Origin of the sequence: Aliiroseovarius sp. S1339, from assembly GCF_023195695.1 — a bacterium.
Taxonomy (GTDB): domain Bacteria; phylum Pseudomonadota; class Alphaproteobacteria; order Rhodobacterales; family Rhodobacteraceae; genus Aliiroseovarius.
The window spans coordinates 111,058-167,610 of the sequence record NZ_JALPQG010000003.1; the positions used below are offsets into that span (position 1 = coordinate 111,058).

Genomic DNA, 56,553 nt, shown 5'->3' on the forward strand with positions numbered 1-56,553 from the left:
AAACATCATCTTTCTTTCTTCTTCTTTATTATTTTAAGAAGGGCCGAACCCCGTGGCGTAAAAAGGAGTGCTTAGAATGGGCGAGTTTCTGGCCGATATTTATCCATGGACGAAATCCCTGCACGTTGTGTCGGTCATCGCATGGATGGCTGGCATCTTCTATCTGCCACGCCTGTTTGTCTATCACGTCGAGGTGGTCGGATCAGGTAATGAAACGGATGATCTTTTTCAGACCATGGAACGTCGCCTTCTAAAGGCGATCATGAACCCCGCCATGATCAGCACGTGGCTGTTTGGGTTGTTGCTGGTGATGACACCCGGCATCGTTGATTGGTCGATGGTTTGGCCCTGGACGAAAGCGCTGTCGGTCATTCTTCTGACGTGGTTTCACATGTGGTTGGGCGCGCGGCGAAAGGAATTTGTTGCTGGGTCCAACACCCTGACAGGTCGTCGGTATCGGATCATGAACGAATTTCCGACGATCTTGATGTTGATCATCGTCTTCTCGGTCATCGTAAAATTCTGAGAGCGTTGACTCGAACCGCTATCAGCCGTATGTCACCTGTAACGCGAGCCGTCCGGTTCCGCATGTTTCCCATTTCTACTTTGACCGCATTGCGCCTTTGCATGCCGTCCTAAGGCAATCCCAGAGCATCCCCATGTCCGATAACCGTCTGAACCTCGCCGAACTCAAAGCCAAAAGCCCGAAAGAGCTTGTCGATATGGCGGAAGAGCTTGAAATCGAAAACGCATCGACGATGCGCAAGGGCGAGATGATGTTCTCGATCCTGAAAGAGTTGGCTGATGATGAATGGATCATCGGGGGCGACGGCGTGCTTGAAGTTGTGCAAGACGGCTTTGGTTTCCTGCGCTCGCCAGAAGCCAACTATCTGTCCGGGCCTGATGACATCTACGTCTCGCCCGATATGATTCGCCAATACTCGCTGCGCACCGGTGATACGATTGAAGGCATCATCCAAGCGCCGGGAGAGAACGAAAACTACTTCGCCATCACGTCGGTTGAGAAGATCAATTTTGGCGATCCCGAACTGGCCAAGCATAAAGTGGCGTTTGACAACCTGACACCGCTGTACCCCGACGAACGACTGAAAATGGAGATCGAAGATCCCACTATCAAGGACCGTTCGGCCCGGATCATCGACCTTGTGTCACCGATCGGCAAAGGCCAGCGCGCGCTGATCGTTGCCCCGCCGCGGACCGGTAAAACCGTGCTGCTGCAAAATATTGCTCATTCGATCGCGACCAACCACCCCGAATGCTATCTGATCGTTCTGCTGATCGACGAACGCCCGGAAGAGGTGACGGACATGCAGCGGTCGGTGAAGGGTGAGGTTGTATCGTCGACTTTTGACGAACCCGCGACCCGCCACGTTGCCGTGGCCGAGATGGTTATTGAGAAGGCGAAGCGTCTGGTTGAACACAAGCGTGACGTGGTCATCTTGCTCGACTCGATCACCCGTCTGGGCCGCGCGTTCAACACCACAGTGCCGTCATCCGGTAAGGTTCTGACCGGCGGTGTGGATGCCAACGCGCTGCAACGTCCAAAACGCTTCTTCGGGGCTGCCCGGAACATCGAAGAGGGTGGATCCCTGACCATCATCTCGACCGCGCTGATCGACACCGGGTCGCGGATGGACGAGGTCATCTTTGAAGAATTCAAAGGCACCGGCAACAGCGAGATTGTTCTGGATCGCAAGGTGGCCGACAAACGCGTTTACCCCGCCATCGACATTCTGAAATCCGGCACCCGGAAAGAAGAACTTCTGGTGGATTCGAAGGACTTGCAGAAAAGCTATGTATTGCGCCGGATTCTGAACCCGATGGGCACCACAGATGCCATCGAATTCCTGATCTCGAAGCTGAAACAAACCAAGTCAAACGCCGATTTCTTCGATTCGATGAACACGTAACTTATTGTTATAATACAATGGGTTAAATATGGATACGATCTATTCTCTTGCCAGTGCCCGCGGTAAAGCAGGTGTTGCGGTGGTCCGGATTTCCGGGCCACACGCGTTTTCAGCTGCGCGCTCCATGGCGGGAAGTCTGCCAGCCATCCGCAAGGCCGGGCTGCGCAGTCTGAAGGGCAGCGAAGGGTTTGTTCTGGACGAAGCCTTGGTGCTGTGTTTCGACGAAGGCGCAAGCTTCACAGGCGAACAGGTTGTGGAGTTTCAGCTTCATGGCTCAACCGCCGTGGTCCGAGCCGTGTTGGACGCGCTATCTGGCTACCCTGATCTACGTCTGGCGGAGCCGGGCGAATTCACCCGGCGGGCGTTGGAAAATGAACGACTGGATCTGGCACAGGTTGAAGGTCTGGCTGATCTGCTTGATGCCGAAACCGAGGCGCAGCGGAGACAGGCGTTCACCGTCCTATCCGGTGCACTGGGCGACATCGCCGAAGGCTGGCGGCGTGATCTGATCCGCGCGGCCGCGTTGCTGGAAGCCACTATCGATTTCGCAGACGAAGACGTGCCGGTTGACGTCTCACCGGAAGTTAATGAACTTCTGGATGGTGTTTTGACGACGTTAGCCAAAGAAACCGCTGGCACGCGTATCGCCGAGCGGATTCGCGATGGGTTCGAAGTCGCGATTGTTGGCGCACCCAATGCCGGAAAGTCCACGCTTCTAAACGCGCTCGCGGGGCGTGACGCTGCTATTACGTCCGAGATTGCCGGGACAACCCGCGATGTAATCGAAGTGCAGATGGAGCTTGCTGGATTGCCTGTAACGGTTCTGGACACCGCCGGCCTTCGCGACGCACAGGACGAGGTTGAAGCAATCGGCGTTGAACGCGCATTGTCGCGCGCAAAGGCGGCCGACCTTCGTATTTTTCTAAAGTCAGTGGACGATGAAATTCTGCCCCTTGATCCTCAGTCTGACGATATCGTCGTGCTGGGCAAAGCGGATATACACGGGACCGACGGCTTGGCAGTATCCGGTCTGACCGGGCAGGGGGTGGATAGGCTGGTTGCCCGAATCGGCGAACTGCTTGAAGACCGGGTGAAAGGTGCGGGGATCGCCACGCGCGCGCGGCATCGGATTGCGATGGAGCGGGCGCTTGGCGCTTTGGATGACGCTCGAATCGAGGTACAACACGGACCCGAGCGGGCGGAATTTGCGGCGGAAGAAATCCGAACAGCGATCCGCGCCCTTGATAGTTTGGTTGGCCGTGTCGATGTAGAGCATCTGCTTGATGAGATATTCGCGAGCTTTTGCCTTGGAAAATAGGCGCTCGACAATAGGAATGGAGTGTTTCACGTGAAACATCGTGACTTTGATGTGATCGTCGTTGGCGGAGGCCACGCAGGCGCAGATGCAGCACACGCATCCGCGCGCCTAAACGCACGCACGGCCTTGATAACACTCCGAAAAGAAGATCTGGGTGTCATGTCCTGCAATCCTGCCATAGGTGGACTTGGTAAAGGGCACTTGGTGCGCGAGATCGACGCGCTGGATGGCTTAATGGGCCGGGTTGCCGATCAAGCAGGCATCCAGTTCCGCCTGCTCAACCGCCGCAAAGGCCCCGCTGTGCAGGGCCCGCGCGCGCAGGCCGACCGCAAGCTGTACCGCGCAGCGATGCAGTCCGAGATTTCGAGCGCGCCCAACCTGACCGTTCTGGAAGGCGAGGTGACCGACCTTCTGATGGACGGTGATCGCGTGTCCGGTGTCGTTCTGCAGGACGGCAGTGAGCTTCGATCCGCAGCCGTTATCTTGACCACAGGCACTTTCCTTCGTGGAATCATCCATGTTGGGGACAAGCAAACTTCGGGTGGTCGTATGGGCGATCGACCATCGATCAAACTCGCAGAACGCATTGACAGTTTCGGCCTGCCTTTGGGTCGGCTCAAGACTGGCACGCCACCGCGTCTTGACGGTCGCACAATAAATTGGGACATCCTCGACAGCCAACCGGGCGACGAAGACCCGGTCGTCTTTTCGTTTCTAAATACAAGACCGATTGCGCGGCAAATTTCGTGTGGGATCACCCATACGAACACCCAAACCCATGATATTATTCGGGAAAACTTGGATAAATCCGCGATGTATGGTGGTCGGATCGACGGTGTTGGCCCACGCTATTGCCCGTCAATCGAAGATAAGATCGTGCGGTTTGCCGACAAAGGGTCCCACCAAATTTTCCTCGAGCCAGAAGGGCTGAGCGATCACACGGTTTATCCGAACGGGATTAGCACGTCGCTGCCTGTCGAGGTTCAAGACGCCTATGTCAGGTCAATTGTTGGGCTCGAACGAGCCGAGATTTCGCAACCGGGCTATGCGATTGAATACGATTACGTTGATCCACGCTCGCTGACGGAAACTCTGGAGCTTCGCGATGTGTCCGGTCTTTACCTCGCTGGCCAAATTAACGGCACAACAGGATATGAAGAGGCTGCCGCACAAGGCCTGATCGCTGGCCTGAACGCGGCGCTGGCCGCGCAAAGCCGCGATTCGGTGAATTTTTCGCGGGCAAACTCCTACATGGGCGTAATGGTTGACGACCTGATAACGCGCGGCGTGACAGAACCCTACCGGATGTTTACGTCGCGGGCCGAATATCGGCTGTCTTTGCGGGCCGACAATGCAGATCAGCGACTCACGCCGCTTGGTATTTCACTAGGTTGCGTCGGGGTAAACCGACGAAAAGCCTTTGAAAATAAGGCCGAGGGTCTCGCGCTCGCTAAAGCCGCGCTGACAAAAAGGACATTTACACCGCAGGATCTTGAAAGTCTTGGCATGACCGTTCGCAAGGACGGAACCAAGCGCACGGCTTTTGAATTGCTGGCTTTTCCGAACGTGGATTATTCTATGATTATTGAATTGGATCAGTCCTTTGCGGAAATTCCAGTCGAGGTTCAAACACAGATTTCGCGCGATGCAATGTATGCGCATTATATCGAACGCCAGGCCCGCGATGTTGAGGCGCTGCAGCGGGACGAGGCGCATCGCATTCCCGACGACTTCAACTATGAGGCTTTAGAGGGGCTATCGAATGAGCTGTCCAGCAAGCTGGCGCATGCTCGCCCCAGAACGCTTGCACAAGCCGGTCGCGTTGAGGGGATGACCCCGGCAGCAATGACCTTGATTCTGGCCAAGCTACGCCGCGTGACCCGGAAGCGGTCGGCATGACGGGCAAGGAGCTGCTCGCCGACTACGATGTTTCACGTGAAACAATAGAGAAGTTGGGGGTTTATGCCGCGCTTCTGCAAAAGTGGAACCCGGCCATCAACCTGGTGGCGCCGTCGACACTTGCGACGCTTTGGTCGCGACATTTCTTAGATTCCGCACAGATCATCGATTTGACGCCAGAATCCATGAAAACATGGTGCGATATGGGCACAGGAGGGGGATTCCCGGGCCTAATTGTTGCGATCATGGCCCAAGATCGTGATCCAAAGCGCCAGACAGTCTGTATCGAAAGTGATATTCGGAAGGCCACGTTTCTGCGAACGGTTGTTCGCGAAGCGGATGTTAACGCGACAATCCTATCCGAACGCATCGAGGCGGTGACGCCGCAAAATGCTGACGTCGTTTCAGCCCGTGCGCTGGCACCACTGAAAGACCTGCTAGGCTACGCCGACCGGCATTTGGCACCAGCCGGGATGGGTATTTTTTTAAAGGGTGAAAATTACCGTTCTGAGGTCGAAGAAGCGCTTGAAGTTTGGCGGTTTCAACTGGATACATATCCTAGCAAGACGCACCCGGACGCCGTTGTTTTGAAGATCGGAGATCTAAATCGTGCCTGATATATTCAATGGCCAAGGCCCGAAGATCATTGCGATCACCAATCAAAAAGGCGGCGTCGGCAAGACGACGACTACGATCAACCTGGGTGCTGCACTGGCTGAGGCGGGAAAAAAGGTTCTTCTGATAGATATTGATCCACAAGGTAACGCCTCCACCGGGCTGGGTGTCGAGGTCGTAGATCGCAAGCTTACGACCTACGATCTGTTGCTTGAAGAAGCCCCCTTGACCGAGGTTTTGCAGGAAACCGACGTCGAAAACCTGTGGATCGCACCTGCTACGACGGACCTGTCGTCTGCGGATATCGAATTGGTTTCAAACGAAAAACGCAGCCATCTTCTGCATGATGCCGTGCGCGCTTCCGGGGTGGCTGATTTGAAACTGGATTACGTGCTGATTGATTGTCCGCCGTCGCTGAATCTGCTGACCGTCAACGCTTTGGTGGCGTCTGACAGCGTTTTGATCCCATTACAAAGCGAGTTTTTTGCGTTGGAGGGTCTGTCGCAGCTGATGCTTAGCATTCGTGAAATTCGGGAAACTGCAAACCCCAACCTGCGGATCGAAGGCGTCGTCTTGACGATGTTCGACACCCGCAACAACCTTTCGCGCCAGGTTGAAGCGGACGCGCGCGACAATCTGGGCGATCTGGTGTTTGAAACCATGATCCCGCGTAATGTGCGCGTCAGCGAAGCGCCCTCTTTCGCGCTTCCGGTGTTAATGTATGATCCCACGTCAAAAGGCAGTCGGGCCTATCGCAATCTGGCGACGGAACTGACCAAACGGAATTTGAGAGGCTGATATGAGCAAAAACCAAAAACAACGTGGTTTGGGTCGCGGTCTGTCTGCGTTGATGGCCGATGTTTCGACTGAAGAAGCGACGAATGTACCGGCGCAGCGCCGTCCGGATATGATGGTGCCGGTCGAGAAGGTCACACCCAACCCCGAACAGCCGCGACGTCGGTTTACTGAAGAGCAGCTGGAAGATTTGGCCGCGTCGATCCGCGAAAAGGGTGTGATCCAGCCACTTATCGTGCGCCCCAAAGCTGGCGTGGACGGCGAATATGAAATTGTTGCGGGCGAGCGACGCTGGCGCGCGTCACAGATGGCGCAGCTGCACGAGCTTCCAGTTATCGTGCGGGAGTATAGTGACACCGAAGCCTTGGAAGTCGCGATCATCGAGAACATCCAACGGGCTGATCTGAATGCTATTGAAGAGGCCGCCGGCTATCGCGACCTGATGGACAGATTTGGCCATACGCAAGAAAAAGTCTCGGAAGCGCTGGGGAAAAGCCGCAGCCATATCGCGAACCTTCTGCGCTTGCTGAACCTGCCGGACGAAGTGCAGGGATTTGTACGTGACGGCAAACTAAGCGCCGGTCATGCCCGGACATTGGTGACGGCGGATAACCCTATACAGCTGGCCCGGCAGATCATCGCAAAGGGTCTATCGGTTCGTGCCGCCGAAGCATTGGCGAAGTCACCAAAGACGAAGACCGTAAAGCCTCCTCGCCCAAAGGCCGAGAAAGACGCAGATACGCGCGCGCTTGAAGGTGATCTGGCCGCAGCCTTGGGCATGAAGGTGCAGATTGACCATGCCGCAGATGGCGAATCAGGCACGGTGACGGTGCGCTATGGGTCGCTGGATGATCTGGATACGCTGTGCGGAAAACTGTCGTCTTAATCTGGGACTAGCTCGCGCAGAATACCATTTAGAACCGGGCGCCCCTTATCGGTGGCTTTCAGCATGTGGTCGGCCACTTCAACAAGGTCTATGCTGGATAACTCATTGATTTTATTGAAATTAATGGTTGTGCCGTGCTGCGATTCAAGACGCCGAAGGTCGATGCCTTCGACGGTCCGAAGCCCCATCAGTAGAAGCTCGGTCACTTGTTCGTCGCGTGGCAAGGCGGCCCGTTGGCTTTCACCGCGTCCAGACGCAGCGGCGGGCAGCCAGATCGTTGGGGCAAGGGCGGTTTCCGTGGCATAGCGCCCATCGTTCAATGTCAGACGCCCATGCGCGCCGGGGCCAATGCCCACCCAATCACCGGACCGCCAATAGATCAGGTTGTGTTGGCTTTCCTGACCCGGCTTGGCGTGGTTCGATACCTCGTAGGCGGGCAGGCCGGCGGTTTCACAGGTGGATTGCGTCATGAAATACATATCTGTCGCAAGATCTTCCTCGGGCAGTCCGCGCAGCTTGCCCGCATCGAATCGCGCACCGAAAGCGGTTCCGGGCTCGATGGTAAGTTGATACAGCGACAGGTGGTCGGGGCCATAATCAAGCGCTGTTTCCAATTCGGTCCTCCAAGCATCAAGAGTCTGGTCCTGACGGGCATAGATCAAGTCAAAGCTCACCCGGTCAAAAAGCGCTTTGGCCAAGGATAGGGCACGCTGCGCCTCGTCTACAGAATGAAGCCGCCCCAGTCGCTTTAGGTCCGTATCGTTCAAGGCCTGAATGCCGATTGAGATCCGATTGACGCCCGCCGCTTTGTAGCCCGCGAAGTTCCGCGCCTCGATTGATCCGGGATTGGCCTCTAACGTGATTTCGATATCGTTTGCGAAAGTCCAGTGACGCGCCGCCCGCTTGATGATCGCGCCGACGGTCGCAGGTGCCATCAGGCTTGGTGTCCCGCCGCCAAAATAGATTGAGCTTAAGATGCGATCCGGGGTTTCAGCAGCATAACGGTCAATTTCGGCGACATAGGCGTTTAGCCAAGCGTCATGGTCGATCGACGCGACAACATGGCTGTTGAAATCGCAATAGGGGCATTTGGATTGGCAAAACGGCCAGTGGACATACAGTCCGAACCCGCCGATTTGCCAATTTTCAAGCAAATGCGCCACGCACAAGTTTAGCGAACGCGTCGGCGCGGTGGCTCATCTGATGTTTCTCGGCCGGGTCCATTTCACCAAAGGTGATGTCGTGACCGTTTGGCACGAAAATGGGGTCATATCCGAACCCAAGATCGCCGCGCATGGGCCATGTCAGGTGCCCATCAACGCTGCCTTCGAATACCTCGTCATGCCCATCGGGCCAAGCCAGGCACAGCGTGGCACAAAACTTGGCCAAGCGCGGGTGTGGCGCGTTCTTTTCTTCCAGAAGCGCCCATGTTTTTTCCATCGCCATCGGAAAATCACGACCATTGGGCGTTTCGGCCCAATCTGCGGTGTAAACACCCGGTGCGCCGTCCAGCGCATCGACCATGATGCCGCTGTCGTCGGACAGCGCGGGCAGGCCAGAGGCCTTTGCGGCAAAGTGCGCCTTGATCCGGGCATTGCCGACGAAGGTGTCTTCGGTTTCCTCAGGCTCATCCAAACCAAGAGCCCCCGCCGATGTCACTTTGACGCCAAAAGGCTCTAGCAACGCGGAAATTTCGCGCAGCTTGCCGTCATTATGGGTCGCGATGACAAGCTCCTTGCCCGTGAACTTGCGCATTAGCTCGTTGCCTCTAACTGAGCGGCGACCAGCTCGGACACGCCTTTGTCGGCAAGGTTCATCAGCTCGTTCATTTGGTCGCGGGTGAAGGTCGACCCTTCAGCGGACATTTGCACCTCGATCAGTTTGGGACCGCAAAGGACGAAGTTGCCGTCAACGCCAGCTTCGCTATCCTCGGGATAATCCAGATCAAGCACCGGCTGGCCTGCATAAATGCCGCATGACACAGCAGCCACCGGATCAACCAGCGGGTTGGAGGTGATGTCACCTGCCTTCAGCAGCTTGTTCACGGCCAGACGCAACGCAACCCAGCCGCCGGTGATCGCCGCACAGCGCGTTCCGCCATCGGCCTGAATAACATCGCAATCGACGGTGATTTGCCGCTCGCCAAGACCAACCAGATCAACACCGGCGCGCAGTGAACGACCGATCAGGCGTTGGATTTCGACCGTCCGCCCGCCTTGCTTGCCGGCTGCGGCTTCGCGACGCATCCGCGACCCGGTGGAGCGGGGTAGCATACCGTATTCTGCGGTCACCCAGCCCTTGCCGGAATTGCGCAGAAACGGCGGCACGCGTTCCTCAAGCGAGGCAGTGCACAGCACATGCGTGTCACCCATTTTAATCATGCACGAACCTTCGGCATGCTTTGTGACTCCGGTCTCGATTGAAACCGGGCGCATTTGATCTAGATTCCGACCTGATGGGCGCATGAGCTTCCCCCTTTGTTTCATGTTCAAAGGCGTGATACCCATGGCTCTGGCGAAAAGGCAAGGCGATTGCGCATGGAAGACCGTCCAGATCTGATGAACGATATGAACGCCCGTTCGCGCGAGGTGTTTCGAAGCGTGGTTGAAAGCTACCTGAGCACGGGTGCCCCGGTGGGGTCGCGCACGCTGACCCGCGCCTTGACCGAAAAAGTCAGCGCGGCGACCATTCGCAACGTCATGCAGGACCTCGAGTTTATGGGGCTGTTGGGCAGCCCGCATATCTCAGCCGGCCGCATACCGACCGAGCTTGGATTGCGGATGTTTGTCGACGGGCTTTTGGAAGTGTCCAATCTGGATCAAGGCGATCGTCAGAAAATTGACGCAACGGTTGGTAAGTCTGACAGCAATATCAACACGATGATGGATCGAGTCGGGTCCGCGCTGTCTGGTATTACCGCAGGGGCCAGCCTTGTTCTGACCCCGAAACACGAAGCACCGATCAAACATATCGAGTTTGTGTCGCTTGGCGCTGACCGGGCGTTGGTGGTGTTGGTCTTTGCTGACGGACATGTTGAGAACCGTGTTTTCACGCCGCCGATTGGTCAAACGCCATCGTCAATGCGCGAGGCGGCGAATTTTCTGAACGCTCTGGCCGAGGGGCGCACAATCTCGGAGCTGCAAACCATCGTGACGCACGAGATTAAGACCCGTCGGCAGGAATTGGACGTTCTGGCGCAGGATCTGGTCGAAAGTGGTGCCGCACTTTGGGAGAATGAAGGCCAACCTTACGAGCGTCTGATCGTGCGGGGCCGGTCGAATCTGTTGGCCGAAGATGCGGAAGCGGCTGATCTTGAGAAGATAAAAACGCTGTTTGATGACCTTGAACGCAAGCGTGACATCGCAGAATTCCTTGAACTTGCCGATCAAGGCGAGGGTGTGCGCATTTTTATTGGGTCAGAGAACAAACTTTTCTCACTTTCGGGTAGCTCTTTGGTGGTTTCACCTTATATGAACGCTGATCGAAAGATCATTGGTGCGGTAGGGGTCATCGGACCCACGCGATTGAACTATGGACGGATCGTGCCCATCGTGGATTACACCGCGCAATTGATCGGCAAGATGATCTCGGATCGAAGGTAAAGGCGAAGAGATGGCTGACGCAAAGAACGATGCAGTAGAGAACTTGGACACAACGCTTGAAGAGCTGATGACCGAGGAAGTGAATATTGACCTGACTGAGGTTGAGACGGTCGACGAGCTGGACGCATTGCGTGCAGAGCGTGACGAATTCAAAGACCGCTTCATGCGCGCTTTGGCCGATGCTGAAAACACACGCAAGCGCGGTGATCGGGATCGTCGCGAGGCCGAGCAGTATGGCGGATCAAAACTGGCGCGTGATATGCTGCCGGTTTACGACAACATGAAACGTGCGCTGGAAGCCGCGGGCGACGCTGGTGATGGCGCAAAAGCGCTGGTCGAAGGCGTCGAGCTGACCATGCGGTCGCTTCTGAACATTTTCGAAAAGCACGGCATCCGCTTGCTGTCGCCAGAAGTTGGCGAAAAGTTTGACCCCGAAGTGCACGAAGCGATGTTTGAGGCCCCGCTGCCCGGCACCAAGGCGGGTGACATCATTCAGGTGATGGCCGAAGGGTTCATGCTGCATGACCGGCTGCTTCGCCCGGCGCAGGTTGGTGTGTCTTCAACACCGAAGTAAACCGATGATAGTAACGACAACGCCTCCGGTTCTCGGGGGCGTTTTTCGTTAGTGTTCCAGCTTCTCTTTCAACTGATACAGCAGGTTTAGTGCCTCAATCGGGCGCAAGCTGTCGGGCTGAATATCCGCAAGCGTTTTCTCAACCTCCGACGGCCCGGCGGGCGGCGCTTGGACGGGCGCGGGCATTGCGGCAAACAGCGGCAGGTCGTCAATCACCGCCTTCTGGCCGGTGCCTTCGCGTTCACCTTTCTCAAGCGCTTCGAGCACAACATTCGCCCGCGCAATGACGCTGTCGGGTAAGCCTGCAAGTTTCGCGACCTGCACCCCGTAAGACCGGTCAGCCGCGCCTTTGCGCACCTCGTGCAGGAAGACGACTTCGCCTTCCCATTCTTTCACGGCGATGGTGGCGTTTTCTACACCATCTAGCTTTGCGGCCAATTGTGTCATTTCGTGATAATGGGTGGCGAACAGGGCGCGGCAACGATTGACGTCGTGCAGATGTTCCAGCGTGGCCCAAGCGATAGACAACCCGTCATAGGTAGCTGTGCCGCGCCCGATTTCATCCAGGATCACCAGGGCACGGTCGTCGGCTTGGTTCAGAATGGCAGCGGTTTCGACCATTTCAACCATGAAAGTTGATCGCCCGCGCGCCAGATCGTCTGAGGCGCCAACCCGGCTGAACAGCTGTGAAACAATGCCGATATGCGCGGCTCGGGCCGGGACATAGCTGCCGCTTTGTGCCAGCAGGGCGATCAGGGCATTTTGCCGCAAGAAGGTCGATTTACCTGCCATGTTGGGGCCGGTCAAAAGCCATATATTCGCGTCATGGTCGCCATCTGATAGATCGCAGTCATTGGCGACGAACGGATCACCGGATCGTTTCAACGACGCCTCGACCACCGGGTGACGACCGGCTTGGATGTCGAATACACGGCTGTCATCGACCTTTGGCGATGACCAGTTTTCTGAGCGGGCCAAATCAGCGAAGCCTGCCGCAACGTCCAGTTCCGCCAACGCACGGGCGGTGTTCGCAATTTCGGCGGCCTGGTCCAAAACTTGCGAAACTAAGGTGGAATAGAGCCGTTTTTCGATCTCCAACGCGCGATTTCCAGCGTTCAGAATCTTGGTTTCCATATCGCTGAGCGCGACTGTGGTGAACCGCATCGCATTGGCGGTGGTTTGACGGTGGATATAGTGTTCGGACAATGGTGCGCCCAGCATCTTCTGCGCATGGGTGGCGGTTGTTTCGATGAAATAGCCAAGCACATTGTTGTGTTTTATCTTAAGCGCGCTGATGCCGGTGTGCTCCGCATACCGCGCCTGCATCCCGGCAATAACGCCGCGCCCTTCGTCGCGCAATTGGCGCGCTTCGTCCAAATCGGTGTTGTAACCCGGTGCGATAAATCCGCCATCGCGCGCAAGCAGCGGGGGTTCTGCGACCAGAGCATCTTCCAGCAACTGCGACAGGGCGTCGTGGCCGACCAGCGCGCGCGTGGCGTCGGCGAGTATTTCCGGCAAGTCTTGATCGGACAACAATTCGGCAATGTCGGCGGCGGCCGTGATGCCACTGCTAATGGCGGTCAGATCACGCGGGCCACCACGGTCAAGGCCGAGCCGCGACAGGGCGCGATCCATGTCGGGCACCTTGCGCAGCGCGCCGCGAATGTTTTCTGCCATGCGCGATGCATCAATGAAAAACGTGACGCCTTCTAGCCGGTCGTGAATTTCACCCAGATCGCATGACGGGCTGGACAGTCGCCGCTCTAACAGCCGCCCACCACCGGCGGTCGTGGTGCGGTCAATCACCGACAATAGTGATCCGTCCCGACCACCTGACAGGCTGTGTGTCAGTTCAAGATTGCGGCGGGTTGCGGCGTCGATCTGCATTGTCCCGTGCGCCATTTCGCGAACCGGCGGACGCAGCAGCGGTAGTTTGCCTTTCTGTGTGATGTCGAGATATTCGACAATCGCACCCATCGCCCCCATCTCGGCGCGACTGAAGGTGCCAAACCCATCCAGCGAGCCAACTTTGAACAGCTCTTGCAGTCGTTTTTCCGCACTTGTGCTGTCAAACGCCGCACGGCCAAGATCGGTGCCAGATGCGCCAGATTCAGAGACTAATTCGCCCAATTCCGCGCTTAGATCGTCACACATGACCAGTTCGCGCGGGGCAAGGCGGGCCAATTCGGGGGACAGCCGCGTGCGGGTGCAGGGCATGACCCGAAATGCGCCCGTCGAAATGTCGACCCAAGCCAAAGCGGCTTGATCGCGAACTTCGTTGTAAGCGGAGAGGAAATTATGGCGGCGCGCGTCCAACAGACTTTCTTCGGTTATTGTGCCGGGTGTGACCAGCCGGACCACACCGCGTTTCACGACGGATTTGGATCCACGCTTCTTGGCCTCGGCGGGGTCTTCCATTTGCTCGCAGACGGCGACGCGAAAGCCTTTGCGGATGAGCGTCAGAAGATAGCCTTCGGCGGAATGCACCGGCACGCCGCACATCGGAATGTCTTCGCCCAGATGCTTGCCGCGTTTGGTCAGGGCGATATCCAAGGCGGCCGCAGCGGCGACAGCGTCATCAAAGAACAGCTCGTAAAAGTCGCCCATGCGATAGAACAGAAGCGCGTCGGGATAATCTTTCTTGATCTCAACAAACTGCGCCATCATCGGCGTGACTTTGGCCGTCGTATCGCTCACCTCAGGTCCCCCATGGTCCGGTTTGCGCCAGACTATGGACTTCACATCAAAGGCGAAAGGGGCATCAGGTGTTTTTGCGGCGCGAGACCCAGTTCCAGCTGGACGCGCACATGTCATCCAATCCCAATTCCGCCTCAAACCCCAACAATTCGCGGGCGAGTTTGGTGTCGCCATAGACGCAGGCCACGTCACCTGGTCGGCGGGGCGCGATCCGGTAAGGCAGCGCCCGCCCGGCAGCGCGCTCATAGGCCTTCACCACTTCAAGAACCGAGTACCCGGTTCCGGTGCCAAGGTTTACGACATGCCCTTGGCGCGATTTTAGCAAGGCATCCAACGATTGCACGTGCCCCCGCGCCAAATCAGTCACATGGATGTAGTCGCGAATGCCGGTGCCATCGGGCGTGTCATAATCGTCGCCCCAGACGGAAAGCTGATCTTGCTCGCCTGTCGCAACCTTGGCGATATAGGGCACAAGATTGTTCGGAATGTCATTGGGGTCTTCGCCGATCAAGCCGGTTTCATGGGCGCCCACCGGGTTGAAATACCGCAGCACACCGAATGCCCAACGGTCATCAGCCGCCGAAATCTGTTCCAGCGATTGTTCGCATACCAGCTTGGTATAGCCATAAGGGTTGTTGAAACCGCGCGGCGCGGCCTCATCAACGGGCAGGTGGTCGGGCTGGCCATAGACCGTCGCCGAGGAAGAAAACACTAATGTGAACACATCGGCCCGTTGCATCGCGTCCAATAGTGAATACAGCCCGGCGATATTGGTGTTCAGGTAGTCAAGCGGTTTGCCCATACTTTCGCCGACCGCCTTAAGGGCAGCATAGTGAATGACCGCGTCGATTGTGTGCTCTGCAAAGATGCGATCCAGAAGGACACCGTCAAGCACATCGCCCTCGATACATTCCACCGGTGCGCCTGTGATAATCTCAAGCCGGTCAGTCACATCCCGCCGCGCGTTCGAGAAGTTATCAACGATGATCGCGTCATACCCTGCGTTCTTCAGGGCGACGTAAGTGTGCGACCCGATGAACCCCGCGCCGCCGGTAAGTAGGACCTTATGTGCCACATGAAACCTCTTATTCGTTGTCAAAGATATAGGCTGATCGCATCAAAAAGGCACGTATGAATGGGTGGCGATGTAAGTCTTGGTCAGGGATGCTTGTATTATTCCAGTTGTTGCTGCAAGATCGACATTGGTTTCGTAAAGTTATACAGGCACTCTGCCAAACGACAGATAATTTCGCGAATAGCGGTTGAGGCCAGGGCGGACCCCCTGTAAGGGTTGGTCGTTCAAGACCAATTTACAAAGGCCGCCACTTATGCCCAAAGCCAAGATCACACCCGAGGAAGCACTGGCCTTCCATTTGGACCCCATGCCGGGAAAGTTCGAAATCACGCCCTCTGTCCCGATGACGACGCAGCGCGATCTTTCCCTGGCCTACAGTCCGGGCGTCGCGGTCCCGTGCGAGTCGATCGCGGCTGACCCGCAAACGGCTTATGATTATACCAACAAGGGCAATCTGGTCGCTGTTATTTCGAACGGCACGGCGGTGCTGGGTCTGGGAAATCTTGGCGCGTTGGCGTCAAAACCGGTGATGGAGGGCAAAGCGGTTCTGTTCAAGCGGTTTGCCGACGTGAACTCGATCGATATCGAGCTTGATACGGAAGACCCCGAAGCTTTCATCAATGCCGTAAAGCTGATGGGCCCGACCTTCGGCGGCATCAACCTTGAGGACATCAAAGCGCCCGAGTGTTTCATTATCGAGCAGCGCCTGAAGGAAGAAATGGATATTCCCGTCTTCCATGACGACCAGCACGGCACGGCGGTGATCTGTGCGGCGGGTCTGATGAACGCGCTGCATCTGTCCGGCAAGAAAATCGAGGATTGCCGCATTGTCGCAAACGGCGCAGGTGCCGCCGGGATCGCCTGCATCGAGCTGATCAAGGCGATGGGTGCCAAGCACGACAATTGCATCGTCTGCGACACCAAGGGCGTTATCTATCAGGGCCGCAAGGACGGCATGAACCAATGGAAATCCGCCCACGCCGCCAATACAGACCTGCGCACACTGGAAGAAGCGATGGAGGGCGCGGACGTATTCCTTGGCGTGTCGGTGAAGGGAGCCGTGACGCAAGAGATGGTCGCGTCGATGGCGGACAACCCGGTGATTTTCGCGATGGCCAACCCGGACCCAGAGATCACGCCGGAAGAAGCGCACGAGGTGCGCAATGATGCCATCGTTGCCACCGGTCGCTCAGACTATCCCAACCAAGTGAACAACGTATTGGGCTTTCCCTATCTGTTCCGCGGCGCGCTGGATATCAACGCCCGCGCCATCAATGACGAAATGAAGATCGCTTGCGCACGCGCCTTGGCCGAATTGGCGCGCGAAGACGTGCCGGATGAGGTCGCACTGGCTTACGGAAAAAAGCTGACCTTTGGGCGCGACTATATCATCCCTACGCCATTTGATCCGCGCTTGATTTATGTGATCCCACCCGCTGTTGCGCGGGCCGGGATGGACACCGGTGTCGCGCGTCGCCCGATCATTGATATGGACGGCTACGAGATGTCGTTGAAGGCGCGGATGGATCCGACAGCCTCGATCCTGCGCGGGATCACAGCGCGCGCGCGTAAAAATCAGGCGACGATGATCTTTGCCGAAGGCGACACACCGCAGGTTTTGCGCGCTGCCGTTCAATATCAACGCAACGGATATGGCCGCGCATTGGTGGTTGGGCGTGCTGAGGACGTGAAGGCCAAACTTGAAGCCGAGGGATTGGGCGACGCCGTACGCGAGCTTCGCGTGGTGAACGCCGCAAATACAGATGATCTGCCCGCGTATAAAGACTTCCTTTACAATCGCCTGCAGCGGACTGGATTTGATCACCATGATATTCGTCGGCTGGCGGCGCGTGACAGGCATGTGTTTGCATCTCTGATGCTCGCGCATGGTCATGGCGATGGGCTGGTCACGGGCGCAACCCGGAAATCAGCCTATGTTCTGGACCGCATCAATCACGTGTTTGACGCCCGTGCGACCGACGGGGCTGTTGGAGTGACGGCGGTTCTTCACAAAGGTCGGATCGTGCTGATCGCCGATACGTTGGTGCATGAATGGCCCGAAACCGAAGACCTGGCCAACATCGCCGAACGCGCCGCAGCCGTCGCGCGCGGCCTTGGGTTAGAGCCGCGTGTGGCGTTCGTCAGCTTCTCGACCTTCGGCTATCCGGTGTCTGAGCGCGCCGAAAAGATGCATGAAGCGCCCGCCATTCTGGAAGCGCGCGGAGTGGATTTCGAATTTGACGGTGAGATGACCGCCGATGTGGCCTTGAATGCCGACGTGTTGGCGCAATATCCGTTCTGCCGCTTGTCGGCCCCGGCCAACGTGCTTGTGGTGCCAGCGCGGCATTCGGCTTCAATCTCGGTCAAAATGATGCAGGAGCTGGCGGGTGCAACTGTCATTGGCCCGATCCTCTCTGGTATTGACCAACCGATCCAGATTTGTTCGACAAACTCGACCTCGAACGACATTCTGAACATGGCGGTTCTGGCAGCGGCGCGACTGGGCGAGAAATAGGCCGAGAGCGCTATTTGACCGACCACGCGCCGCGCCCCTACTCTGGGGCATGGGATATGTGATCACCCACTGGCGCGGCGAACAGCCTTTGATGCGCTCGTTCTGGATGAATGGCGTCGCGCTGCGCGTTGCTGTCTTTGGCGGGCTTGCATTTCTGACTTGGGCGCAACCATTGCCAAAAGCCATTCTGTTGGCCGCCATCGCGCTCGATCTGGCGGCGCTGATTTGGCAAAGCGTTGGCTATTTCCGTGCGACCGAACGCAACCTTGCAGGGTCAAGCTCGATGATACCGCTTTGGGGTGGGATGATCGCATTTTTGGCGGCGGTCGCGGTTATGCTGTCGCAATGGTGGGGCTTGATTCTGGCCGCAAACCCACCACCGATGGAGGAGCTCTTTTCGGCCAAAATGGACCGGTTGCGCGCCGCCCAATATGATTTGACCGTGGATGCGGACGAACAGATGATCCTGTTTCACGGTGAGATAACGCTGGGCGTGACCAAGCGTATGGCCGATCTTTTGGCGCAGAACGCGGACCTTCGCACCGTGTATCTGGACAGCACTGGTGGCAATATTTTCGAAGCGCGCGGTGTTGCGAAATTGGTTGCGGCCGCTGGGTTGGACACTCATGTCGATGGGCAATGCAGTTCGGCCTGTACGATTGTGTTTGTTGCGGGAACTCAGCGAACCTCGGGCCCAGAGGCGCGGATTGGCTTTCATGGGTATGCGCTGTTGAACGCAGCTAAATTGCCGCAGTTTGACGTTTCTGCCGAGCAAGAGCGGGATCGCGCATCTTTCATGAAACAAGGCGTATCAGAGACGTTCTTGAACCGCATCTATGACAGCCCGAACACGTCAATATGGTTTCCCAACCGGGATGAGCTATTGCGCGCGGGGGTGCTGAATGGCGCGCCTTAAGGGGCGTTGAAACAAAACACCCCGCCAATTTCTGACGGGGTGTTTCTATATTATGTGGTCTCGGCTTAGCCGATGATGGCGTTCAGCGTCGCGCTGGGCCGCATCACTTTCGCCTTCTTCTCGACGCTCGGATGGTAATAACCCCCGATGTCAGCTGCTGGGCCTTGGACGGCTGCGATTTCAGCCAAGATGGCACTTTCACCATCGGCCAGAGCTTTCGCCACGGGTGCAAACTCCGCCGCAATCTCGGCGTCATCCGTCTGCGCCGCCAGTGCTTCGGCCCAATAGCGGGCGAACCAATAGTGGCTGTCGCGGTTGTCGGGCTCGCCCACTTTGCGCGAGGGCGAGCGGTTCTTGTCCAGGATACCTTGCGTGGCGTCCTCGGCGGCAGCCCCCAGAACACCCGCCTTGGCGTTGCCTTTCGCGTCAGCAAGGAAGTTCAGGCTTTCACCAAGCGCACAGAACTCGCCCATCGAATCCCAGCGCAGGTGGTTTTCTTCGACCAACTGCTGAACGTGCTTGGGGGCAGAGCCACCGGCACCGGTTTCAAACAACCCACCGCCCTGCATCAGTTTCACGATCGACAACATCTTGGCCGAGGTGCCAAGCTCAAGGATTGGGAACAGGTCGGTCAGATAGTCGCGCAGCACGTTGCCGGTGATGGCAATCGAATCCCTGCCCGCGGTGATGGTTTCCAGCGACTGGCGGGTCGCTTCGCGCGGCGCCATGATCTGGAACTTGTCCGCCACACCGGCCGCTTTCAGCGCTGGCTTCACATATTTGATCAGCTCGGCGTCATGGGCGCGGTTTGCGTCCAGCCAGAAGATCGCTTCCGAACCGGTCAGGCGCTGGCGATCCATCGCCAGCTCGATCCAGTTTTCAATCGGAGCCTTCTTCACGGTGCAAGCGCGCCAGATGTCACCGGCCTCAACGTCGTGCGAATGCAGCGTGTCGCCGTTTGCCAATACGATGCGGATGGTGCCATCTGTGGGGGCTTCGAACGTGGTGGGGTGCGAGCCGTATTCTTCAGCTTTCTGCGCCATTAGACCCACATTGGCCACGGCCCCTGCGGTGGTGATATCGAGCTTGCCGTTCTGTTTGAAGAAGTTGATCGTTTCGTCATAGACGGTTGCGTAGCAGCGGTCGGGGATCACACAGTTGGTGTCGCCTTTCTTGCCAGCGGCGTCCCAACCCTTGCCGCCCGCGCGGATCACGGCGGGCATCGAGGCGTCGATGATCACGTCCGACGGCACATGCAGGTTGGTGATGCCCTTGTCCGAGTCGACCATATACATGGCGGGACGCTCAGCGGTCAGAGCTTCAATGGCGGACATAATCTCGGCGTCGCCTTCGACGCGTTCCAGCAGGTCGCCCATGCCGGAGTTCGGGTTCACGCCCAACGCTTCCAGCTTGTCGCCAAACTTGTCGAACACGGGCGCGAGCCATGCTTTCACGGCGTGACCAAAGATGATTGGATCCGACACCTTCATCATCGTCGCTTTCATGTGAAGCGAGAACATGGTGCCGTCTTTCTTGGTGTCTTCAATGGCGTCTGCCAGGAAAGCACCCAGCGCGCGGGCCGACATGAATGTGGCATCCGCGATGGTGCCTTCGTCCAGCGTCCAGCCATCTTTCAGAACGGTGACGCTGAAGTCTTTGGCAACAAATTCGATCTTTGCATCGCCCGCTTGCGCGGCGGTGATCGTTGCGGACTTCTCGTTCGCATAGAAATCATTGTCCGGCATGGACGAGACTTTGGTCTTGCTGTCCGACGACCATTCCCCCATCGAATGCGGGTTCTTTTGGGCGAAGTTCTTCACAGCCTTCGCCGCGCGACGGTCAGAGTTTCCTTCGCGCAGAACCGGGTTCACCGCCGACCCTTTGATGGCGTCGTAGCGCGCACGGATGGCTTTTTCTTCGTCTGTCTTGGGCTCTTCAGGATAGTCGGGCAGCTTGTAGCCCTGCGCTTGAAGCTCTTCCACCGCGGCGACAAGTTGCGGCACCGAGGCCGAGATGTTGGGCAGCTTGATGACATTCGCGTCGGGCGTTTTCACCAGGTTGCCAAGTTCGGCCAAATCGTCGGATTGGCGTTGCTCTGCCGTCAGGTTCTCCGGGAAAGTCGAGATGATGCGCGCCGCAAGCGAGATATCTTTGGTGCCGACGGTCACACCAGCGGCAGAAGCGAACCGTTTAATGATCGGCAGGAACGAGGCGCTAGCAAGTTCGGGCGCTTCGTCTACAATGGTATACAGAATGTCTGGTTGCGATGTATCGGTCATGTCAGGACACCTCTTTTTTTCGCGGAGAGCTTCACCGCGGGGTCAATGCCCGGACGGTGAAAGGTGAGAATTCCACACCCACATACACAAGATCGCCGCGAAAAAAAAGGGACTTGCCGACGCAGGGGCCGATTTCAGCTATGATAACGCAAGCAGTGGCAATATCTGCTTCTTCAAAAGGTAGTGGCTGGCAATCTCGCGCCCATCATGGACGATCGAAAAGACACCATAGGGGTTCGGAACGGACTGCCGAAGCTGCTTTGCGGATGTGACTTCAATCGCGTGGAAGGGAATGCCCGCCTCGTCTGCCGCGTCTTTTGCGTTGCTGACCGCGTCTTCCAGATACGGGCACTGCGCGCTGTGAAATACCGTTAGGCCGGGACCGCAGGCCTTGGCCTTTTCTGTCGCCTCGCCAACAATAGATGGGGTGGGGCCTTTCTTGAACGACTTCAAGACAAGGTCGAAATTCGGATCGGCTTGATCGACCGACAGGTAACCCCGCGGCGTCAGAAGTTTCTTGTCGACCAACCAGTTGCCGGATCGAGTCAGCGCGGTCACGCCGAGAAATCCGTTGTCACGGGACCAGTTTTCGACTTCGTCCAGCAGCAATTGTGCGTGACCTTGACCCCGGCTTTTACCGACGACCCAGATACAGTGGATGGCGACCAGACCCTTCGCGTTTTCAATCCCGCGCCAAGCGAATTCAGCCGGGATAAATTCGACAAATCCGCGTTCGCCGTCGCCCAGCAGCCGCAGCTGCAAGCCTTCGTCAAAGCGATCGGCGAGCCATGCGCGCTTCCGCTTCCACGCGCTGGTCTTACGCGCGCTCATCTTGCAGAAAAAGCCGTGCTTTTCGACGGTGTCGTTTGTGACGGTAATCAGTTCGGTCATGCGAGCCTCCTTGAGAAGCAAGCTCGCATGATTGGTCTTGGCTGTCTTTGAGGCGCGTCAATCGCGCCTACAGACGGTCCATGATCGCTTCGGCGATCGACATTGTATTGCCGGTGCCACCCAGATCGGGGGTGACGCGATCTTTGGCCTGAACAGTGTCTATCACAGCCTTTTTCAGGCGATCGGCATCGGCATTCAGGCCAACATGTTCCAACATCAGACCAGCGGCCATCAGAAAGGCGCAGGGGTTGGCTTTTTGTTGGCCGGCAATGTCGGGGGCCGATCCATGGACGGCCTCAAAAATTGCTGCGTCTTCGCCGATGTTCGCGCCGGGGGCCAGCCCCAGACCGCCGACCAGACCGGCGGCAAGGTCGGACAGAATGTCGCCAAACAGGTTTGTGGTGACGATCACATCAAACGCTTCGGGATACATGACCATCTGCATAGCGCAGGCATCAACGATGCGTTCATCAACCTCGACGCGCCCCTCGTATTCCTTCGCCACCTCGCGGGCTTCTTCCAGAAACATGCCGGACAGCAGCTTCAGGATATTGGCCTTGTGCACGATCGAGACCTTCTTGCGCCCATTCGCCACAGCGTAATCGAACGCCGCGCGGGTGATCCGGCGCGCTTCATCTTTGGTGTTGTAGCCGGTCGAGTAAACTTTACCCTTCGGGTCGCCGTTATGCTCCATGTAGCCTTCGTCGGCGATGTAATAGCCTTCGAGGTTCTCGCGGAAAATCACCATGTCGATATTGTCATAGCGCCCATCGGTCTTGATCGTCTTGGTGGGGCGCACGTTGGCAAAAAGCTCAAATTCTTGGCGCAGTTGCAGGTTGATCGACTTGAAGCCACCGCCGACCGGCGTGGTCAGCGGGCCTTTCAGCGCCAGCTTGGTGCGGCGGATACTGTCGATGGTGGCCTGCGGAAGCGGGTCGCCTGATGCGTCAATTCCTGACAGGCCAGCGTGCTGCACATCCCATTCGAAAGGGTTGCCCATGTGGTCAAGGATGGCGGTCACGGCTTTGGTGATTTCCGGGCCAATGCCATCGCCGGGAATAAGGGTTGCTTGGATCTTGGTGGTCATGGTTGTCTCCAGGCTTTGATGCGCGTTACCGCCCATTTATACGGTATACAATGGAATACAAGGGGAATTGCAGATTCAGAAACCCGAATAAACCTTAGGTCTTTGCTGCGCCAACCTAGCTTTCCCTTGTGATCGTTGTCCAGCGCAATAGGCTGTCAGGAAAACAGGAGGCCACCGTGGCGATCTATAATCTGGGCTCGATTAACATCGATAATTTCTACGACGTCGATCATTTGCCCAAGCCGGGCGAAACACTGGCTTCAAACGGGTATCGTGTTGGTTTGGGCGGAAAGGGCGCAAACCAGTCTATCGCCGCAGCGCTGGCCGGGGCGACCGTTCATCATATCGGTGCGATCGGGTCGGAGGGGGCTTGGTGCAAAGCGCGACTGTCAAAGGCAGGCGTCGAAACCGGCAACGTCACGATGCAAAAGATCAGCACAGGACACGCCAATATCTGCATTGATGCGGCGGGTGAAAATATGATTGTTCTGTTTTCGGGCGCAAATGCACAAATTACTGAGGCGCAGATCGCAGATGCGCTGGGGAATGCGGGGCCGAACGACACGTTGATCTTGCAGAACGAAACGGTTCTGACATTTGAGGCGGCCAAAATGGCACGAGAAAAAGGCCTGTTCGTGGTCTACTCCGCCGCGCCCTTCGACGCCAAATGCGCAGCACAGATGTTACCCGTGACCGACCTTCTTGTGGTGAACGAGGTTGAGGCCACACAGCTTTCCGATGCGCTCGGCGTCTCGACAGATGAAATTGACGCGCCAAACCTGCTGATCACCAAGGGCGCGCAGGGTGCCGTGTGGCGGGTCGGCGCGACAGGTCAGCAGGTCGAGGTTCCAGCCTTCAAGGTGGACCCGATTGACACAACAGGCGCGGGCGATTGTTTCATTGGCTATGTCGTGGCGGGGCTGGATCAGGGATTGGAAATCCGGGACGCCATGCGACTGGGCGCGGCGGCCTCGGCCATTCAAGTTACGCGCCACGGCACCGCAGATGCCATGCCAAACCGCGCAGAGGTCGAGGCTTTTTTGGCCGAAACAGGGTCTGACTAACCCTTAAGTAGCTGCCCCAGCCGCATTGCGACCGACACATCCCCGGACACTTTGATTTTGCCCATCGCAAAGGCTGTCATCGGGTTCAACTTGCCCTTCATGAGCCTTTCCAGATTGGCGTGCGACAGTGAGATCGTGCAGGCGGTGTCCGCGTCTTCCCGCGACAGCGCGCCATCCTGCAACACGATGACGCCATCGTCGCCGCAATCGAGCTTCAGGCTTTCATCAAACGGCAATTTCTGAAGGCCGCGTTCGATCTTGTCAGCTATTGGGGTCAGGGGCATTGGGATCTCCGAAAAAAACGCCCCCGAGTGATACGGGGGCGTTTTGGTTTCGTCCACATTGACGTGGCGCGAGATTATTGGAAGCGACGGTTGCGCATCGCGATCAGTTTCAAGCGCAGTGCGTTCAGTTGAATGAACCCAGCCGCGTCAGTTTGATCATAGGCGCCCATGTCTTCTTCGAACGTCACGTGTTCTTCGGAATAAAGCGAGTGATCTGACCAGCGGCCAACCACACGGGCCAGACCTTTGTAAAGCTTCATGCGCACAAACCCGGTGACGTGGTCTTGGCTTGCGTCAATCGCGGCTTGCAGCATTTCGCGTTCGGGGCTGAACCAATAACCGTTATAGATCAGCTCGGCGTATTTTGGCATCAGCTCGTCTTTCAGATGCATCGCGCCGCGATCCATCGTGATCGATTCAATCCCGCGGTGGGCATCCAGCAGAATCGTGCCGCCGGGGGTTTCATAGATGCCGCGTGACTTCATACCGACATAGCGACCTTCGACCAGATCAAGACGGCCAATTCCGTGCTTGCGGCCATACTCATTCAGCTCGGTCAGGATCGTCGCGGGGGACATGTCCACGCCATTGATCGACACCGCATCGCCTTTCTCAAAACCAATCTCGATATATTCAGGCGTGTCGGGCGCATCTTCGGGGTTCACAGTGCGCTGATAGACATAATCGGGGGCGTCCACTGCCGGATCTTCCAGTGACTTGCCCTCGGATGAGGTATGCAGAAGGTTTGCATCGACTGAGAATGGCGCTTCGCCACGCTTGTCCTTGGCGACCGGAATCTGGTGTTGTTCAGCAAATTCCAACAGGCGCGTGCGCGAGCCCAAATCCCATTCACGCCAAGGCGCGATCACCTGAATTTCCGGGTTCAGCGCATAGCAGGCCAGTTCGAACCGAACCTGATCATTGCCCTTGCCGGTCGCGCCATGGCTGACTGCATCCGCGCCGTGTTCTTCGGCGATCTCGACCAGTCGCTTCGAGATGAGCGGTCGTGCGATCGAGGTGCCTAGAAGGTAAAGCCCCTCGTACTGCGCATTGGCGCGGAACATCGGGAATACATAGTCGCGCACAAATTCTTCGCGCAGGTCTTCGATGTGGATGTTCTCGGGCTTGATGCCCAGCATCTCGGCCTTTTTGCGGGCCGGGTCCAGTTCTTCGCCCTGACCAAGATCGGCGGTGAAAGTGATCACCTCGCAACCGTACTCGGTTTGCAGCCATTTCAGGATGATCGAGGTATCAAGGCCGCCGGAATAGGCAAGGACAACTTTCTTGGTCGCAGACATTGTATTCTCCTACGTGCATTCTGCGCGCAGTTACCTGTTTTTGTTGGCAAGAGCAAGGATACTTGCCTTAGTGCGAGCGCGAAAGGCCCACAGCACTTGAACCCAGTCTGTTTTCAGGCAAAAGCTAGTCCATGACCAGCTTCACAGACAAAGCCCACAGCGCCGAACATTTGATGCGCACGTTGTTTCCGGCCACGCCGCTACAGCGCAACGATCACCTGTCCGGCATGTATGACGCCGACATCTGGTTGAAGCGCGAGGATCTTAGCCCGGTGCGCAGCTATAAAATCAGGGGCGCACTGAATGCGATGGCGAAAGCGCTGGCGCGTGATCCTGAAGCGCGTGTTTTTGTCTGCGCCTCGGCGGGCAACCATGCGCAGGGGGTCGCTTTTGTCTGTCGCCACTTCGGTGTGAAGGGCGTGATTTTCATGCCCGTGACCACGCCGCGCCAAAAAATTGCCAAGACGCGCATGTTTGGCGGCGATAATGTCGAAGTTCGCATGGTTGGTGACTATTTTGATGACACGCTGGGTGAAGCGAAGCGGTTCTGCACAGATGTCGGCGGACATTTTCTGTCGCCCTTTGATGATCTGGATGTGATCGAGGGACAGGCAAGTGTAGCGGCCGAAATCGTTGAGCAGTTGCGGCGGTCGCCGGACATGATCGTGCTGCCAGTTGGCGGAGGCGGGCTGTCGGCAGGGATGGCCCAGTATCTGCGCGATGTCTCGCCACAGACAGACATTTGGTATGTGGAACCCGCGGGGGCAGCAAGTCTGGCGGCGTCGCTGGACGCCGGACAACCTGTCAAACTTGATCGCGTCGACAATTTTGTCGATGGCGCGGCAGTGGCGCAGATCGGGCGTCTGACATTCGAAGTCTTGAAATCAGCACATGCCGATCATGTTCTTGCGGTGCCGGAGGACCGTATTTGCTCGACCATTCTAGAGATGTTGAATGTCGAAGGTGTGGTGTTGGAGCCAGCGGGCGCATTGTCGGTTGACGCGCTGAAGGACCTTCGCGACGAGATAAAAGGCAAAACCATCGTGTGCGTCACGTCGGGGGGAAATTTCGATTTTGAACGCCTGCCAGAGGTGAAAGAGCGCAGTCAGCGATACTCCGGTGTTAAAAAGTATTTCCTGTTGCGGCTGCCGCAACGACCCGGCGCACTAAGAGACTTTCTTGAGGTCTTGGGCCCGGACGACAACATTGCGCGGTTTGAATACATGAAGAAAAGTGCGCGCAATTTTGGTTCGGTTTTGATTGGCATCGAAACCAGTAGCCCACAGAATTTTGAAACTCTGTTTTCGCGGCTTGATGAAGGCGGCTTTGCCTATTCCGATATCACAAGTGATGAGACCATCGCCGAATTTGTCGTCTAACCGCCGCTTAGAAACGCCTGCTTCGATGCGTCATAAGCTTGGATAACCGGGGCAAGCGGAACGGCGTCAAAATTTCCCGCAGCAGCCTCCCTTTCGCCCTCGCCACACAGCTTTGACAGCTTGTCAAAGCCAAGGTTCAATGACGAACTTCTTAGAAAATGCATATCCTGTTCGAACAACGCAGGCTTTGGCGCGGATTTCAGGCGGCAAATAACCTCCTCCACCTCTTCCAGAAACAACTCCGCTACCTCTGCAAAATCGTCTTCCCCGATCTCCGCCTTTAATTCGTTCACGCGATCCCAATTTATCATCAAAGCCTCCTGCAACAGTAAGTGCAGATTAAAGCCAAGCGGTTAAGAACCCGTTAGGTTCCGTATTTCGATAAAACTTTCGTATTAAATGGCTGTTAAAACCCAGGCGCTAACCATCTCTGACAAAGCGAAACCTGAGTCGAGGGAATGGTTTGAGTGCCGCAAATGCATTTTTAAGGTGTGAGGAGCCTGTCCAGCCGACGCCTTCACCCCAGATACCGGAAAACCCGGTGCGCCGGATACTGGTTGTCGACGACAGCCGGGCGCAGCGCCGCATTCTGACGTCATCATTGGCGCGACAAGGTTATGAAGTCACCGAGGCTGGAACGGGCGACGAGGCGCTAGAGGTTTGTAAACAAGAACATTTCGACCTGATTCTCAGCGATTGGATGATGCCCGGCATGGACGGGCTAGAATTGTGCGAAGCCTTTCGCCAGCTTTCCCATGCGGGCTATGTCTATTTCATCCTGATGACCTCAAAGACCGACAAGGGCGCTGTTGCGCAAGGTCTGGATGTGGGCGCTGATGATTTTCTGGCCAAACCGGTGAACCCGGACGAACTGCGTGCCCGCATCAATGCTGGCGGTCGTATCCTGTCGATGGAGCGGGAGTTGCAGGATAAAAACCGCCTCGTTACCTCGACCCTTGCTGAGATTCAGGCGCTTTATGATTCGCTGGATCGCGATCTGGTCGAAGCGCGCAAGATGCAGCAATCGCTGGTGCGCGAAAAATATCGCGACTTTGGGATGGCCGAGGTGTCGCTGATGTTGAAGCCCTGTGGCCATGTGGGCGGCGATCTTGTTGGGTTTTTTGAAGCTGGGCCGGATACGCTTGCCTTCTATTCCATTGACGTTTCCGGGCATGGCATCGCATCCGCGCTGCTGACCGCGCGGCTGGCGTCCTATTTCTCGGACGGGTCACCGACGCACAACATCGCGCTTGATCTGGAACCGAATGGAGCCTATCGCCGCCGCGCGCCCGAAACCGTTGCAGATGAGCTGAACAAACTGCTACTCAACGACCTGCGATCCGAACATTACTTCACCATGTTGTTTGGCTATCTGAACCTACAAACGGGCGAGGTTGAGATGGCACAATGTGGGCATCCAAATGCAGTTCTGATGTCAATTGACGGCCGCGCGCAGTTTTTTGGGGACGGTGGGATGCCAATCGGTCTGATCGCGGATGCGCGGTTTGAGCGACAACGCCTGACACTGGCACCCGGCGAAAGGCTGATTTTTTACTCCGACGGCTTCACCGAATGCACCGACGATGCAGGCACCATGTTGGATGAAGACGGATTCGCGGAAATCTTAAGGAAAAACAATGCACTGACGAATGAGGCGCTGTTCGACTCACTGGTATGGGACCTTGATGCGTTCTCGGGCGGGCAGGATTTGGGTGATGACCTGTCCTGTGTGATGGTTACTTACAAACCTGACAGCACATGACGCCGGACAAAATGCCGATCGCCTTGATTGCATAGAATGCGCACCGCACTTTCAGCATTGGTCCAGATCGCCTGATGGTCTTGTTCCACGGGCGCTCCGGCGTTGCGCACTGGGCGAGCGGCAAAGATGTGGCAAATCTTTTCGGCCCACATGCCGTATTCAGGCATATAGCTGAACCGGCGATAAGCACCAAGCCGTTTGGGTGCGGCGATTTTCCAGCCGGTTTCCTCCAACACTTCGCGGTGCAACGCAGTAATGCTGTTCTCCCCCGGGTCAATTCCTCCGCCGGGCAGCTGGAATTCGTTAAACGGCTCGGACTGGTGGGTGATCAGCATGTCGCGACCGCGGATCAGGATCGCATAGGCACCCGGACGCAGCACGTATTTGCGACCATACTCGCGTTGCTTGCCAAATCTGCGCATCTGCCCTTTTCCCTTCGGTTGCCGACACCATATAGACGCGGTATGCCAAGCTGAACGCCGTTAGGAAACCCTATGACCATTGGAAGTCAAATCGCCTGGGATGACACCATCCTGCCTTTTCAACTGGACCAAAGCGATATCCGGGGTCGGGTTTTGCGGCTGGATGGCACGTTGGACACCATCCTGTCGCAACACAACTACCCCCCCGCGATCGAGGCGCTGGTGGCCGAAGCTGCCATGCTGACCGCGATGATCGGGCAGGCCATCAAGATGGAATGGAAACTGTCCCTGCAAGTGCGTGGCGATGGCCCGGCGCGATTGATCGCAACGGATTACTACGCCCCCACGAAGGAAGGCGAGCCTGCCACGATCCGCGCTTATGCCAGCTATGACGCTGATAAAATAGAGCCTAACGCACCCGGATTCCCACAAATTGGCAAAGGCTACTTTGCCGTTCTGATCCATCAAGGCAGCGAACAGAAACCCTATACTGGAATGACACCCATTTCCGGCCAATCCCTGTCAGATTGCGCACAATCCTATTTTGCGCAGTCTGAACAGCTGCCAACGCGGTTTCATCTGACCTTCGGAAAATCGACTTGGGCAGGTGGTGAAGAGGGTTGGCGCGCTGGCGGCATTATGTTGCAACACATGCCCAAAGCCTCGCCACATGTAACGGGCGAAGGTGGGTCCGGCGAAGGTGGTCTGTTGGCCGCGCAGGACTTGGTTTCCGATGAGGACGCTGAAAACTGGAACCGCGCGGATATCCTGCTTAGTTCGGTTGAAGAGCTTGAGTTGGTTGGTCCGTCCGTCCAACCGACCGATCTTTTGGTGCGCTTGTTCCACGAAGAAGCCCCGCGTGTGTTTGACCCGCAAGCGGTCAGCTTTGGCTGCCCGTGTTCGGAAGATCGTGTACGCGAAAGCCTGTCGATCTATTCGGCTAAAGATCTTGGCCATATGACCACCGAGGATGGGCGAGTCACGGCGGACTGCCAGTTTTGCGGCGCGCATTACGATCTTGACCCAGCAACGCTGGGAAAAGATGCGGTCGATCTGGACAATGCAGGTGACTGACACGATCGACATGATCCGACGCGCCCTTTCCCAGCCGGGCAGGGGCAGTTCGGATTTTGATTTGAACCCCGACATTCAACTGCCGGAAGGGCGCAAGTTGCGCCCGGCTGGCGTGCTGGTGCCGCTATTGTGGGGTCAAGGTGTTTTGCGCTTGATCCTCACCAAGCGGTCGTCAGCGTTGAAGCACCACCCCGGTCAAATCTCGTTTCCCGGCGGCAAGGTCGAGCCAGGCGATAAGGATGTCGTCGAGGCCGCACTGCGCGAGGCGCATGAGGAGGTGGGCTTGCCGCCGAACCATGTCGAGATCATCGGCCAATTGCCTGCGCACGAGACGGTCACGAGCTTTTCCGTAACGCCGATTGTGGGGTTCATCAGGCAGGACTTCGACGTTATCGCCGAGGTGGGCGAGGTCGAGGAAGTCTTCACCGTACCCTTCGAACATGTCTCTAACTTGGCTCAATACAGCCAGCAGGGGCGCATTTGGCAAGGGCGTATGCGAATGTATGAAACCGTGCCGTTTGGGCCATATTATATTTGGGGTGCGACAGCACGGATGCTGCGCGCGCTGGCCGAAAGGTTGCCGCAATGACCCGTGTGACCGGTGATTGGATCAACGCGCCCGCTGCCCAGTCGGTGTGCCGCGCGATCGAAGACGCAGGCCATCAGGTGTTCTTTGTCGGTGGGTGTGTGCGCAACGATCTATTGGGTGTGCCCATCTCAGACCTTGATCTGTCGACGGACGCGTTGCCTGACCAAGTGATGCAGATAGCAACCGCCGCCGGCATGCGCGCCGTACCGACCGGGATTGATCACGGAACTGTCACAGTTGTCGTGAATGGTGAAGGACTTGAGGTTACGACCTTCCGCAAAGATGTCGAAACAGACGGGCGCCGCGCCGTCGTCGCATTTTCCGACAACCTTGAAGATGACGCGCATCGGCGCGATTTCACGATGAACGCGTTATATGCAACACCCGACGGGCGAATCGTTGATCCTTTGGGCGGGCTGGATGACCTACGGGCGCGCCGGGTGCGGTTTATCGACGACGCGGGCGACCGCATTCGCGAAGACTATCTGCGCACCCTTCGCTTCTTTCGGTTTCACGCGTGGTATGGCGATCCTGCGGGCGGTCTTGATGCAGATGGGTTGGCGGGCATATCGGCAAATTTGGATGGGTTAGAGACGCTTTCGCGCGAACGCGTTGGATCAGAGATGTTGAAACTGCTGGCCGCGCCTGATCCCGCCGCGTCGGTTGCAGCGATGGCGCAAGCTAATGTTTTTGCCGTTGTTTTGCCGGGTGCGGATGCAACGAGTTTGCCAGTTCTGATCCATCTGGAGGAAGGCCGCGCACCGGATGCGATCCGGCGACTTGCAGCGCTGGGCGGTGAAGATGTCGGCGAACGTTTGCGTTTGTCAAAGCGCGACCGAAAGCGACTCGATTTGTTGCGGCAGGGCATGGAGTCCGTGACGCAGGCGGGTGAATTGGCCTATCGGCATGGCGCGCCGGTTGCTGAAGACGTTACGCTCCTGCGGGCGGCACAGATGGGTGTTCCAATGGATATCGACGCCCAGCGTGAGATTGAAAAAGGCGCACGAGCGACTTTCCCTGTGAAACCCGCCGACCTATTGCCAGCCTTTACGGGCCCGGCGCTGGGCGCGGAGCTAAAGCGTCTGGAAGACCTTTGGGTTGCATCGGGGTTTGAGTTGCAGCGAAAGGATCTGCTGGCGTGAGCGAGACATATGTTATCGAACGGCTGGGTCACTTGGGCGACGGGATTGCGCCGGGGCCAATCTTTGCGCCGCGCTGCCTGCCGGGCGAAGAAATCACGGGCGAAGTTGTGGACGGGCGCATCGCCGCGCCGCGCATCCTGGTGCCATCGCCTGATCGGGTGAAGGCGCTTTGCGCACATTACAACGCGTGTGGCGGGTGCGCGCTGCTGCATGCCTCGGACGGTTTCGTGGCCGATTGGAAGGTCGAGGTTGTCAAAACTGCGCTTGCCGCACACGGGTTGTCACCAGAGTTTCGACCGATCAAAACCTCTCCGCCACGGTCGCGTCGCCGGGCCGTGCTTTCGGCCAAGCGCGGCAAAAGAGGCGCGATGGTGGGCTTTCACGGGCGCAAGTCAGACGTGATCACCGGGATCGCGAATTGTCAGCTTTTGCACCCTGACATTCTGGCTGCCTTGCCAGCGCTTGGCGAATTGACGATGTTCGGGGCGACGCGCAGGGGCGAGCTTTCGATAAATGTGGTGCAATCTACCGTCGGGCTGGATGTTTCGGTCACGGGCGGAAAGCCGCTTGACCGTGGGTTAGAGACTGAATTGGCCCTCGCCGTTCACAAGTTCGGCTTTGCGCGCCTTGCTTGGAACGGCGAGGTTATCGCCACCGAAACACCGCCCGCACAGATGTTCGGCACAGCCCCGGTTGTCCCACCCGCCGGTGCGTTCCTGCAAGCCACGCGCGAAGGCGAAGCTGCATTGCTTGACGCCGTGCGCGAGATTGTTGGAAACGCCAAATCCGTGGTCGACCTGTTTGCTGGCTGTGGCACTTTTGCCCTGCCCCTTGCCCAATCAGCGAATGTCTTGGCGGTCGAAGGTCACGCCGCGATGACCGACGCGCTTTCGCTGGGCTGGCGTAGAACCCATGGTCTGCGCCACGTCACCACCGAGGTGCGCGATCTTTTCCGCAATCCAATGATGGCTGATGATCTTGCGGCATTCGACGCAGCCGTGATCGACCCGCCCCGCGCAGGCGCCGAGGCGCAGGTTGAGCACCTCGCGGCCTCGGACATCAAACGAATCGCCATGGTGTCTTGTAATTCGGTAAGCTTTGCGCGCGACGCCAAGACGCTTGTCGATGCGGGTTACACGCTGAATTGGGTGCAGGTTGTCGATCAATTCCGCTGGTCAACACATGTCGAACAGGTCGCGAGCTTCACCAAATCCTGACACTTGGTCTGTTTCGCCGATAAGGCGACCTCATAGCAAATTGGCTTGTGTTGTGGCCATTCTGTTCTACCATGTCCAAAAAAGAGAGCAGTTTGGGACATACAATGAGAGCCGCTTTAACGATCCTAGCCGTCCTGTCTTTGGTCTTTGTGGCCTCATGCGGGCCCAAACGATACAGTTACGATGGGCCAGAAGTGACGCAGATTGTCGTCAACAAAGGCGCGCGGAAGATGTATCTGATGCATGGCACAGAAATTCTGAAAAGCTATCGCATCGAGTTGGGCTTCGCGCCGGAAGGCCGCAAGAAATACGAAGGCGATGGCAAGACGCCCGAAGGTCGCTATGTGATCGACCGACGCAACCCGAAAAGCGCGTTCTATCTGTCGATTGGTGTATCCTACCCCAACCGTCAGGACGTCGACGCCGCCCGTGCAGTCGGACGCAAACCCGGCGGTGAGATCTTTATTCACGGCGGGCGGCGCCCAAAAGACCCGAAGCGGCCAGATTGGACTGCCGGTTGCATATCAGTCAAAAATCACGAAATGCGCGAAATTTTCACGATGATCCGATTGGGCACCGTGATTGATATCAACCCGTAATGCTGGAACGGATGGGTGGCTTAACCACCCATCTCCATCACCCACCAAATCTTACCGTTGCGCTCCTGAAGCCACGCGAAGCCAAGCTCTCGGGCGCGGGGGTCTAGGATGATCCGCCGCGTGTCGGGCTTGTTCATCCAAGCCGACAGGGTTTGAAGTTCCGTTTCGAACGTCTCTGAGATGTTTTCACCTAGATACGTGCCCGAATACCCCGCGCGACGGGCGCGGTCGATTGGGGATGAGCCGTCAGAGCCAAAGTGCCAAGGCCGGTTCTGCACCGACATGTCACGCGCATGGGTCAAGGCGGCAGCGTTCAGCTGCGAATTCAGGCGCACAGGTTGCGCACCTGCGGCTTGGCGCAGTTGGTTGATGCTGTCCAGCATCCGGTATTGAACCTTTGACGTCTGTCCAGACGAGATTCGATAGATATTTACTCCGCCACCGGTGCCGGAAGTCCCTACGTCACAAGCGGACAGGGCCACTGTTGCGGCGATCGCCATCAAAAACACACGCATGATCTGTCTCTCATCCAAAAAACGTTGTATCTGTGACTGTCTATCGCGAGTATTGCGAAGTAGCAAATGACGGCTATGCAAGAATAGGCCGATAACACCCGTTTGATTTGCGGCTGATGCGTTCGCGCAATATATGACTACGGAACAAGTGAACTATTGGAGATGAGTAATGCGGAAAATACCTGAAGCCCAGTTGGGCAGACGCGCATTTCTTGGGGGAACGATTGCTGCGGCAAGCGGGTTGGCCACGCCCGCGCTGGCGCAGTTTGCCAACACGACCCAAGGCGAACGCGACCTGACCGAGGTGGTTAAGCGCAATACCTCAAGCTTCCGGGCTTTGAACTGGCAGCCCTATTTCAGCAACACGCGCAATGGTGCGATTCTGGTCGATATCAGCTCGCGTTGTCTGCACTATTGGTCCGAGGATCAGTCAATCTATCGGCTGTTCCCAACCTCTGTGCCGCTGACCGAGGACCTGACACGGCGTGGCCGCACCAGCGTTATTCGCAAAGTTGAAGGCCCGTCATGGGCGCCAACCCCGGCGATGATAAAACGCAACCCGGAATGGCCGCCCTTTGTTGGGCCGGGCCCAGACAACCCGCTTGGCACACATGCGCTGTACCTGAGCTGGAAATATTACCGAATCCACGGCACCCACGACACGCGCAAAATTGGGCGTCAGTCGTCAAACGGGTGCATCGGCCTGTACAACCGCAACATTGCCGAGCTGTTCAGCTATGCTAAAAACGGCACGCAGGTGTTGTTGATCTAAGCGCAACCCGTATCAGACAAACAAAAAGCCCCGCCAGTTAAGCGGGGCTTTTTTGGTTGCGGCGGATCGTTGATCAGACGCTTTCGTCAATCCACGATTGCAACGCGGCTTTCGGGGCTGCGCCGACTTTGTTGGATACAACTTGCCCGTCTTTGAACATGAACAGCGCCGGAATTCCGCGCACGCCCATCTGCGCGGGCGAGTTCGGATTTTCGTCCACGTTGACCTTCACGATCTTGATCTTGCCTTCGTACTCGGTCGCCAATTCTTCAAGCGCCGGGCCGATTTGCTTGCAGGGACCGCACCATTCGGCCCAGAAATCGACGATAACGGGAAGGTCCGCCTGGCGCACTTCTTGCTCGAAGGTGGCATCGGTGACAGCTACAGTTGCCATGTTGTGTTCTCCTGATAACTATATGTTGTGGTGAACCTAGGTAGGCAGACAGGTTGCGTCAAGGCGGCTGAAGGCTTCATCCACCAAAGCATTATCGAAACGCATCAATTCACGGCTTTGTGTCCAAAGGATCGCCGTGTGCACCGCCCGGTCAGGATAGATCTGGCCAAGGACGGCGCGATATGCCCCCAATTGCCGCAACAGCCCATCAGGTGTTTCGGCAGGCGTGGCGGGCACAACTCGATTGGTTTTAAAATCCACGGCCAAAACTTCGTCGTCAGTAACAATAAGCCGGTCGATCACCCCGTGCAGAATGCGTTCGGGAAATTGGTCTAGGGTCGCGGTGATCGGCACCTCGGCCAGATCGGAATTGGCGAAAATCGGGGCAAGGGTGGGTGTGGTCAGAACCTCGGCCGCTTCGGTCAGTAAGGCGGACTGCTCGGCCTGCGAAGCGCGATCGTCGCCGGTGCCCAACAAGAACTGCGTGGTGGCCGCCCATTTGGATTGTGGGATCAGGGGAAGGTGCTCCAACAGCAGGTGAATCTGATGCCCACGCCGTAAGGCATCATCGATGTCGCCAAATGCGGACTCGCCGGGCAATGCCTTCGCGCCACCCAGATCGGACGGAGAGATCGCTTTGGCTGCCGTTGCCGGCGCCTCTACGCGGGTACTGAGCCAAACCGGTAGCGACGGCGGTTTGGTTGGGTCATCCTGCGGCGGGTTTAAGGCCGGGGCCGACCATTCCCCCATTTCGAACCGTTTGCCGGGCCCGGTCGGGAAATCGAAATTGACGCCCGCCGCTTTGTTCATCGCGCTTTCGCAAATCCGATACCAGACATCAGACTCCGGCTTGCCAATATCGCCCGCCGCGGACAGAATCAGCCACTGTTCGGCGCGCGTCATCGCGACATAAAGCAGCCGCGTGCGTTCTTCGATCTCGGCGGTCTTGATGGTCTCGGCGACCTGTTCAATAACCTCGGTGCGGTCCTCTTTGCTGGGCGAAAAGAACGCTTGCCCGTCGGGCAGTTTTGCCACTGATGGCATTGACGACGCCTTGCGCTGCGCAAGGTCCGGCAGAATCACGATCGGCGCTTCCAACCCTTTCGAGCCATGCACAGTCATCACCCGCACTTGATTCCCGACCGAATCCATCTGCCGCTTAATTGTAACCTCGTCGGACTGAAGCCAGGTCAGAAAACCGGTCAGGCTGGGCGTCCCGGACCGTTCATACCCCATCGCCTGCGCCAACAGTGCGTCGATGCCGTCTTCGGCCTCGTGCCCCAATCGTGCCAGCAGCTTTTTTCGACCGCCATGCCGGGTCAGGGCGCGTTCTAACAGCTCATAGGGCCGCAGGAAATCCGCCGAATCCCGCAAATCCTGCAAGACGCGCATAGTGTCGGGGAAGTTTTCGGCCTGCTCGGACAGCGCGCGCCACAGAAACTTGCCCTTGGCTCGCGGATGCGCCATTCGGAACAGGTCGTCCTCGGACCACCCAAACAGAGGCGATCGCAGAGCGGCGGCGAGTGACAAATCATCCTCGGGCGTGGCAAGGAACGATAGGACGGCGGTCAAGTCTTTGACCGCAAGTTCGGCGCCTATCTTCAACTGATCGGCGCCCGCAGTCGGAATTGCGCGGGCTTTGCAGGCGCGGATAATCTCGTGAAAGAGTTCCTTGCGCGACCGGACGAGGACCAAAATGTCGCCCGCCTTGACCGCACGGGTTTCGCCATTTTCACCCAGAATAGTCTCTGTTTTGATCATGCGATCAATATCATCGGCGATATGTTCGGCCAGTTGCACACGATGGTCTTGTGGCGATGGAAGGTCGACCGGATCGTTCCAGTCACGATCTTCGTCATGCTTCACAGGCTCAATCACCGGCCACACATCAACGCGCCCCGGTTTTTGATTGAAGAAGGCGTGGTGCAGGAAATCACCGCCCAGACCGTTCCGCGACTGAAGCGCCATGTCGACAAATTCCAAAATCGCGCGTGATGACCGGAAGGAATAGTCCAGCGGCATCTGAACCAGACCGCGCCCAATTTGAGATAGGCGGTCAGAAAACGTGGCCTTCATCCGGTCGAACGCGGCCGGCTCCGCCCCTTGGAAGGAATAGATTGACTGCTTTGGATCCCCGACGACGAAGATCGTGCGCTCTACTCCGTCGCGCGCGCCTGATCCGCTGGTAAACTCGCGCGCAAGATTGTCGATGATGCGCCATTGTGCGGGGCTGGTGTCCTGCGCTTCGTCCACCAGAATGTGATCGATGCCACCGTCCAACCGGAACAGGACCCAAGAAGCGATTGACGGATCGGTCAGGATCGCCCCTGCTTTCAGGATCAGGTCGTCGAAATCCAGCCAGCCACGATCAAGCTTGGCCGCTTCGTAAAGCTGCACGAAGTGGTGTGCGAAACCGTGCAGCGCGCGGGTGCGCTTGACGTTGGCAAGGGCAATTCGGGACTTACGAGCGTCTTCGACCCGCAGCATGAAATCTTCAAGTTGGGGCATGATAGCGGCGCAGGCCCCTTCCCGCGTCGCCTTGGTCGGAAAGGACCCTATCTTGGCGGAATATGGCGAAGACTGTAGGATCATGAAGCGTGCGCAGCGGGCAAGAATATCAAGGGATGGCGTGCTGAAATCGGCACCTGCAAGGTGATTTGCCGCCTTTTGTTCAGTGCTGCTGCCGGTTTTCAATGTATCGGCCAAGGTGCTGAGCATTTGCAGATCACCGGGATGGAACAGCTCATCCAATATGGTCTGCTCGTCGGTTGTGGGCGCAATGCCGAACCACTCAGCAATTTCTCTGTCCGAGGGTTGATCGACAAACAGCGTGCGGTTGCCGGTGATGTCGGCGGTCAGCCGGTCCATATCCTCGCCGGTGAAGTGTTGCGATAGGGCGATCACATAGTGCGCCAACGGCCCCTCGCTCATCCGATCAAGAATATCGGCGCGCAGATCATTTGCCGCGCGATCATCCATTTCGGTGAATTGGGGCGATACGCCAGCCTCCATCGGGAAGCGCCGCAGAAGGGACGCGGCATAGGCGTGGATGGTTTGGATTTTCAATCCGCCGGGCGTTTCAATGGCGCGGGCAAACAGCTGTCGCGCCAGTGAAAGATCGCGCGCGCCTTCAAGGCCCAGCTCGTCCAGCGCCTCGATCAGCGCGTCATCATCCTTCATCGCCCATTCGCCAAGGCGTTTGAAAAGGCGATTCTGCATCTCGCTGGCCGCAGCCTTGGTATAGGTCAGGCACAGGATGTTCTGCGGCGATACACCGTCCAAAAGCAATCTGGCAACGCGGTCAGTCAGAACGCGTGTTTTGCCTGACCCCGCATTGGCCGATAACCAAGTCGAGTTTTGTGGGTCCGCCGCGCGGATTTGGCTATGGGTCGCGTCGTCGCGTTTCATTGCCCCACCTTCAACGTCACCGGGAGCGTGCTATCGTCCCATTCGCCAAATCGGGCGAGGTGATCATAGTCGCCATCAAACCGTTGTTTGTGAACCGCACGTCGCGCTGTGAAGCCCTGATCTGGCATGTGATAGGCGCGGATGAGGTCCAGAAGTTCGGCTTGAACGGTATCAACATCCTGCGCCGTCAAAGGGACAGACATCGTTTTTTGGGGTGACAACCCGATATAGGCGACGCTCGCGACGGGGCTGGCATATATGTCTCTAAACCCGCCCAATTTCGCAATAACGGCTTCAAGTAGAAGCTGCTTGTCATATTGTTTTTGCATCTTTTCTGTTGGTGGCTCGCCGGATTTGTAGTCGTAAATCTCAAGTTGCCCATCTTGCCTTCGGTCGATCCGGTCAGCCTTGGCGCGCAGTGTAAACCCAAGGTCGTCGAACACGGCCTGACCCCAAACCTCGTTGGCAAGATTTGCAGATGTGGTCCTGCGGGCAAGTTCCTCTGACACAAACCAGTCGGCGACCCGTCCGATCCGGGTCAGCCAAAGGATGCGCGTTGCCGGCCAAGGCACATGTTCTTGCAACACCTCTTCTGCGATGCTCATCAAGCGGGTGGTTTCGGCCTTAAGGTCCGCTGTCGGCGTTCCTTCCGCAACGTAGCGTTCAAAGACCCGGTGGAGGACGGTTCCCCTGATCCGCGCATCAGCACTTTGGCGCACAGGGTCCAGCGGTCGGAGGTGCAGCACCTTATCGCCATAGACCGCATATGGGTCGCGGATCAGTTTCGATACGCCGGTGACTGAAAGTTGGTTGGGCCGCGCCGAAACCGGGGGCGCGGGTGATGGGCGGGGTTCGGGTGTAATCTGTTCAATCGGGGCGTCCAGTTGGGCCGCCAATTTGGCCCATTCGGTGCCGCGCGCGCGCATCTGGTCCAAAGCGTCTTTCCCTACCACGGACATACCGCCCATTAGGTTGCAAAGTCTGTTCAACCAACGAGAGGGGATGGTTTGGCTGTCTTCATCGCGCGTGGCGCGGGTCAGGAAGACCTCTTTGGAGGCGATGGCCTGCTGGAAGTCATGGGCGGACAGGCCAATGCGCCGTTCGGGCAGCAATAGCCCCGCGTCTAGCCGCATTTTTCGGTTCAGCCATGGATCTGGGTCGGGAAGTTCCGGCCATGTGCCGTCATTCAAGCCTGCCAGAATAACGCGATCTGCACCTTGTACGCGGGCCTCGAGTGTGCCCCAAAACATCACGCCCGGATGCGGCGTGATCGGATCGCGCACCACGCCATTGTTCAGAACTGATAGGAACAGATCACGATAAGCGGCGGCGCTTAGCTGTCCGCCATATTGAGCATTTTCCGCAAGGTCAGAGACTGTTTCCAGCGCTTTTCGCCCCGCCGCCTTCTCCCATAACTCGCCTGTGCCGTCGGGTGCGCAGCCGCGTGCAATTCGTTCGCAAAGCGCCACGTGGGCGTCGACAAATGATGTCAGACTCTGCTCACCCGTGCGCGTTTGGTTCAGAAAGGCTTCACCAACCCATTTCGCCCATACGGAACGGGCGGGCTCCTCCGCGAACTTGTCTGCCCATTCTGACAAAGCCTCTGGGCTGGGGTGTGAATACCGGCCTCTCAATACCTCCAGCTCAAGGTCGCGCGTCCACCGAAGATGATCGCCTCGTGTGCCGGCGGTGCTGTGGGTCAACGGGTGTTTCAGAAGCGCCAACAACATCTCACCGCTTGTTTCTTCACAGAATAACTGCGCGGTTTGGCGCAACAATCGCCCCGGCGCAGACAGGGCAAGGGGGCGACCTGCACTGTCATCCGGCTCGATCCGCCAACGGTCGAGCGCAGCAGCCACTTGGCGGGTCAGGTTCCGGTCGGGGGTGATCAACGCGACCGGCACGTCATCTTCAACCGACCGGCGCAACAGAACGGCGATGGCCAGCGCCTCTTCGCGCGGGGTGCGGGTTTCGATCAGCGTCAGGTTTTCGACTGCCACCTCGATCCCCTGAAAAGATTTGCCTTCGACCTGCCACTGGTCGGTGACTGGCGCGGGGCGCAGGGCGAGCGAGACGAGGCGGTTGCGATCAGGGGCGGGAGGTTTGGCGGTGGTCCATTCGCCGACTTCGGCAGCGGTGAGGCCAGTGCACTTCAGGAGCTTGGCGAACCGATACTGAGGATGATCTTCCGCCGACAGTGCGCTGTCCAGTTCGGCCCACGTGCGGGCGGGCATGTCATTGTCGAAACCGGGCAGGATCACCGCGCCTTGCGGCAACGTCGCGACCGCATCCATCAGCAGTGCCGTTGCCCCACGTGACCCGGTGGAGCCGGCGATCAGGATGGGATGGTCGGGCGGCGTGTCACGCCACTTAGCGATTGTCGCCTCAACCACCATGCGCTGTCGGGTTTCCACATCGGGTGCGTCCAGTGTTTCATGGTCGAAATATTGTTCGACCAGCGACATGAATTTAAGACTGCGTGCCCAATGTTCCGACATCTCGCCGACATCTAGGGTTTGTAGGCTGCGTGGATGGACACCTTCGCTGTGCATTTCGTCCATCAAACCCGCAAGGCTGTCGGCAAGGTCAAACGCTGCCGCCTTTGGGGCAAGGTCAGGTTCGCGCTCGACCAAGGCTGCGATCAGTTGGCGAAGCTCCAGCCTGCGCCGCAGTGGGGGCACGGGCAGTGGTACGTCATGCAGCGCGGGGTCGTGAGCAAGATCTGTGATCAGGCGGATGCGCGGCAAGAACCGTGCTTTGCCATCGAATAGAGAGCGAACGCGCGTTTGCATACGGCTTGTGTTGACGAATACCTCGACCCGTGCCAGCGCGTCGGGGCTGGCCGATGCGGTACGATTCAGCAAGCCGTCGACAAGCGCTTGCGGGAAATCGACGCCCGGTGGTGTGCCGAAGATGCGCGGTTTGTCGGACGCCTCAAACATCGCTGCCCCTTAGCATGGTTTCCGCCAAAACGATCCCCTCGGGATGCCCGACATCGCACCAGCGGCCGTTATGTTCGATCCCAAAAGCGCGGTTTTCAGCCAGCATCTGATCCCACACAATATTCAACGAAAACACATCTTCCACCACCTTTGAAACCGCGGCGGTTTTTATGATCTGACACCCGGTATAGGTCAGCCCCGCACCGCGACGAAGGATGCCGTCGGGCGACATCAGAAAATCGCCCTGGCCTTTGTGGCCGACGGCGTTCTGTGGCGCGACGAGCATCAGCAGCGCGTCCATTCGGTCGGGGTCCCATGCGTGAAGGAGGGCCGGGATCGGATTGCGACCGGTCCAAACCGCATCAGAGTTCAGCGTCACAATTTCATCGCTTTTCAGCAAGGATAGAGCCTGTTTTAGTCCGCCACCGGTCTCAAGCAGTTGATGGTTTTCGTGCGAGAAGAGGATATCTCGGCCATTCAGGTGATCGACCAGCTGATCGCCAAGATGGTGCAGGTTGACGACGATCCGATCTATCGGGCTGTCGTCGATCAGCGCAAGCGCGTGGTCGATCAACGGCTTGCCCGCAACCGGGATCAGTGGCTTTGGCAGCGATTGCGTCAGCGCGCCCATGCGGGTGCCGCGCCCTGCTGCAAAGATCATGGCAGTGTGGGGCATGGGGTCCTCAATCTTGCGAGAAAATCAGGTGTGGGCGGCGCAAGAAGATCGTTCAGCTTACCGCGCAATGTCGTTAAGGTTGGGTGCGCCAAATCTGTTTGCAAGTGGCCCCAAACCCGCGGGATCAGATCGACATAATGCGGTTTGTTCATGCTGCGCGACAGGCGGGCAAAGATGCCCAGAATGCGCAGGTTGCGCTGGGCCGAGATCACAGCAGCCTCAGCGCGGAAAGTCGGCTCATCGTAGCCTCTGATCTGGCAGAACAGCGTTATCAGATGGTCGGCCAGATCTGGCGAGACATCGCGCCTTGCATCCCGAACCAGTGACATCAGATCATAGGTGGGGTGGGTTTGCACTGCGTCCTGAAAATCCAACAACCCAACGCGAGCGACGCCGGCCCTGTCTGGCAGCCAAATCAGGTTCTCGGCGTGGAAATCGCGCAGCGCTACCCTGCTGAAATCATCAAACTGTGCCAGTTGGTCGGCGAGGTGGTCGATTGCGTTCTGTGCTGGGTCATCCAAATACGTTGCCGGAGTGTCGCGATAGTGCAGAAACACCAGATCGGTAGCCTGAGCCATGCGGGCGGAGTCATATCGCGGCAGTTCAAGATTGGGGTGATCGTGCAGATGGCAGATGACACGAATTGCAGCTTCATAAAGAAGCTTTTCGGATGGCGGTTTTCCTGTGATCACATTTGCAAAAAGCTGATCGCCAAAATCTTCAAGAAGCAAGAAACCGTGGCCCAAATCCTGAGCCATCACCTTAGGTGCCGACAAGCCGGTGGCGGTCAGATATTCGGCGACGGTTACGAATGGGCCGCTGGACCCAGCGATGTCGGGCGGGGCATCCATCAAAATCGCTGATTGCTGAGTTTTTGGGTGAGTTAGTCTCTGATACGAGCGTGCAGACGCATCGCCTGTGATGGAGGTAGCAGAGGTATCACCCCAACCTGCTGCCATCAAGAACTTCGACCGGATGTCTGATCGGGCGCTCATGTTGGCAGGCATCTCATGACGCGGGATTGCCAGATATCTTTGCTGCCCGAAATTGTGATCACACGATGGTCTTCTTGGTCTGGTCCGGCGCATGTCTCGAACGAAATGGTCACGGCGGTATCCGGGCGCAGATCGCCCAGCCGGTCGGGCCATTCGACGAGGCATATGGCGTCATCGAAGGCTTGAACCAATCCCAACTCTTCCATTTCGTCGGGAAGGGTGAGGCGGTAAAGATCGGCGTGCCAGATTTCGTCATTGCCCGCGTCATAGGTCTGCACCAGCGTGAATGTGGGTGAGGGAACATCCTCAGCGACGCCATTTTCTGCCAACCGGGCCTGAATAAGCGACCGGGCGAAATGCGTTTTTCCCGCGCCAATTCCGCCCTCCAGCAAGATCACGTCGCCTGCCCCAAGGTGGTTGGACAGGTTCACAGCAAACTGGCGGGTTTGGTCGGGTGAGGAAAACTGAACCTGATGAGAAAACGCCTGCGACATGGAAGGAGTTTTATCGCTCTGTCAGGGTGACGCAAGCCCGATCATGCCTCGGCAGTCAGTAACCTGTCTTGGGCGGAGGCAGGTTTGGTTTGGCTCGCGTCGAAACCAAAGCGCACCATGGTCGCCCCGCGCATCATCGGTGTAACGTCGCAAGTCAACATTCGCCCATCGGCAAGCGGCACCGTGTTGCGCCAAGCCTTTCGGTCGTGATTGGCCGCGACAAATTCTTTCAATTGTTGCCAGACGGGTGTGTCGGCGCTGACCTGTCGCCAGGTCTTCACCGCATCGCCCAGATGGATGTCGCCCAAGGTGATCGACGGGTCATCACCCCACAACGCGCTATAGGCCTTGTTCGACATCGACAGAACGCCGCCTGCGCTGAAGATTGCGATGGCATCGCCGATGCAATCCAGCGCGGCCTGTCCCATCTCAAGCTCGGATCGGAAACGGCGGGTCAGCGAGATTTCCGAACTGATATCTTCAAACAGGAAAGCCACAGCACCGTCAGGATGAGGCCGCCCGGTGACGCGATAGGTCTGTCCCGTCGGCAGTGACCAAGTTTCTTCATATGTTCCGTTGACCGCGGCAGCCTCAAGGTCCGACATCTGCTGGCGCCAAGAGATATAGTCCGTTGGTTCGGGCATCATGCGCTTTTCGCGTAGTCGGTCCAGAAAGCTGGACAAGACGGGTTTGCCAACAAGGAAATCTACCGGCAACGCGATCAAATCCGTCAGGGCGGGGTTGAACAGGGTTAGCTGCCGCTTTCGATCGAAAATCGCCAGACCGATGGGCAGATGGGCGAAGGTCTTTGTAAGTGTCGAAATAAATACGGTGCGCGAGGCTTCGGCCCGGACGATCCCGTCGGCTGGAACGGCGGTATAGAGTCTATTATTGCCCAAAGAGGCATCGTGCAGATCGAACCAGTGGCGCGTATCGTCGCCATGTAATTGAATGGCAACCCGGCCCGGCTGCGTCAGATCCTTGGCGTCAACCAGTTCGGTGCGCTGAAATACCTTTACCGGTGGCCAGATCGCGATGTCGCCCGGTTCGCCCATTTTTTCTGCAAGATCCAGATAGGTTTTGTTGGCCCATGTGATGGCCCCCCCTTCGTCTTCACGCCACACCATCAATGGCACGTGTTCAGACATGGCGCGCAGACTTTCCAGCTCGTGCTGCATGGCGTCGAAGCTCAGCCGATCCATTGCGGTTGTGGGGCCGTGGCTTTCTGCGTCGATGAGTTCGATTTTGGCCAGCCCGTCGCGCCATTCTGCGTCGATCCGATTGCTGCCATCATGCGACGTCAGGGTCAGAGTGCCAAGGTCGGCAAGTTCGCCCATCCGTTCAGTCAGGTTTGGAAAGCGGGACTGAAGCAGTTGTGCAAAGTGCTGCCAGTCAGAACTTGCACCTGTGTGTCGACCAGCCATCAGCATCTGGCGGGCCGACGGCGTTGCGTCGCAGATCGCCTCGTCATCGAATAGAAAGACCATCGAGCCGTCCGCCGCGCTGGCGTCTTGGCGCAGGCTCTTCCGGCGTCGTGTTTCCACAACCGACAAGGCCAGCAACGCCATGAAGGCGGTCAAAAACGCGACAAGGACGATCCCGATTGAAAGGAATGTGTTATACATCTGCGCACCCATCTGCCGCGGCGCATCCGTTGCGCCCGTATTGGCAGTCGGCCTTACCGTAAACACTTGATGGTTAACGAAGGTTTAACCGGTGTTTTCCCCGGGCAAGTCGCTAAGCCCGAACTGAACGTTTTCGCCCAGCCCGCCCTTGGTTGGTTTTTGTTCGATGCCGCCCGTGTCACGGGGCCAAACAACCTGAGCGATGGCGCCTGATTTCTCGCGGGGATGGGGGCGACCGGTGTAAGGCTCGGTCCCGTTGGCAAAGCTAAGCTGGGCGCCAGTGCGTTCCAGCAAGGTTTTGGCGATGAAAAGGCCAAGGCCCATCCCCTTGTATTCCCGGCGTTGCCCTTTGTCTTGCAAGGGCTTCTTGCGCCGAATGGACGGATCCCCAATCCAGCCAATCAGTTGCGGTGCATACCCGCGCCCGTCGTCGATGATGCGCAGTTTGATTTCGTCCTTGGTCCAGTCGATTTCAATCCAGACCGTTGTCGTTGCATAGTCGACGGCGTTTTGGATCAGGTTGCGAAGGCCGTGAATGATTTCGGGGCGGCGCGCGACGATCGGCTCGTCTGACGGGTCGATCAATTCCGACATCACCGAGATTTCCAGGATTTTCCCGCGGTCTGCGTGGGGTTCGGCGGCTTCTTCCACCAATGTCACCAGCGGCGCGCTTTTCATCAGCATGTCGTCCTTACCAGCACGCCCCATGGATTGAAGGATGTCGCGGCAGCGGTCTGCCTGCTGACCGATCAGGGCGGCGTCATCGCGCAAATCGGTGTTTCCGTCCAACTCGTCGACCAGCTCGGTTGCGACAAGTTTGATCGTGGCCAGCGGGGTGCCAAGCTCGTGAGCCGCCGCCGCGATAACGCCGCCAAGGTCGGTCAGCTTCTGTTCGCGCGACAGGGCCATTTGGGTGGCCTGAAGGGCTTCGGACATTGATTGCACCTCGGATGAAATGCGGCGCGTGTAAATCCCCACAAAACCAATTGAGGTGACCACGGCCACCCAAATCCCGAACACAAACAGGTCAGGCATAAGAACAGTTTCGCCCGATCGGGTGTGCAGCGGGATGTTGACATCAGCAACGGCCGTCGTCGCAGCAATCGCTACGCTGCCAACGATCACTGTCGCCCGTGTCGACAAAGCGGTCGCCGCGACTGTGACAGGAGCCACGATCAGCACGATGAACGGGTTGTGAAGCCCGCCGGTCAAGAACACCATGAATGCCAGTTGCAGTGTGTCGAACAACAGCATCCACGTGGCCTGACGTTCGTCCAGCCGCGCATTCTTGGGAAACACCGACAGCGAGACCAGATTGGCGATAGCCGCCAGCCCAATCGCCACCGCAGCAAGCCCAAGGTTGATTTGCAGCGAAAATACATAGATCGACACGACGATTGCGGCGATCTGCCCAAAAACAGCCGCCCAACGCAAGGCGACCAATGTGCGCAACAGCACCCAGCGACGTTGCAACACCTCTGGTGCTGGCTGCAACATCTGTTGGGTCGGGAACCTGCTGTTGCTGTCGGTCATGTGATCCATAACTTGCTTGTTTGGGGTTGCGTCATTCTGATCCCTTGTTAGTCCTGCACAAAAGTCGGATCAATGCCGACATATTTGCAAGGAGAAAACCGATGATGCGTGTTTATGCTGTTAGCGGGGCGGTTGCTATCGCCGCATTGTTGGGTGTGACCTGGTATGTCACCACGGGCGACGTTGACAAGTTCGCGCAATGTCGTGCGGGTGCGGTTGGCACCGGCGCGGCGTCGATCGGTGGGCCGTTTGAGCTGATAGACGAAACCGGCACGGTGGTGACGGATAAGGATGTGATCACAAAACCGACGCTGGTCTATTTCGGCTATACGTTCTGCCCGGATGTCTGCCCGCTGGACAACGCGCGTAATGCCGAAGCGATGCGGCTGTTGCAGGATCGTGGCTATGATGTCCAATCGGCCTTTATCTCGGTTGATCCAGAGCGTGACACGCCCGAACAGCTGGCGGATTTCACCAGCTATATGCACGAGGATATGATCGGCCTGACGGGCACTCCCGAGCAGGTCAAGGCCGCCAGCCAGGCCTATAAAACCTATTTCCGCAAGCAAGAGCCGGAAGAGGGGCAGGAAGACTATTACCTGGTGGACCACTCGACCTTCACTTACCTCATGTTTCCTGAGACCGGGTTTGCCGACTTCTTCAAGCGGGATGAGACGCCGGCGTCGATGGCGGACCGCGTTGGATGTTTCATCGACGCGTCAGCTAAATAGCCGCTAACGCTGCGTATAAATTGACCTTACGGTGCTTAATGCATAGATAATGTTGAATAAGACGCGAACCGGAGGTTGATCTGATGACGGCACAGGAACTAGACGCGATCGGTGAAGATGCAACCTTGCTTCTTGTGGATGATGACGAGCCTTTCCTGCGCCGCCTTGCGCGCGCCATGGAAAAACGTGGATTCGCACCGGAAACCGCTGGGTCGGTGGCTGCAGGCAAGGCGATAGCAACAGCCCGTCCGCCTGCCTATGCCGTTGTCGATCTTCGGTTGGAGGATGGCAATGGCCTTGATGTGGTCGAGACCATTCGCGAGAAACGCCCCGACGCCCGGATTGTCGTTCTGACAGGATACGGAGCGATTGCGACAGCCGTTTCGGCCGTGAAGTTGGGCGCGAGCGATTATCTGTCCAAGCCTGCTGACGCAAATGACATCATGAACGCCTTGCTGGCAAAGTCGGACGGACTGCCGCCGCCGCCAGAAAACCCGATGTCAGCAGATCGTGTGCGGTGGGAACATATTCAGCGCGTCTATGAGCTGTGTGACCGCAATGTGTCTGAAACGGCGCGGCGACTGAATATGCATCGCCGGACCCTTCAGCGTATCTTGGCCAAACGAAGCCCGAAGTGATGCGGATGTTTTTTGCAGCTGCGATGGCGGCAGGTCTGTCGGCCTGCGTATCGCCGAGCGGGTCACCCACACAGAAACGCAGTGACGTTACCATCCGTCCCGATATTGCCGGGCTGCAGGTTGATCCTATCGGACAACGGATCGACTTCGGACGCTCGCCCAAAGGCGTCGTGCCTGTCCTGGATCGCGAAATGGGGCGCCACACCGCGCTGCCGCTTGACGGTTGCTCGGCGGGCGTTGTGCAGCAGTTGCAATGGGATGATCTGGTGCTGACCTTCAGCCGCGAACGGTTTGTGGGCTGGCGACAAGGCGCGGCTTTGGCCGGAGCGACTTGCGCCGCTATGGGCTGATCATATAGCACTTTCGATCAAGCGTATTGGTCAGTTCGTGCGTTTTGAACCCCATCGCCTCGTAGTACGCAATTCCCAACGGATTATCCCGACCAATGGAAGCCTCGATCTTCTTGATCCCAGCGTCACGGGCGGCAGCCAAGCTGTCTGCAAACAGTAAACGCCCGATCCCACCCCGTCCGGCGTCCAGTGCCACATAGGTTCCGATTTCCCCCCAACCTTGGGGAGTGCCATAAGGATTATGCGCCTTGGGCAGGATCAGAGACTGAAAACCAACGATGCGCCCTGCGTCGTCTTCGGCAATCGAACAACGGATATTGTCTGGATTCTGGATGTAATTGGCCCGCATGTGTTCTGGGCTACGGGGTCGTGCACTGCGCCAACTGATTAGGATTGGAGTGATCACAGCACTCATCCCTTCGGCATCTTCGGCACGCGCTTGTCGCGTGGTGATCATGTCATCTGGCCCAACAACACATTGTGGCGAACGGAAAAGTCGCGCCGCACGTCTGCGGGCGGGCGGAGTGTTATGGACATGCCCGCAATCTGGTTGGGGTCGGGCGTCCCGAAAAACTTGTTTGATTCTTCAACCGTAAAGCCCGCGATCTGCGTCGCCTCCAGCCATGCCGAAATCCGATCCGCTTTCTTGATCGCTTTCTTGATCGTATCGGGCAGCTTGGCGGGCAGGCCGAATTTGACGTGGATGGCGGTCATCAGCCGGTCGTCAAGTTCTCCATACGCCGGACCAACCGCGGATTTGACCGGCGAGATCATGTCGCCGATTACATATTCCGGTGCGTCATGAAGAAGGGCCGCCAGACGCCATTTGTTCGGTGCTTTAGGGTTCATGCGGGAATAAAGCGCCTCGACCAGCAGCGAGTGTTCGGCAACCGAATAGGGAAAATCGCCATGGGTCTGCCCGTTCCAACGCGCAACAAAGGCCAGCCCGTGGGCGATGTCCTCGATCTCGATATCCATCGGAGTCGGGTCCAGCAGGTCCAGACGACGACCGGACAGCATCCGTTGCCATGCGCGGGGTTGTTTGGGCATCTCGTGGTCTCCTCGCGTGTTCAGGGGCGCACTCTGGTGTTTTTGCGCGCCAAGTCAATTGGCGTTGATTGCCAGCACGCCAATAGAATGATACGGCACCAGCCAAACGCACCGGGTTCTGTATCGGAGAAACACCGTGACCAAAGATTATATCGTGAAAGACATCAACCTTGCCGAATTTGGTCGCAAGGAGCTGAATATTGCCGAAACCGAAATGCCGGGCCTGATGGCTTTGCGCACGGAATACGGCGAAAGCCAACCGTTGAAGGGCTCGCGGATCGTTGGGTCGCTGCATATGACCATTCAGACTGCCGTGTTGATCGAAACGCTGGTGGCGCTGGGTGCCGATGTGCGCTGGGCGTCGTGTAACATCTTCTCGACCCAGGATCACGCTGCGGCGGCGATTGCCGCAGGCGGCACGCCGGTCTTTGCGATCAAGGGCCAGTCGCTGGAAGAGCATTGGGATTATCTGGACCGCTCGTTCATGTTCCCCGAGGGTCCGAACCTGATCCTGGATGATGGTGGCGATGCCACGCTTTACATCCTGCTGGGTGCACGTGTTGAAAACGGTGAAACGGACCTGATCGAAACGCCCACCTCGGAAGAGGAAGTGGCGGTCTTTGCCCAGATCAAGAAGCGCATGAAGGCCAGCCCCGGTTGGTTCACCAAGATGCGCGATCAGATCAAAGGCGTGTCCGAGGAAACGACCACTGGCGTTCACCGCCTGTATGATCTGGTGAAGCAAGGCCAGTTGCCGTTCCCCGCGATCAACGTGAATGACTCCGTCACCAAGTCGAAATTCGACAACAAATATGGATGTAAAGAATCTCTGGTCGATGGCATCCGCCGCGCCACCGACACGATGATGGCCGGCAAGGTTGCCGTTGTCTGTGGCTACGGTGATGTGGGCAAGGGTTCTGCCGCATCGCTTAGCGGTGCTGGTGCCCGGGTGAAAGTCACCGAAATCGACCCTATTTGTGCGCTGCAAGCCGCAATGGACGGGTTTGAGGTTGTGACGCTGGAAGACGCCGTGGCGGACGCCGACATCTTCATCACCACCACCGGCAACAAGGACGTGATCCGTATCGAGCATATGCGCGCGATGAAGGATATGGCGATCGTTGGCAATATCGGCCACTTCGACAACGAAATCCAAGTTGCCAGCCTGAAGAACCACAAGTGGACCAACATCAAAGAGCAGGTGGACATGATCGAGATGCCGTCTGGCAATCGTCTGATCCTGCTGTCCGAGGGTCGTCTGCTGAACCTCGGCAACGCAACCGGCCACCCGTCCTTCGTGATGTCAGCGTCGTTCACCAACCAAGTGCTGGCGCAGATCGAGCTTTGGACCAAAGGCGAAGAATACAAGAACGATGTCTACATCCTGCCCAAGCATCTGGACGAAAAAGTTGCCCGTCTGCATCTGGACCGGATCGGCGTGAAACTGTCCAAACTGAGCAGCGAGCAGGCCTCCTATATCGGCGTCACGCCAGAAGGGCCGTTCAAGCCCGAGCATTATCGCTACTGATTCTGCGCGATGAGCGAAGAGAAACAGCGCCACCCCGTTCTTCGCTGGGTGGCGCTGTCTGTTTTATCGGCGATTTTCTCAGCCGCGCTGTTCAGTCTTGTGGCGCTGTGGGTGTTGCTACGACCCGATGGGCCATTGCCAGATCATTGGAACCCAACGAAACGGCTGACAGTCGCCGCCCCGGTCACGTTTGTCACTCGCGTTCAGATGATGCGCGCGCTGGGTGACATTGCGGAATGCCGCGCCGTTCTGGATCAAGCGGGTGTCGCGTTTGCGCCGATGAGCGACCTTGAAGTGGACGAAAACTGTGGCATCGCGGGGCGTGGGCAGCTGTCGGGTTTGGCCAATTCGCGGTTGAATAGGGTCGAAACGCGCTGCGCCACGGCTTTGCGTCTGACGATGTGGGAGGAGCACGTGGTCCAACCCGCAGCGCGCGATTTGCTGGGCAGCGAAGTCGCTGCGATCACACAGATCGGCAGCTATAACTGCCGCAAGATGCGCACCAGTCGCGGATCAGACGGACGGTGGAGCAGCCATGCCAAGGCCAACGCCATCGACATCACAGGTGTGCGGCTGGCCGATGGTCGCCGACTAACATTGCTAGAAGATTGGGATAGCGACGGCCCCGAAGCAGAATTTCTGCGACGCATTTGGCGTGGGTCATGCGACTGGTTTCGGCTGGTGCTTGGGCCAGACTATAATCAACTGCACGCCGACCATCTTCATCTGGAAAACACCGGCTGGGGCTTTTGCCGGTAGGATGGCCCCACACCATTGCGGGTGCAGGGCCAAGTTGGATTAGTCACCAAATCCGAAGGTCTCGGTCACATAGTCGATGTCTTTGTCGCCACGGCCCGACAGGTTGATCAGGATCGACTTGCCGGGGTTTTTCGGTGCTTCGCGCATCGCAAAGGCGACGGCGTGCGCGCTTTCTAGTGCCGGGATGATCCCCTCATGACGGCTGAGCGCATAGAAAGCATCCAGCGCCTCTTTGTCATTGGCAGAGGTATAGTTGGCCTTACCAGTGCGATAGAGATGCGCGTGCTCTGGCCCGACACCGGGGTAATCCAGACCCGAGGCGACCGTGTGCACAGGCGCGGGATCACCCTTTTCGTCCTTCAGAACCATGGTGCGGAAGCCGTGGATATCGCCATCTTCGCCAAACGAGATGGTCGCGGCGTGATCGCCCAGCTTGGACGACGTGCCCATCGGCTCCACCCCATGCAGCGATACGTCTTCATCGTCGATAAAGCCCGAAAACAGGCCCATCGCGTTCGACCCGCCGCCGACACAAGCCGCGACCATATCTGGCAGCCCGCCGGTCATCTCAAGGAACTGCTCGCGCGACTCGACGCCCACGATGTGCTGAAAATCACGCACGATCAGCGGGAAGGGATGGGGGCCGACGACCGACCCGATGGCGAAAAGTGCTGTGTCCGCCTGACCCATATAGCTTTCAAAGGCGCTGTCCACAGCCTCTTTCAGCGAACGTCCGCCGAACCCCACAGGCACAACTGTAGCACCCAGAAGCTTCATCCGGGTGACGTTCGGGGCTTCTTTGGCAATGTCGATTTCGCCCATGTGAATTTCGCACTCCAGCCCGAAATAGGCGGCAGCGGTCGCCAAGGCGACCCCGTGTTGCCCCGCACCAGTTTCGGCCATCAGCTTTTTCTTGCCCATGAACTTGGCCAGCAAACCCTCGCCCATACAGTGGTTCAGCTTGTGCGCGCCCGTGTGGTTCAGATCTTCGCGCTTGGCGTAAATCTGTGCACCATTTGACAGGTTCGAAAGGTTCTTGAGGTAAGAGATCGGCGTGGGCCGCCCCTGGAAATGTTTGCGGATATGGCGCAGCTCGGCAATGAAATCGGCTGATTTCGAGATGCGGTCATACGCCTCGCGAATTTCCTTGAAATGAGGCTCCAGCGGCGGGGGCAGCATCGCGCCACCGTAATTGCCGAACATGCCGTCACGGGTCGGAGTGGATTTTAGATATGATGCCATCTTGTCTTATGTCCTCGCTTGCAAGTTTGATCAGATCAGACAGCGACTTGCCTTTTGTCACAAGGCTAAAATTGCCGCAGGGGTTGATAAGACAACAAAAAAGCGGCCCGTTGTGACACGGGCCGCCCTTGCAGTGATCAAATTCAGATCAGCTGGGAATGCGTAGCTTCTGACCCGGATAAATCAGGTCAGGGTCTTTCAGCATCGGCTTGTTGGCTTCAAAGATCTCTTTATAGCGCGCGCCGTTGCCGAGCGTCTTTTCAGAGATCGCCCAAAGCGTGTCACCTTTTTCGACGGTGTGGAATGTCGGGTCGCCTTCCAGATCGGCTTCAACCTCGCCGACGCCTTCAACGTTACCGACGGCCAGAATGACCTTTTCACGATCTTCCGCACTTAGGTTTTCGCCACCAGATACGGTGACTTTTTCGCCATCAACTTTGATATCCAGCCCGGTCGTGTCGATGCCAAGATCGGCCACTTCCTTATTCAGGGTGTCGGCCGATGCGCCTGCGTCATCACCGCCACCAAACAGCGACTTTCCAGCGCCTTTAACAAAACTCCAAAGACCCATAGGTTCCTCCATTACCATAACTTTGTATGAGCGGCATCCTGCGCGAAATGGGCCGGGATGCCTAGGGGGAATACTGGTGTAAATTTTTCCTTTGACCAATTGGTGATTGGGCCTAGTCTCATCGTCGAATTGGGCTTCGGCCCGTTGGTAAAATTATGGGAGACCAAAATGGGTAAACGTGACGAACTGATTGCAAAGTATGCAGATGACCTGAAATCGAAATGTGGCATGACACCGGATATGGACCTTTTGACCAAGGTGACCATCGGTTGTGGCCCCGCGATTTATAACGCCGACGCGTCGACCGTGGCAGCTGGGCAGGATAGCGAGCTGGAGACTGTGAAAGACAATTTCCTGGTCAAGAAGCTTGGTCTGGCTGATGGTCCGCAATTGATGGATGCAATCAACGCCGTCATCGAAACTTATGGCCGAAGCGAGCGCAACAAGTATCGCGCCGTCGTTTATTACATGCTGGTCAAGCATTTCGGCAAAGAATCCGTTTACGCCTAAAGCTGTACGGATCATGACAGAAGGCGCTGCCATTTCGGCGGCGCCTTTTTTAATGGGACGTTAACATATTGAATTTGAATAGTTTTGTCTGATCTTGACAGTTGCGAACCGACATCGCCCACGCTAGGTTGAATTCGAAGGCTAGGATGGCCGGACCCGAATTTCAAAGTCGCTTGTGGTGCTGGGGAGCACGTGGGGTGGAAAGGAGGGGCCGAGACGTCAGCCCCTCCTTTCTCGTTTGACAGCATGCTAGAACAGGGCAAGCACCAGCCCGATCACCGCGCACCCACCTGCGGCATAGCCGCCGTCGATCCAGATCAGGCTTTTGTCCCGATCGCCGAACATCACGTTGTTTACGATCCACGGTGCGGCAACAAACAGGCCCAGACCAAGACCCGTGGTCAGGCCTTTCCCGACGCTATCAATCCCGGCCATGACAAAGATGTGGCGCATCATACCAGCGACGACGATGGCGCTGACGAAAGCGACGATGAAAGGCAATGGCGACTTGTCCGTGGGTTGACCGTTTTCGTCCACCGCAATGCCCGTGGCCTTCACCCATGGCTTTGCAAGCGCCATGTACCAAATTGCGCCAAACGCGTAACCTGCGATGGCTGCGATCAATACCTGCAACATAAACTGTCCTCCTGCGCGCGTTTATGGTGTTGGTAACTATGCCACAAAACCTACTCAGTGTCGCCAGAAAGCGAGAGGATGATCCCCCACTCCTCTTCCGTTACGGGCTGAACCGACAAGCGCGAGTTGTTGACAAGCACCATGTCTGCCAGGCGCGGGTCATCCTTGCACATGGCCAGTGTGACGGGTTTTTTCAGTGGCCGCACCGCCTTGATGTCGACGCAGTCCCAGCGTTCGTCATCGGTGGTGCTGTCGGGGTGGCTTTCCGCGATGACTTCGACAATGCCCACGATCTCTTTTTCTTTCTGCGAGTGATAGAAGAAACCCAGATCGCCGATTTTCATCAGACGCATGAAGTTGCGCGCCTGGTAATTCCGCACACCGTCCCATTCTTCGCCCTCGTCGCCTTTTGCGACCTGCTGATCCCAGCTCCAGGTCGAAACTTCGGATTTGAACAACCAATATGCCATCAGCCGACCACCCGCTTCCATTGTTCAATACGGACGTCCGCGAACAAGCCTGCCTTCGCATAGGGGTCGTTGTCCGCCCATGCCTGTGCGGCGTCCCTGTCTGCCACATCAAGGATCAGAAGTGATCCGCACATCGTGCCATCAACGTCAAGAAACGGGCCAGCTTGGGTGACAACGCCAGTGTTCTTAATATACGCCAGATGCGCTTCGCGATTGGCTTTACGGATTTCGATTGCACCGGGCTTGTCGGTGCAGATGATGGCTACGAGCATGTTATTCCTCCTTCAGGGGGCGGGTCAGCAGCATGTTGACCGCCTCGTTAATTGTCAGGTGATTTTCCAAAACGGCCACAACCATATCGGCGATTGGCATGTCCAGCCCAGTCTTTTTCGCAAGGTTAGAGACTGCTTTGGCCGTCGCCTTCCCCTCGACCGTTGTGCCCTCGGGCAATGGATCGCCACGACCAAGGGCCAGCCCATAGGCAAAGTTGCGCGACTTCTCGGACGAGCAGGTCAGGGCCAGATCACCGAAACCGGACAGGCCAGACAGGGTGTCAGGGCGCGCGCCGCGGGACAGGGCAAAGCGCTGCATTTCGGCGAAGCCGCGGGTCATCAGCGCGGCATGTGCGCTTTCGCCAAGCCCTGCGCCGACCGCGATGCCACAGGCAATTGCCACGACGTTTTTCAAAGCCCCGCCAATTTCGACGCCGATAAGATCGGCGCTGCGATAAAGGCGAATATTCGGTGTCGACAGGGCAGTTTGCAGGGCGTGACCGTCTTCAATTGCAAGAGTCAGCGCCGTTGG

Annotated in this window: 55 protein-coding genes (1 of these 55 only partly in view); 26 read left to right on the top strand and 29 right to left on the bottom strand. The window is 57.4% G+C overall.

The genetic code is table 11. From position 1 onward, the window contains the following. Positions 1-76: 76 nt before the first annotated feature. The 7 genes from MUY35_RS05375 to MUY35_RS05405 all read left to right on the top strand — a co-directional run bounded on the left by MUY35_RS05375 (position 77) and on the right by MUY35_RS05405 (position 7,444). Entirely contained in the window at positions 77-526 is a 450-nt protein-coding gene (locus tag MUY35_RS05375; protein ID WP_248364521.1) for a CopD family protein, read from the top strand. 133 nt (positions 527-659) lie between these two features. Then, positions 660-1,931: a transcription termination factor Rho gene (gene rho, locus MUY35_RS05380; protein ID WP_248364523.1), complete on the top strand. Its 1,272-nt coding sequence runs from the start codon at positions 660-662 to the stop codon at positions 1,929-1,931. Positions 1,932-1,959: 28 nt separating this feature from the next. Continuing rightward, on the top strand, positions 1,960-3,249 hold the full coding sequence (gene mnmE, locus MUY35_RS05385) for a tRNA uridine-5-carboxymethylaminomethyl(34) synthesis GTPase MnmE (RefSeq protein WP_248364525.1): 1,290 nt from the start codon (positions 1,960-1,962) through the stop codon (positions 3,247-3,249). A 30-nt stretch (positions 3,250-3,279) separates the two neighbouring features. After that, positions 3,280-5,148, top strand: coding sequence for a tRNA uridine-5-carboxymethylaminomethyl(34) synthesis enzyme MnmG (mnmG, locus tag MUY35_RS05390; protein ID WP_248364527.1), 1,869 nt, complete (start codon positions 3,280-3,282; stop codon positions 5,146-5,148). Next, positions 5,145-5,765 (top strand): 16S rRNA (guanine(527)-N(7))-methyltransferase RsmG, encoded by a 621-nt coding sequence (rsmG, locus tag MUY35_RS05395; RefSeq protein WP_248364528.1) that lies wholly within the window; start codon positions 5,145-5,147, stop codon positions 5,763-5,765. The genes mnmG and rsmG overlap by 4 nt, the downstream gene beginning before the upstream one ends. Then, on the top strand, positions 5,758-6,561 hold the full coding sequence (locus MUY35_RS05400; RefSeq protein ID WP_248364529.1) for an AAA family ATPase: 804 nt from the start codon (positions 5,758-5,760) through the stop codon (positions 6,559-6,561). Before rsmG ends, MUY35_RS05400 begins: the two co-directional genes overlap by 8 nt. A gap of 1 nt (position 6,562) precedes the next feature. Continuing rightward, positions 6,563-7,444: a ParB/RepB/Spo0J family partition protein gene (locus MUY35_RS05405; protein WP_248364530.1), complete on the top strand. Its 882-nt coding sequence runs from the start codon at positions 6,563-6,565 to the stop codon at positions 7,442-7,444. Here the strand turns inward: MUY35_RS05405 and hemW are convergent. The 3 genes from hemW to rph are packed head-to-tail and all read right to left on the bottom strand — an operon-like array spanning position 7,441 to position 9,909. After that, positions 7,441-8,598: a radical SAM family heme chaperone HemW gene (hemW, locus tag MUY35_RS05410; protein ID WP_248364532.1), complete on the bottom strand. Its 1,158-nt coding sequence runs from the start codon at positions 8,596-8,598 to the stop codon at positions 7,441-7,443. The two genes, MUY35_RS05405 and hemW, sit on opposite strands and share 4 nt — an antisense overlap. Next, positions 8,591-9,199 (bottom strand): RdgB/HAM1 family non-canonical purine NTP pyrophosphatase, encoded by a 609-nt coding sequence (gene rdgB, locus MUY35_RS05415; protein WP_248364534.1) that lies wholly within the window; start codon positions 9,197-9,199, stop codon positions 8,591-8,593. The genes hemW and rdgB overlap by 8 nt, the downstream gene beginning before the upstream one ends. Beyond that, positions 9,199-9,909 (bottom strand): ribonuclease PH, encoded by a 711-nt coding sequence (gene rph, locus MUY35_RS05420; protein WP_248364536.1) that lies wholly within the window; start codon positions 9,907-9,909, stop codon positions 9,199-9,201. The genes rdgB and rph overlap by 1 nt, the downstream gene beginning before the upstream one ends. Positions 9,910-9,981: 72 nt before the next feature. On the opposite strand from rph, the gene hrcA reads away from it, so the two are divergent. Beyond that, positions 9,982-11,046 carry a heat-inducible transcriptional repressor HrcA gene (hrcA, locus tag MUY35_RS05425; protein ID WP_248364538.1) on the top strand — a complete coding sequence of 355 codons (1,065 nt, stop codon included), beginning with the start codon at positions 9,982-9,984 and terminating at the stop codon, positions 11,044-11,046. 10 nt (positions 11,047-11,056) lie between these two features. Beyond that, on the top strand, positions 11,057-11,620 hold the full coding sequence (locus MUY35_RS05430) for a nucleotide exchange factor GrpE (RefSeq protein ID WP_248364540.1): 564 nt from the start codon (positions 11,057-11,059) through the stop codon (positions 11,618-11,620). Between the two features lie 48 nt (positions 11,621-11,668). Here the strand turns inward: MUY35_RS05430 and mutS are convergent, their stop codons facing one another. Both mutS and galE read right to left on the bottom strand, forming a co-directional pair. Further along, entirely contained in the window at positions 11,669-14,287 is a 2,619-nt protein-coding gene (gene mutS / locus MUY35_RS05435) for a DNA mismatch repair protein MutS (RefSeq protein WP_248364917.1), read from the bottom strand. Between the two features lie 94 nt (positions 14,288-14,381). Beyond that, positions 14,382-15,392, bottom strand: coding sequence for a UDP-glucose 4-epimerase GalE (gene galE / locus MUY35_RS05440; protein ID WP_248364542.1), 1,011 nt, complete (start codon positions 15,390-15,392; stop codon positions 14,382-14,384). Between the two features lie 253 nt (positions 15,393-15,645). Here galE and MUY35_RS05445 point away from each other — a divergent pair, with 253 nt between their 5' ends. Beyond that, positions 15,646-17,907, top strand: coding sequence for an NADP-dependent malic enzyme (locus MUY35_RS05445; protein WP_248364546.1), 2,262 nt, complete (start codon positions 15,646-15,648; stop codon positions 17,905-17,907). A gap of 49 nt (positions 17,908-17,956) precedes the next feature. After that, complete coding sequence (locus MUY35_RS05450; protein WP_248364548.1) at positions 17,957-18,823, top strand: hypothetical protein; 867 nt, start codon at positions 17,957-17,959, stop codon at positions 18,821-18,823. 65 nt (positions 18,824-18,888) lie between these two features. On the opposite strand, the gene MUY35_RS05455 is transcribed toward MUY35_RS05450, so the two are convergent. The 3 genes from MUY35_RS05455 to MUY35_RS05465 form a co-directional block, all read right to left on the bottom strand. Further along, on the bottom strand, positions 18,889-21,102 hold the full coding sequence (locus MUY35_RS05455) for an NADP-dependent isocitrate dehydrogenase (RefSeq protein ID WP_248364550.1): 2,214 nt from the start codon (positions 21,100-21,102) through the stop codon (positions 18,889-18,891). 138 nt (positions 21,103-21,240) lie between these two features. Further along, positions 21,241-21,993 (bottom strand): GNAT family N-acetyltransferase, encoded by a 753-nt coding sequence (locus MUY35_RS05460; RefSeq protein WP_248364552.1) that lies wholly within the window; start codon positions 21,991-21,993, stop codon positions 21,241-21,243. 67 nt (positions 21,994-22,060) lie between these two features. Then, positions 22,061-23,080, bottom strand: coding sequence for an isocitrate/isopropylmalate family dehydrogenase (locus tag MUY35_RS05465; protein WP_248364554.1), 1,020 nt, complete (start codon positions 23,078-23,080; stop codon positions 22,061-22,063). 176 nt (positions 23,081-23,256) lie between these two features. On the opposite strand from MUY35_RS05465, the gene MUY35_RS05470 reads away from it, so the two are divergent. Further along, positions 23,257-24,144, top strand: a complete 888-nt coding sequence (locus MUY35_RS05470; protein ID WP_248364556.1) for a ribokinase — start codon at positions 23,257-23,259, stop codon at positions 24,142-24,144. Here the strand turns inward: MUY35_RS05470 and MUY35_RS05475 are convergent. Then, a complete protein-coding gene (locus tag MUY35_RS05475; RefSeq protein ID WP_248364558.1) occupies positions 24,141-24,428 on the bottom strand; it encodes an SCP2 sterol-binding domain-containing protein in 288 nt (95 codons plus the stop codon). The two genes, MUY35_RS05470 and MUY35_RS05475, sit on opposite strands and share 4 nt — an antisense overlap. A 74-nt stretch (positions 24,429-24,502) precedes the next feature. Beyond that, positions 24,503-25,726 carry an argininosuccinate synthase gene (locus MUY35_RS05480; protein ID WP_248364560.1) on the bottom strand — a complete coding sequence of 408 codons (1,224 nt, stop codon included), beginning with the start codon at positions 25,724-25,726 and terminating at the stop codon, positions 24,503-24,505. Positions 25,727-25,857: 131 nt separating this feature from the next. Here MUY35_RS05480 and ilvA point away from each other — a divergent pair, with 131 nt between their 5' ends. Then, positions 25,858-27,105, top strand: a complete 1,248-nt coding sequence (gene ilvA / locus MUY35_RS05485) for a threonine ammonia-lyase IlvA (protein ID WP_248364562.1) — start codon at positions 25,858-25,860, stop codon at positions 27,103-27,105. On the opposite strand, the gene MUY35_RS05490 is transcribed toward ilvA, so the two are convergent. Beyond that, on the bottom strand, positions 27,102-27,416 hold the full coding sequence (locus MUY35_RS05490; protein WP_248364564.1) for an Hpt domain-containing protein: 315 nt from the start codon (positions 27,414-27,416) through the stop codon (positions 27,102-27,104). The two genes, ilvA and MUY35_RS05490, sit on opposite strands and share 4 nt — an antisense overlap. A gap of 230 nt (positions 27,417-27,646) precedes the next feature. Here MUY35_RS05490 and MUY35_RS05495 point away from each other — a divergent pair, with 230 nt between their 5' ends. Next, on the top strand, positions 27,647-28,867 hold the full coding sequence (locus MUY35_RS05495) for a SpoIIE family protein phosphatase (RefSeq protein ID WP_248364567.1): 1,221 nt from the start codon (positions 27,647-27,649) through the stop codon (positions 28,865-28,867). Here the strand turns inward: MUY35_RS05495 and MUY35_RS05500 are convergent. Beyond that, positions 28,846-29,289, bottom strand: coding sequence for an NUDIX hydrolase (locus MUY35_RS05500; protein ID WP_248364570.1), 444 nt, complete (start codon positions 29,287-29,289; stop codon positions 28,846-28,848). The two genes, MUY35_RS05495 and MUY35_RS05500, sit on opposite strands and share 22 nt — an antisense overlap. A gap of 72 nt (positions 29,290-29,361) precedes the next feature. Between MUY35_RS05500 and MUY35_RS05505 the strand changes: the two genes are divergently transcribed. The 5 genes from MUY35_RS05505 to MUY35_RS05525 all read left to right on the top strand — a co-directional run bounded on the left by MUY35_RS05505 (position 29,362) and on the right by MUY35_RS05525 (position 33,910). Beyond that, on the top strand, positions 29,362-30,363 hold the full coding sequence (locus MUY35_RS05505; protein ID WP_248364573.1) for an Hsp33 family molecular chaperone HslO: 1,002 nt from the start codon (positions 29,362-29,364) through the stop codon (positions 30,361-30,363). Beyond that, entirely contained in the window at positions 30,350-30,952 is a 603-nt protein-coding gene (locus MUY35_RS05510) for a CoA pyrophosphatase (protein WP_248364577.1), read from the top strand. The genes MUY35_RS05505 and MUY35_RS05510 overlap by 14 nt, the downstream gene beginning before the upstream one ends. Continuing rightward, complete coding sequence (locus tag MUY35_RS05515; RefSeq protein ID WP_248364580.1) at positions 30,949-32,094, top strand: CCA tRNA nucleotidyltransferase; 1,146 nt, start codon at positions 30,949-30,951, stop codon at positions 32,092-32,094. The genes MUY35_RS05510 and MUY35_RS05515 overlap by 4 nt, the downstream gene beginning before the upstream one ends. Next, on the top strand, positions 32,091-33,311 hold the full coding sequence (locus tag MUY35_RS05520; protein WP_248364582.1) for a class I SAM-dependent RNA methyltransferase: 1,221 nt from the start codon (positions 32,091-32,093) through the stop codon (positions 33,309-33,311). Before MUY35_RS05515 ends, MUY35_RS05520 begins: the two co-directional genes overlap by 4 nt. Positions 33,312-33,415: 104 nt before the next feature. Continuing rightward, positions 33,416-33,910, top strand: a complete 495-nt coding sequence (locus MUY35_RS05525) for a L,D-transpeptidase family protein (protein ID WP_248364585.1) — start codon at positions 33,416-33,418, stop codon at positions 33,908-33,910. Positions 33,911-33,930: 20 nt separating this feature from the next. Here the strand turns inward: MUY35_RS05525 and MUY35_RS05530 are convergent, their stop codons facing one another. After that, positions 33,931-34,428, bottom strand: a complete 498-nt coding sequence (locus tag MUY35_RS05530) for a CAP domain-containing protein (protein ID WP_248364918.1) — start codon at positions 34,426-34,428, stop codon at positions 33,931-33,933. A 166-nt stretch (positions 34,429-34,594) separates the two neighbouring features. On the opposite strand from MUY35_RS05530, the gene MUY35_RS05535 reads away from it, so the two are divergent. Further along, positions 34,595-35,197, top strand: coding sequence for a L,D-transpeptidase (locus tag MUY35_RS05535; protein WP_248364588.1), 603 nt, complete (start codon positions 34,595-34,597; stop codon positions 35,195-35,197). 73 nt (positions 35,198-35,270) lie between these two features. Here MUY35_RS05535 and trxA read toward each other — a convergent pair whose 3' ends face one another. The 8 genes from trxA to regB all read right to left on the bottom strand — a co-directional run bounded on the left by trxA (position 35,271) and on the right by regB (position 47,264). After that, on the bottom strand, positions 35,271-35,591 hold the full coding sequence (gene trxA / locus MUY35_RS05540; RefSeq protein WP_248364590.1) for a thioredoxin: 321 nt from the start codon (positions 35,589-35,591) through the stop codon (positions 35,271-35,273). Between the two features lie 36 nt (positions 35,592-35,627). Next, positions 35,628-38,999 (bottom strand): double-strand break repair helicase AddA, encoded by a 3,372-nt coding sequence (addA, locus tag MUY35_RS05545; protein WP_248364593.1) that lies wholly within the window; start codon positions 38,997-38,999, stop codon positions 35,628-35,630. Beyond that, a complete protein-coding gene (gene addB / locus MUY35_RS05550; protein WP_248364595.1) occupies positions 38,996-41,941 on the bottom strand; it encodes a double-strand break repair protein AddB in 2,946 nt (981 codons plus the stop codon). The genes addA and addB overlap by 4 nt, the downstream gene beginning before the upstream one ends. Next, positions 41,934-42,617, bottom strand: coding sequence for a nucleotidyltransferase family protein (locus MUY35_RS05555; RefSeq protein ID WP_248364597.1), 684 nt, complete (start codon positions 42,615-42,617; stop codon positions 41,934-41,936). Before MUY35_RS05555 ends, addB begins: the two co-directional genes overlap by 8 nt. After that, positions 42,599-43,612: a phosphotransferase gene (locus MUY35_RS05560; protein ID WP_248364599.1), complete on the bottom strand. Its 1,014-nt coding sequence runs from the start codon at positions 43,610-43,612 to the stop codon at positions 42,599-42,601. The genes MUY35_RS05555 and MUY35_RS05560 overlap by 19 nt, the downstream gene beginning before the upstream one ends. Beyond that, on the bottom strand, positions 43,609-44,106 hold the full coding sequence (tsaE, locus tag MUY35_RS05565; protein ID WP_248364601.1) for a tRNA (adenosine(37)-N6)-threonylcarbamoyltransferase complex ATPase subunit type 1 TsaE: 498 nt from the start codon (positions 44,104-44,106) through the stop codon (positions 43,609-43,611). The genes MUY35_RS05560 and tsaE overlap by 4 nt, the downstream gene beginning before the upstream one ends. 41 nt (positions 44,107-44,147) lie before the next feature. Beyond that, positions 44,148-45,731 carry a PAS-domain containing protein gene (locus tag MUY35_RS05570; RefSeq protein WP_248364603.1) on the bottom strand — a complete coding sequence of 528 codons (1,584 nt, stop codon included), beginning with the start codon at positions 45,729-45,731 and terminating at the stop codon, positions 44,148-44,150. 84 nt (positions 45,732-45,815) lie between these two features. Then, the gene (gene regB, locus MUY35_RS05575; protein WP_248364605.1) at positions 45,816-47,264 is read right to left on the bottom strand and encodes a sensor histidine kinase RegB; all 1,449 of its coding nucleotides are present in this window, start codon (positions 47,262-47,264) and stop codon (positions 45,816-45,818) included. Positions 47,265-47,365: 101 nt separating this feature from the next. Here regB and MUY35_RS05580 point away from each other — a divergent pair, with 101 nt between their 5' ends. The 3 genes from MUY35_RS05580 to MUY35_RS05590 all read left to right on the top strand — a co-directional run bounded on the left by MUY35_RS05580 (position 47,366) and on the right by MUY35_RS05590 (position 48,983). Further along, positions 47,366-47,995, top strand: coding sequence for an SCO family protein (locus MUY35_RS05580; RefSeq protein ID WP_248364607.1), 630 nt, complete (start codon positions 47,366-47,368; stop codon positions 47,993-47,995). Between the two features lie 83 nt (positions 47,996-48,078). Continuing rightward, the gene (locus MUY35_RS05585; RefSeq protein ID WP_248364609.1) at positions 48,079-48,633 is read left to right on the top strand and encodes an ActR/PrrA/RegA family redox response regulator transcription factor; all 555 of its coding nucleotides are present in this window, start codon (positions 48,079-48,081) and stop codon (positions 48,631-48,633) included. Positions 48,634-48,638: 5 nt separating this feature from the next. Further along, complete coding sequence (locus tag MUY35_RS05590) at positions 48,639-48,983, top strand: hypothetical protein (protein WP_248364611.1); 345 nt, start codon at positions 48,639-48,641, stop codon at positions 48,981-48,983. Here the strand turns inward: MUY35_RS05590 and MUY35_RS05595 are convergent. Continuing rightward, entirely contained in the window at positions 48,973-49,440 is a 468-nt protein-coding gene (locus MUY35_RS05595) for a GNAT family N-acetyltransferase (RefSeq protein WP_248364614.1), read from the bottom strand. The two genes, MUY35_RS05590 and MUY35_RS05595, sit on opposite strands and share 11 nt — an antisense overlap. Further along, positions 49,437-50,033 carry an HD family hydrolase gene (locus tag MUY35_RS05600; RefSeq protein ID WP_248364616.1) on the bottom strand — a complete coding sequence of 199 codons (597 nt, stop codon included), beginning with the start codon at positions 50,031-50,033 and terminating at the stop codon, positions 49,437-49,439. Before MUY35_RS05600 ends, MUY35_RS05595 begins: the two co-directional genes overlap by 4 nt. A 136-nt stretch (positions 50,034-50,169) precedes the next feature. Here MUY35_RS05600 and ahcY point away from each other — a divergent pair, with 136 nt between their 5' ends. Both ahcY and MUY35_RS05610 read left to right on the top strand, forming a co-directional pair. Next, on the top strand, positions 50,170-51,561 hold the full coding sequence (gene ahcY, locus MUY35_RS05605) for an adenosylhomocysteinase (protein WP_248364618.1): 1,392 nt from the start codon (positions 50,170-50,172) through the stop codon (positions 51,559-51,561). Positions 51,562-51,570: 9 nt separating this feature from the next. Further along, positions 51,571-52,320, top strand: a complete 750-nt coding sequence (locus MUY35_RS05610; protein ID WP_248364620.1) for an extensin family protein — start codon at positions 51,571-51,573, stop codon at positions 52,318-52,320. Between the two features lie 39 nt (positions 52,321-52,359). Here MUY35_RS05610 and trpB read toward each other — a convergent pair whose 3' ends face one another. Next, complete coding sequence (trpB, locus tag MUY35_RS05615; RefSeq protein ID WP_248364624.1) at positions 52,360-53,562, bottom strand: tryptophan synthase subunit beta; 1,203 nt, start codon at positions 53,560-53,562, stop codon at positions 52,360-52,362. Between the two features lie 148 nt (positions 53,563-53,710). Further along, on the bottom strand, positions 53,711-54,133 hold the full coding sequence (lysM, locus tag MUY35_RS05620; RefSeq protein ID WP_248364625.1) for a peptidoglycan-binding protein LysM: 423 nt from the start codon (positions 54,131-54,133) through the stop codon (positions 53,711-53,713). A 168-nt stretch (positions 54,134-54,301) separates the two neighbouring features. Between lysM and MUY35_RS05625 the strand changes: the two genes are divergently transcribed. Further along, the gene (locus MUY35_RS05625) at positions 54,302-54,643 is read left to right on the top strand and encodes a DUF2853 family protein (RefSeq protein WP_248364626.1); all 342 of its coding nucleotides are present in this window, start codon (positions 54,302-54,304) and stop codon (positions 54,641-54,643) included. A 249-nt stretch (positions 54,644-54,892) separates the two neighbouring features. Here MUY35_RS05625 and MUY35_RS05630 read toward each other — a convergent pair whose 3' ends face one another. The 4 genes in view from MUY35_RS05630 to MUY35_RS05645 are tightly spaced (at most 50 nt apart) and all read right to left on the bottom strand, a layout consistent with a single transcriptional unit that may run on beyond the window. Then, positions 54,893-55,279: a DUF1761 domain-containing protein gene (locus tag MUY35_RS05630; protein WP_248364628.1), complete on the bottom strand. Its 387-nt coding sequence runs from the start codon at positions 55,277-55,279 to the stop codon at positions 54,893-54,895. Positions 55,280-55,329: 50 nt separating this feature from the next. Continuing rightward, positions 55,330-55,749 carry an EVE domain-containing protein gene (locus MUY35_RS05635; RefSeq protein ID WP_248364629.1) on the bottom strand — a complete coding sequence of 140 codons (420 nt, stop codon included), beginning with the start codon at positions 55,747-55,749 and terminating at the stop codon, positions 55,330-55,332. Then, complete coding sequence (locus MUY35_RS05640; protein ID WP_248364630.1) at positions 55,749-56,021, bottom strand: YciI family protein; 273 nt, start codon at positions 56,019-56,021, stop codon at positions 55,749-55,751. Before MUY35_RS05640 ends, MUY35_RS05635 begins: the two co-directional genes overlap by 1 nt. 1 nt (position 56,022) lies before the next feature. Further along, a protein-coding gene (locus tag MUY35_RS05645) for an NAD(P)H-dependent glycerol-3-phosphate dehydrogenase (protein ID WP_248364632.1) crosses the window boundary here: on the bottom strand, positions 56,023-56,553 show its 3' portion. Its footprint extends 417 nt past the window's final position; only the last 531 of its 948 coding nucleotides appear in the window; its start codon lies off the right edge, out of view — the gene reads right to left on this strand; its stop codon occupies positions 56,023-56,025.

What these genes read in the sequence shown, in the direction of transcription:
- MUY35_RS05375 (WP_248364521.1), top strand. Translation starts at nt 77, where the DNA reads ATGGGCGAGTTTCTGGCCGATATTTATCCATGGACGAAATCCCTGCAC.
- rho (WP_248364523.1), top strand. Translation starts at nt 660, where the DNA reads ATGTCCGATAACCGTCTGAACCTCGCCGAACTCAAAGCCAAAAGCCCG.
- mnmE (WP_248364525.1), top strand. Translation starts at nt 1,960, where the DNA reads ATGGATACGATCTATTCTCTTGCCAGTGCCCGCGGTAAAGCAGGTGTT.
- rsmG (WP_248364528.1), top strand. Translation starts at nt 5,145, where the DNA reads ATGACGGGCAAGGAGCTGCTCGCCGACTACGATGTTTCACGTGAAACA.
- MUY35_RS05405 (WP_248364530.1), top strand. Translation starts at nt 6,563, where the DNA reads ATGAGCAAAAACCAAAAACAACGTGGTTTGGGTCGCGGTCTGTCTGCG.
- rdgB (WP_248364534.1), bottom strand. Translation starts at nt 9,199, where the DNA reads ATGCGCAAGTTCACGGGCAAGGAGCTTGTCATCGCGACCCATAATGAC.
- rph (WP_248364536.1), bottom strand. Translation starts at nt 9,909, where the DNA reads ATGCGCCCATCAGGTCGGAATCTAGATCAAATGCGCCCGGTTTCAATC.
- hrcA (WP_248364538.1), top strand. Translation starts at nt 9,982, where the DNA reads ATGGAAGACCGTCCAGATCTGATGAACGATATGAACGCCCGTTCGCGC.
- MUY35_RS05430 (WP_248364540.1), top strand. Translation starts at nt 11,057, where the DNA reads ATGGCTGACGCAAAGAACGATGCAGTAGAGAACTTGGACACAACGCTT.
- mutS (WP_248364917.1), bottom strand. Translation starts at nt 14,287, where the DNA reads ATGATGGCGCAGTTTGTTGAGATCAAGAAAGATTATCCCGACGCGCTT.
- MUY35_RS05445 (WP_248364546.1), top strand. Translation starts at nt 15,646, where the DNA reads ATGCCCAAAGCCAAGATCACACCCGAGGAAGCACTGGCCTTCCATTTG.
- MUY35_RS05450 (WP_248364548.1), top strand. Translation starts at nt 17,957, where the DNA reads ATGGGATATGTGATCACCCACTGGCGCGGCGAACAGCCTTTGATGCGC.
- MUY35_RS05455 (WP_248364550.1), bottom strand. Translation starts at nt 21,102, where the DNA reads ATGACCGATACATCGCAACCAGACATTCTGTATACCATTGTAGACGAA.
- MUY35_RS05460 (WP_248364552.1), bottom strand. Translation starts at nt 21,993, where the DNA reads ATGACCGAACTGATTACCGTCACAAACGACACCGTCGAAAAGCACGGC.
- MUY35_RS05465 (WP_248364554.1), bottom strand. Translation starts at nt 23,080, where the DNA reads ATGACCACCAAGATCCAAGCAACCCTTATTCCCGGCGATGGCATTGGC.
- MUY35_RS05475 (WP_248364558.1), bottom strand. Translation starts at nt 24,428, where the DNA reads ATGCCCCTGACCCCAATAGCTGACAAGATCGAACGCGGCCTTCAGAAA.
- MUY35_RS05480 (WP_248364560.1), bottom strand. Translation starts at nt 25,726, where the DNA reads ATGTCTGCGACCAAGAAAGTTGTCCTTGCCTATTCCGGCGGCCTTGAT.
- ilvA (WP_248364562.1), top strand. Translation starts at nt 25,858, where the DNA reads ATGACCAGCTTCACAGACAAAGCCCACAGCGCCGAACATTTGATGCGC.
- MUY35_RS05490 (WP_248364564.1), bottom strand. Translation starts at nt 27,416, where the DNA reads ATGATAAATTGGGATCGCGTGAACGAATTAAAGGCGGAGATCGGGGAA.
- MUY35_RS05500 (WP_248364570.1), bottom strand. Translation starts at nt 29,289, where the DNA reads ATGCGCAGATTTGGCAAGCAACGCGAGTATGGTCGCAAATACGTGCTG.
- MUY35_RS05505 (WP_248364573.1), top strand. Translation starts at nt 29,362, where the DNA reads ATGACCATTGGAAGTCAAATCGCCTGGGATGACACCATCCTGCCTTTT.
- MUY35_RS05510 (WP_248364577.1), top strand. Translation starts at nt 30,350, where the DNA reads ATGCAGGTGACTGACACGATCGACATGATCCGACGCGCCCTTTCCCAG.
- MUY35_RS05515 (WP_248364580.1), top strand. Translation starts at nt 30,949, where the DNA reads ATGACCCGTGTGACCGGTGATTGGATCAACGCGCCCGCTGCCCAGTCG.
- MUY35_RS05525 (WP_248364585.1), top strand. Translation starts at nt 33,416, where the DNA reads ATGAGAGCCGCTTTAACGATCCTAGCCGTCCTGTCTTTGGTCTTTGTG.
- MUY35_RS05535 (WP_248364588.1), top strand. Translation starts at nt 34,595, where the DNA reads ATGCGGAAAATACCTGAAGCCCAGTTGGGCAGACGCGCATTTCTTGGG.
- trxA (WP_248364590.1), bottom strand. Translation starts at nt 35,591, where the DNA reads ATGGCAACTGTAGCTGTCACCGATGCCACCTTCGAGCAAGAAGTGCGC.
- addA (WP_248364593.1), bottom strand. Translation starts at nt 38,999, where the DNA reads ATGAAACGCGACGACGCGACCCATAGCCAAATCCGCGCGGCGGACCCA.
- addB (WP_248364595.1), bottom strand. Translation starts at nt 41,941, where the DNA reads ATGTTTGAGGCGTCCGACAAACCGCGCATCTTCGGCACACCACCGGGC.
- MUY35_RS05555 (WP_248364597.1), bottom strand. Translation starts at nt 42,617, where the DNA reads ATGCCCCACACTGCCATGATCTTTGCAGCAGGGCGCGGCACCCGCATG.
- MUY35_RS05560 (WP_248364599.1), bottom strand. Translation starts at nt 43,612, where the DNA reads ATGAGCGCCCGATCAGACATCCGGTCGAAGTTCTTGATGGCAGCAGGT.
- tsaE (WP_248364601.1), bottom strand. Translation starts at nt 44,106, where the DNA reads ATGTCGCAGGCGTTTTCTCATCAGGTTCAGTTTTCCTCACCCGACCAA.
- MUY35_RS05570 (WP_248364603.1), bottom strand. Translation starts at nt 45,731, where the DNA reads ATGTATAACACATTCCTTTCAATCGGGATCGTCCTTGTCGCGTTTTTG.
- regB (WP_248364605.1), bottom strand. Translation starts at nt 47,264, where the DNA reads ATGACCGACAGCAACAGCAGGTTCCCGACCCAACAGATGTTGCAGCCA.
- MUY35_RS05580 (WP_248364607.1), top strand. Translation starts at nt 47,366, where the DNA reads ATGATGCGTGTTTATGCTGTTAGCGGGGCGGTTGCTATCGCCGCATTG.
- MUY35_RS05585 (WP_248364609.1), top strand. Translation starts at nt 48,079, where the DNA reads ATGACGGCACAGGAACTAGACGCGATCGGTGAAGATGCAACCTTGCTT.
- MUY35_RS05590 (WP_248364611.1), top strand. Translation starts at nt 48,639, where the DNA reads ATGTTTTTTGCAGCTGCGATGGCGGCAGGTCTGTCGGCCTGCGTATCG.
- MUY35_RS05595 (WP_248364614.1), bottom strand. Translation starts at nt 49,440, where the DNA reads ATGATCACCACGCGACAAGCGCGTGCCGAAGATGCCGAAGGGATGAGT.
- MUY35_RS05600 (WP_248364616.1), bottom strand. Translation starts at nt 50,033, where the DNA reads ATGCCCAAACAACCCCGCGCATGGCAACGGATGCTGTCCGGTCGTCGT.
- MUY35_RS05610 (WP_248364620.1), top strand. Translation starts at nt 51,571, where the DNA reads ATGAGCGAAGAGAAACAGCGCCACCCCGTTCTTCGCTGGGTGGCGCTG.
- trpB (WP_248364624.1), bottom strand. Translation starts at nt 53,562, where the DNA reads ATGGCATCATATCTAAAATCCACTCCGACCCGTGACGGCATGTTCGGC.
- lysM (WP_248364625.1), bottom strand. Translation starts at nt 54,133, where the DNA reads ATGGGTCTTTGGAGTTTTGTTAAAGGCGCTGGAAAGTCGCTGTTTGGT.
- MUY35_RS05625 (WP_248364626.1), top strand. Translation starts at nt 54,302, where the DNA reads ATGGGTAAACGTGACGAACTGATTGCAAAGTATGCAGATGACCTGAAA.
- MUY35_RS05630 (WP_248364628.1), bottom strand. Translation starts at nt 55,279, where the DNA reads ATGTTGCAGGTATTGATCGCAGCCATCGCAGGTTACGCGTTTGGCGCA.
- MUY35_RS05635 (WP_248364629.1), bottom strand. Translation starts at nt 55,749, where the DNA reads ATGGCATATTGGTTGTTCAAATCCGAAGTTTCGACCTGGAGCTGGGAT.
- MUY35_RS05640 (WP_248364630.1), bottom strand. Translation starts at nt 56,021, where the DNA reads ATGCTCGTAGCCATCATCTGCACCGACAAGCCCGGTGCAATCGAAATC.